Origin of the sequence: Erythrobacter sp., from assembly GCF_035194505.1 — a bacterium.
In the GTDB taxonomy this organism is placed as follows: domain Bacteria; phylum Pseudomonadota; class Alphaproteobacteria; order Sphingomonadales; family Sphingomonadaceae; genus Erythrobacter.
In genome coordinates this window covers 1,347,572-1,401,838 of record NZ_CP136573.1, presented here as the reverse complement: position 1 = coordinate 1,401,838, position 54,267 = coordinate 1,347,572, and the positions used below count along the sequence as shown (strand labels likewise).

Sequence of the window (54,267 nt, the reverse complement as noted above, 5' to 3'; positions counted from 1 at the left end):
GGTCGGGATCGCGGGCTACATCCTCGGCGCAGTGCTGATCGGCGGATCGCTGACCATGCCCTTCCTGATTGCCGAAACGCCCTTCGGCACATCCAGCCCGCAGCTCGCCAAGGAGCGCGCCAATATGCTCGCGAGTGTCGACACCATGATCGCGCACGGCGAGGTGCCCAATGCCGCGATTGCCGCGGGCGATTACGGCACGCTGGTCGCCTACCGCTTCACCGAGCAGTGGTACGAGCCGCTCGCCAATGCGCTGCTGTTCGGGTTCGAGACCTTCCCGCTGATGCTGATCGGCATGGCGCTCTACCGCATGGGGTTCTTCAGCGGCGGGGTGGCGCGCGGCAAGCTGCTGGGCTGGGGCTGGGCCGGGATGATGGCAGGCGGGCTGGCGCATCTGGCGATCGGGCTGCTGGTGCAGTCCTATGGCTTCAGCTTCTGGTCAACGCAGGCCGCCTTCGTTGCGTGGAGCACGCTGCCGCGCCTCGCAATGGTGCTGGGCCTCGCCGCGCTGCTGGTCGCCTATGCCCCGGGCGCGACCGGCTGGCTGGGCGAGCGCATCCGCGCCGCGGGCCGGGCGGCCTTCACGAACTATCTCGGCACATCGGTGGTGATGATGTTCATCTTTCACGGCTGGGCGCTGGGCCTCTTCGGAGAACTCAATCGCCCGCAGCTCTACATCGTGGTGGTGAGCACTTGGGTGCTGATGCTGGCGTGGAGCAAGCCGTGGCTGGAGCGCTACCGCTATGGCCCGCTGGAGTGGCTGTGGCGTTGCCTCACGTATCGGTCTCTCTTTCCCCTGAAGAAGTAGGGAACTAGCGCAAGGCTTCCCGACGCAGAGCGGTTCCGGCGGGCGTTTTTGTTTCCCGCAGCGCCTCCGCGCTGCGAAATCCTCGCTCATGCTAGCTGCGCCAGCGTCGCTGCGGGCGCGCGTTCGCGCTTGCGGCCCGTCCGTTGGCGGGCCGATGCAGCGCCCCAGAGCATCGCTTGCGTGTACCGCTGGTTCGGCGGGCGAAGCCTCGCCGCAAGGCCGAACGGCCGCCCGCAGCGACGCGCCCGCAGGGCGTGTGAGCGAGGATCTCGCACGCCGGAGGGCGTGCGGACACAAAAAACTCCCGGCCCGCGCCCGGCGCTTGAGGCGCAAACAAAAAACATTGTAACTGAGAATAATTCGCATATCTTGGTTCCTGCAAACGCTTCGCAGGAAAGATTCGCACGCCCATGTACATCTGCATCTGCAATGCCATTCGTGAGACTGATTTGCGGAAAGCCGCGCTGACCTGCGATGGCGACGCTGAAGCGACCTATGCCTGCATGGGCAAGCGCCCCAATTGCGGCCAATGCCTTGGAGAAGCGCAGGAAATCATCGATGCCGAGCGCGCGGCGGCATCCTGCGAGGTATTCGCAGTATAAGCGCCTTTAAACGCGATTGCGAACGGCTCGCAACGCGCTGATTCATAAAGAAAAATTCTCGATTATCCTTGCGGACAGGGCTGGTGGGCGTCTATCTATGGCGCAACGCCGCAACCGGCTTTGACAATTCCCAAGGAGCTTTCCCATGAAGGGCGACCAGAAGGTCATCGACTATCTCAACCAGGCGCTCACCAACGAGCTGACCGCGATCAACCAGTACTGGCTGCACTTCCGCGTGCTCGACAACTGGGGCCTCAAGAAGCTGGCCGCCTACGAGCGCAAGGAATCGATCGAGGAGATGGAGCACGCCGACAAGCTGGCCGAGCGCATCCTCTTCCTCGAAGCGCTCCCCAACTTCCAGGCGATCCACAAGCTCAAGGTCGGCGAGAATGTCGAGGAGGTGCTGCGCGCCGATCTCGCGCTCGAACACGAGGCGATCCCGCTGCTGCGCGATGCGATCGAGCATTGCGAGAGCGTGCGCGACTATGTCAGCCGCGATCTCTTCGCCTACATCCTCAAGAACGAGGAGGAGCATGTCGACTTCCTCGAAACCCAGTTCGAGCAGATCGAGCGCATGGGCCTTCACAATTACTGCCAGTTGCAAAGCGCCGCCGCTGGCGATAGCTGAGCTGCAAGGCAAGAATTGCCGGATAGGGGGGCAGGGCCAGGCGAGGCTCTGTCCCCTTTTCGTTTGCGCGCTCTATTCCGTCGCCGGAGGTGCCCCGCGGGCCGCCAGCCGGGTTTCGAGCAGGAAGAACGCCAGTCCCGTCACCAGCAGCACCATCGTCAGCACCCATAGCCCGGCGATCACCGTGCCGATCTGCGCGGTGATATAGGCCGAGATGAACAAGAGCCCGATCACGAGGCTGATGATCACGGCGGCTGCGGTGGAGAAGAAGATCCCGCCCTGCGCCAGCTTGCGCCGCCGCATCAGCCAGCCCAGCTCGCGCACCTGTTTGGGCGTGCGCTGGTCCTCTATCTTCTCGTCGATGTTCTCGATCCGCTGCGAGATCCAGATCATGCGGCTCATCACCACATTCATGATCGCCCCGATGCCCGAGAGCAGGAAGGCGGGGGCAAGCGAAAGCTGCACCACCTGCTGCACGCGCGGGGTGGAGGCGGTGCGCTCGATGATCTCGACAGCGAAGGGGGTGTGTGCCTGAGCGGCAGCGGCGGAAAGAATGTCCAGCAGCAGCATCGCGGCTACTCCTTGGCGTAGGGGTTCTTGTTGGCCTTCAGCGTCACGCGCACCGGCACGGCGTCAAAGCCGAGCTTGGCGCGGATGCCGTTCACCAGATAGCGCTCGTAGCTCTTGGGCAATTCGTCGAGGCGGGTGCCGAAGATCACGAAGCGCGGCGGGCGCGTTCCCGCCTGGGTGATGTAGCGCAGCTTGATGCGCTTGCCGCCGGGCGCGGGCGGCGGGTTGGCCTCCAGCGCATCGTCGAACCAGCGATTGAGCGCCGAAGTCGGCACGCGCTTCGACCATGCCTTGCGCAGTTCGAAGGCGCCCGAGAGCATCTGGTCCAGCCCCTTGCCGGTCTTGGCGGAGACGGCGAACAGCGGCAGCCCGCGCACCTGTGCAAGGCCGTCATCGAGCGCGGCGCGGATGCCGTTGAACAGCTTGCTCGCGTCCTCGGCCACGTCCCACTTGTTGATCGCGATCATCAGCGCGCGGCCCTCTTCGAGCACCAGCGAAGCGATTTTCAGATCCTGATGTTCAAGGCCCTGCGTCGCATCGAGCAGCAGCACCACGACTTCGGCAAAATCCACCGCGCGGCGGGCATCGGCCACGGAAAGCTTTTCGAGCTTCTCGGTGACGTTCTTCTTCTTGCGCATCCCCGCCGTGTCGATCAGGCGGATCTCGCGGGCGCTGTCCTCGTCGGGGCCGGCCTTGGGATCGTGCCACACCCAGTCGATCGCAATCGAATCGCGGGTGATCCCGGCTTCGGGGCCGGTCAGCAGGCGGTCTTCGCCGAGCAGACGGTTGATGAGGGTGGACTTGCCCGCATTGGGCCGCCCGACGATGGCGAGTTTCAATGGGCCCTGCGGGCGATCATCCTCGTCCATCGCGGCGATCTCGGCGCGCTCCGCGTCGTTCGCCTCTTCCCATCCTTCCGACTTGGCGCCGATGATCGGCCACAGCCCGCCGAACAGATCGGCAATGCCTTCGCCATGCTCGGCCGACATGGCGAGCGGCTCGCCAAGGCCCAGCGCATAGGCTTCCATCGCGCCGGCCTCGCCGCCCTTGCCTTCGGCCTTGTTGGCGACGACCACGACGGGGACTTCCTGTTCGCGCAGGTAGCGGGCGATTTCCTCGTCCAGCGGGGTGAGGCCCGCGCGCGCGTCGATCACGAACACGGCCGCGTCCGCACCCGCAAGGCTCGCCTCGGTCTGCTTGCGCATCCGGCCAGGGAGGCTGAGTTCGTCCTCGTCCTCCCACCCGGCGGTGTCGACAATCGTGAAGTGCAATCCCGCGATCACGGCATCGCCCATCCGGCGGTCGCGCGTCACGCCGGGCTGATCGTCCACGAGGGCGAGTTTCTTGCCCACCAGCCGGTTGAACAGCGTGGACTTGCCGACATTGGGACGGCCGATGATGACGACTTCGGGCTTCTTGGGGAGGGACATATCCCGCGCCAATTGGGCTTTATTGCCTCGTTTGGCAAGTTCGGGCCGGAATCAGCCCAGCGCCTCAGGCTTTTCGGGCGACCGGCGGGTTCTCGCCCAAGTCCTCGAACCACGCCTCGACCGGGCCGGTGAGCTTGATTGTCAGCGGCTGGCCCTTGCGGTCCACGCTCTTGCCCGCCTGCACCCGCACCCAGCCTTCGGAGATCGAATATTCCTCGACATCGGTGCGCACCCGGTCCTTGAAACGGATGCCGATGCCGCGCTGGAGCTTCTCCGCATCGAAATGCGGGCTGCGCGGATTGACCGACAGGTGATCGGGCGGAACGTCCGAACCGGTGGCGGTGGGGGCGGAGTTGGGGGTTTCTTCGGTCATGGCGCGCGCCTTATCGGGGGTTTGCTCCAGCTTCAAGCGTGTTGCGCTTGCCCTTTTGGGCGAGCGGGGATAAGGGCTCCCGCTAATACGCGCGGGGGGCCTTGCTTCCCGCGCGGCTTCGTTCGGGCATGCGGGCGTGGCGAAATTGGTAGACGCGCCAGATTTAGGTTCTGGTATCGCAAGATGTGGGGGTTCGAGTCCCTTCGCCCGCACCAATTCGCCGCTCGGATTGTCCGGCATCTCGGATTTCTCATCAAGAAGGCTTCAGACCAGTTCTTATGCACACCAAGCAGACTGCCAACGAAGGGCTCAAGCGCGCCTACCTGATCACGATCCCGGCGGGCGATCTTGCAGCCAAGATCGATTCCGAGATCAAGAAGATCGCCCCGCAGGTGCGGATGCCCGGCTTCCGTCCCGGCAAGGTTCCGGCCAATCTCGTCAAGAAGATGCACGGCGAGGCCCTGCACGCGCAGGTGGTGAACGACACGATCCGCGAATCGGTCGACCAGCTGGTGCGCGATGAAGCGCTGCGTCCGGCGATGCAGCCGGAAGTCGGCCTCAACGACGATTACGAGCAGGGCAAGGACGCGCAGATCTCGGTCAGCCTCGAAGTGCTGCCCGCCATCGATGCGCCGGGAATCGACGGCCTCAAGCTCGAGCGTCTGGTGGTCCCCGTGACCGACGCCCAGATCGACGAGGCGCTGGCCGGCATCGCTGGCTCGAACAAGAGCTACAAGGACGCCCCCAAGACCAAGAAGGCGGCCGAGGGCGACCAGCTGATCATCGATTTCGTCGGCAAGCTCGACGGCGTCGAATTCGACGGCGGCAAGGCTGAAGACGCGGCGCTGGTGATCGGTTCGGGCACCTTCATTCCGGGCTTCGAAGAACAGCTCGTCGGCGTGAAGACCGGTGCGGAAACCACCATCACCGTCACCTTCCCCGAAGCCTATCAGGCCGCGCATCTCGCCGGCAAGGAAGCGACCTTCGACATCACCGTGAAGGCGGTGAAGATCGAAACCGAAACCGTGGTCGATGAAGATTTCGCCAAGAGCCTCGGCCTCGACAGCCTCGACAAGCTCAAGGAAATCATGAAGGCGCAGCTGGAACAGCAGACCGCCGGCCTCACCCGCACCCAGATGAAGCGCCAGCTGCTCGATCAGCTGGCCGCGGGCCACAGCTTCGAAGTCCCGGCCACCATGGTCGAGGCCGAATTCGCCCAGATCTGGCAGCAGCTCCAGCAGGAAGCCTCGCGTGACGAGGATCCGGCGGGCGCGCTCAAGCAGATCCAGGACGAAAAGGACGAATATCGCGGCATCGCCGAGCGCCGCGTGCGTCTGGGCCTGCTGCTCTCGGAAATCGGCCAGGCCAATGGCGTGGAAGTGACCGGTCAGGAAATGTCGATGCTGATCCAGCAGGCCGCGATGCAGTATCGCACCGAGGATCGCGAGCGTTTCGTGCAGTTCATCCAGTCCGATCCGATGGCCGCCGCCCAGCTGCGCGCCCCGCTCTATGAAGACAAGGTCGTCGACTTCCTGTTCGACAAGGCCGAAGTCACCGAGCGTGAAGTGACCGTGGAAGAGCTTCAGGCCGCGATCGAAGCCGAAGAAGGTGCCGCACCGGCTCCGGCCAAGAAGGCGCCTGCCAAGAAGAAGGCCCCGGCCAAGAAGGCCGAAGAAGCCCCTGCTGCCGAGGAAAAGCCGGCTGCCAAGAAGGCTCCGGCCAAGAAGGCGCCTGCGAAGAAGGAAGCGGCTGCGGCTGAAGAAAAGCCCGCCGCCAAGAAGGCCCCGGCCAAGAAGGCCGCTGCCAAGAAGTGATCAGGTGACCGGCGGGGTGATTACTCCGCCGGACGCCACGGACGGAATGTGGGCGCGGGCAGCTTGGCTGTCCGCGCTTTTTCGTAGGCAGCGCCCGCCTTCAGCACGGCGTGATCGTCCCACTTGGCGCCCATGATGCTGAGGCCCACCGGCAGGCCCTCGATTGCGCCCATCGGCACGGTGAGGTGCGGATAGCCCGCAATCGCGGACGGACTGCCGAAGCCGACCGAGCCGCCGAAATTGTCGCCGTTCACCAGATCGGTGGTCCATGCCGGGCCGCGCGTGGGGGCAATCAGGAACTGCACCTTGTTGTCGGCCAGCAGCTTGTCGAGCGTTTCGGCCCCCGCGATCCGCACCGCATTGGCGCGCGCCTTTTCATAAGCCGCGCGGTCGGTGGTGCTTTCAGCCAGGGTGAAGAGCTCCTGCCCGAACCAGCGCAGCTCCTCCTTCGCATGGGCAGTGTTGAAGGCAATGATGTCGGCCAGGCTGCGCGGCGTCGTGCCCTCCTTGAAGGCGGGGATCGAGACGAGATACTTGCCCAGCTCCTCGCGCAGTTCGAACATCAGCACGGTGAAGCTGTCGCCATACATCGCGTTGTTGGGATCGAAGTCGATCTCCACAATCTCCGCGCCCGCGCGCTGGAGATCGGCGACGGCGGTGTTGAAGATCGCCTTCAGATCATCGCGGCTGCCCAATTGCTTGCGCATCACCCCGATCCGCACGCCCTTCAGCGAATAGGTATCGAGCCCGGCGGTGTAATCCTTCACTCGCTTGGCGCCGAGCGTGGCGGCATCGGCCTTGTCCTCGCCGGCGATGGCGGTGAGCAGCAGCGCGGCATCATGGACCGTGCGGGTCATCGGCCCGGCGGTGTCCTGCGTGCTCGAAATCGGAACGACATGCGTGCGGCTGACGATGCCGACGCTGGGCTTGAAGCCGACGATCCCGTTGGTCGAGGCCGGGCAGGTGATCGAGCCATTGGTCTCGGTGCCGATCGCGGCCCAGGCAAAGCCCGCCGCCACCGCCGCACCGCTGCCCGAGGAGGAGCCGCAGGTGTTGCGGTCGATCGCGTAAGGATTGCGGGTGAGGCCGCCCACCGCGCTCCACCCGCTGGTCGATCCGTCGGAGCGGATATTGGCCCATTCGGAAAGGTTGGTCTTGCCCAGCACCACGCCGCCATTCTTGCGCAGGTAGGCGATCAGCGGCGCGTCGCGTCCGGTGGCATTGTCCTTGAGGGCAAGGCTGCCGGCGGTGGTGGGGAATTCGGCGGTTTCGATATTGTCCTTCACCAGCACTGTGCGGCCCCGCAGCGGACCGATGCCCGCCTGCTGGCGCGCCTTGACGGCGGCGGCGGGATCATAGTCGATCACGGCATTCAGGCGCGGGCCATTATCGTCCAATGCCTGGATGCGCAGGATATATTCGTCCACCGCCAGCAATTCGCTCATCGCCTCGCGATCCGTGGGAGCGTCTGCGGCGGCAGGTGCAGGCGCGGCTTGCGCGAGGGCCGCAGCCGAGGTGGTGGCAAGGGCGAGGGCGAGCGCGGGCCGCGCGAGGGCAAGGATGGTCATGACCCGCAGGTTTGCCTGCTTTGCGCAGCGATGCAAGCCTCGGCTGAGGCAGGTGTAACCCGCAATTCACAGGCGACACGGTAAACGCCCTTGAAATTGCCCCCATGCCTCCGACATAGCCTGTCTGGAACTTACGAAGGACACGCAAATCCCATGATCGATCTGTTCGGCAACGCTGGCGATACTTACGGCACCCAGGGGCAATTCACCCGCGATCCGCTCACCGGCGCGCTGGTGCCTGTGGTGGTCGAGCAGACCAGCCGGGGCGAACGCTCCTTCGACATTTTCAGCCGCCTGCTGCGCGAACGCATCGTCTTCGTCACCGGACAGGTGGAAGACGGGATGGCCTCGCTGATCGTCGCCCAGCTGCTGTTTCTCGAAAGCGAGAATCCCAGCAAGCCGATTTCGATGTACATCAACTCGCCCGGCGGGGTGGTGACGGCCGGTCTCGCGATCTTCGACACCATGCAATATATCAAGCCGCGCGTGTCGACCGTGTGCATCGGGCAGGCCGCTTCGATGGGCAGCTTCCTGCTCGCCGCGGGTGAGCCGGGCATGCGCATCGCGCTCCCCAATGCGCGGATCATGATCCACCAGCCTTCGGGCGGTGCGCGCGGGATGGCGTCCGACATTGAGATTCAGGCGCGCGAGATCCTGCGCATCCGCAGCCGCATGAACGATCTCTACGTCAAGTTCACCGGCCGCAGCCTCGACGAGATCGAAAAGGCGATGGACCGCGACACCTTCCTCGAAGCCGAGGAAGCCAAGGCCTTCGGTCTGGTGGACAAGGTGTTCGAAACCCGCCCCGACATCGAAGAGAATTCGGGCGAGGACGGCTCGGGCGGCGCTCCTGATTAAGGGCTTCTCCCCGCAGCTGCCCCGCGGCGGGACAGGCCCCCGATCACCGGGCTTTTTCGGGCATATCCGGGCATCCCGCTCCGCTCCGGAGGCATTAAAACGCGCACCCCATGTTGATTCATCTGGTGCCATAGATACATTTATCGAATCCGCTTGTGCGCTAGCCATGCTATTGCGCGCGGAGTCGAGGACACAGGAATGACCAAATTGAGCGGATCCGACAGCAAGAGCACCCTCTATTGCAGCTTCTGCGGCAAGTCGCAGCACGAGGTGCGCAAGCTTATCGCCGGCCCCACGGTGTTCATCTGCGATGAATGCGTCGAGCTGTGCAACGACATCATCCGCGAGGAAACCAAGGCAGGGATCGCCGGCAAGAAGGAAGGCGAGATCCCCACGCCGATGGATATCTTCACCACCCTGAACGATTACGTGATCGGTCAGGACCGGGCGAAGCGCGTCCTCTCGGTCGCGGTGCACAACCACTACAAGCGGCTGAAGCACTCGGGCAAGGCGGGCGATGTTGAACTCGCCAAGTCGAACATCCTGCTCGTCGGCCCCACCGGTAGCGGCAAGACCCTGCTGGCGCAGACGCTGGCGCGCACCTTCGACGTGCCCTTCACCATGGCCGATGCCACCACGCTGACCGAAGCGGGCTACGTGGGCGAGGACGTCGAAAACATCATCCTCAAGCTGCTCCAGGCCTCCGACTACAATGTCGAGAAGGCCCAGCACGGGATCGTCTATATCGACGAGATCGACAAGATCACCCGCAAGGCCGAAAACCCCTCGATCACCCGCGACGTGTCGGGCGAGGGCGTGCAGCAGGCGCTGCTCAAGCTGATGGAAGGCACCACCGCCAGCGTGCCGCCGCAGGGCGGGCGCAAGCATCCGCAGCAGGAATTCCTGCAGGTCGACACGACGAACATCCTGTTCATCTGCGGCGGGGCTTTTGCCGGTCTCGACAAGATCATCGCTGACCGCTTGCAGAAGCGCTCGATCGGCTTCGGCGCGCATGTCGCTGATCCGGACAAGCGCCGCGTCGGCGAACTGCTCGAAAAGTCCGAGCCGGAGGATCTCCTCAAGTTCGGCCTCATCCCCGAATTCGTCGGCCGTCTGCCGGTGATCGCCACGCTGCACGATCTCGACGTGCCGGCGCTGGTGACGATCCTGCAGGAGCCCAAGAACGCGCTGGTGAAGCAGTATCGCAAGCTGTTCGAGCTGGAGGATGTGGAGCTGACCTTCACCCCCGACGCGCTGCAGGCGATTGCCGAGCGAGCGATCAAGCGCAAGACCGGCGCGCGCGGGCTGCGCTCGATTGTCGAGGGCCTGCTGCTCGATACGATGTTCGATCTGCCCGACATGGAAGGCGTGACCGAAATCGTGATCGACGCCGATGTGGTCGCCGGCAAGAAGGAACCGGTCCGCGTGATCGGCAGCGCCGAGAAGAAGGAAGAAGCGGCGTAGGGACGGTCTGGGGGAAGCCCCAAGGTCAGCCCTCTTCGTCCCTACCCATCCCTCTGGGACGGGGAGGGACTTGGCGGCTCTTCGTCTCTCCCCGTCCTGCAAGGATGGGGAGGTGGCAGCTCGCAGGGCTGACGGAGGGGTCAATCAGGCCTCTCCCGCGATGATCCCCCTGCACAGCCGCACGATCGCCTCGGCCGCACCCGTCGGATCGCCCAGCACGGCGCTGGCGGGGATGTGCTCGACCCTGAGGCCTTGCTCGCCCAGCCACGCATCGCGCGCGCGATCGCGCTGCGGGAGCGCGCCCATGTCATGCGCGATCCCGTCGATCTCGAAGCCGCACTTGGCCGCCGCGCAGTAGAAATCGAGCACATAGCGCCCGACCGGATGCTGGCGGCGGAACTTGAGCCCGCCCGCCTTGCCGCGCAGCTCGCGCCACAGCAGGCCTTCGGGGAGGCTCGGACTTTGTCGCTGGGCACGCGCGGCGGGGTAATTGTGGTCGCTCTTGCGCATTTCACCCCTCCGTCACGCGTCATGCGGCGCGCGCCACCTCCCCATCCCGTCGGGACGGTGAGGGACTAAGTGTTTCAGACAAATACCAGAAAGTCCCTCCCCGTTGCAACGCAAGGGGGAGGTGGCAGCCCGCAGGGCTGACGGAGGGGTATCTTCTTGCCGCCTTACCCCTCCGACCGCGCTGACGCGCGGCCACCTCCCCATCCCTCCGTGACGGGGAGGGACTGCCCCCTTCCACGAAAAAACCCCGCCCGGCCCTGGAGGAAGGCCGGACGGGGTCGCTAGCAGCGCCGCCCCTTGGAGGGGATGGGGGAGACAGAGCGGCGCTAGAGCGGTTTCCATTCATTCCGGCTCATATCCGCAAGATTTGAAGTAATTGGCGCATTCGGCAGGCTGGAAGATGTCGACGAGCCGGCCGATCAAGTCCCACAACCCGCTGACGGTTCGCTCACCCGCCTTGCGGAGCATGGCTTTGAGCCGGGAGAATGCCTTCTCGATAGGGTTGAAGTCCGGGCTGTATGGCGGGAGGAAGCGCAGCGTTGCACCGGCCGCTTCGATCCTTTCCTTCACTGCCGCCCGTTTGTGGCTCGAGAGGTTGTCCATGATGACCACGTCACCGGGTTGCAACTCGGGCACCAGAACCTGCGCCACATAGGCTTCGAACCAGTCGCCGTTGATCGGCCCGTCCAGCACCATCGGCGCGACCATGCCGGTCATTCGCAGTCCCGCGACCAGCGTGGTGGTCTTGCGGTGGCCGTGCGGGAAGCCCATCCGCAGCCGCTCGCCCTTCGGGCAGCGGCCATGGCTGCGGGTCATGTTGGTGGCGGTCCACGTCTCGTCGATGAAGACGAGGCGTTCGGGTTCGAGATCGATCTGGCCGTCGAACCAATGCTGCCGTTGCCTCAGGACGTCGGGACGGTCCTGCTCGATCGCGTGGCCGGTCTTTTTTTGCGCGTGATCCCGTGACGCACGAAGAAGCGATGCACCGTGCCGATACCGACCAGGGCCCCACGCTCGATCAGCCGCGCCTGAACCTCGACCAGGGTCATGTCGCCTTGCTCGGCGATCAGCTCCCGAATGAAGCCGCCGTGCGCTTCGATCTTGCCTGAATGCCGGTCACCGCCGCGCGGCTTGGCAACGGCCCGGCCATGCTCAAGCGCTCTTCGCCGCCAGCGGATCGCGCTCGACACGCTGACCCCAAAGCGCGCCGCCGCCGCGTGGCAGCTCAGGCCGCCATCAATCGCTGCAACGACCCTGTCCCGAAGATCCTGTGAAAGCGTTCGTGCCATCCGTGCTGGCCTCCTGCCACCAGCAGGAAGTCTGAATCACAACGGCGCCGCGAAGGGAATCCCTGACGAATCAGATCGTGTGGAAACCGCTCTAAAGAGGTCGATCAGGCGGGCAGGAACACGCCGTCGGTCACGTGGATCACGCCGTTCGAGGTCGCGACGTCGGCTGTGGTCACGGCGGTGGTGCCGCCCTTGGCGTCGGTGATCACGATCTTGTCGCCCGAAAGGCGCGCGGTCAGGGTCTGGCCGGCCACCGTGGTCAGCTTGGCAGCGCCGCCGCTCTTCTTGATCAGCGCGACCAGATCGGCGCTGGTCACCTTGCCCACCACCGCGTGGTAGGTGAGGATCGTGGTCAGCAGGCCCTTGTTCTCCGGCTTCACCAGCGTGGCGACCGTGCCAGCGGGGAGCTTGGCAAAGGCGGTGTCGGTCGGCGCGAAGACGGTGAAGGGGCCGGGACTCGATAGGGTGTCGACAAGGCCGGCGGCCTTCACGGCGGCGACCAGCGTGGTGTGGACGCCGGTGCTGACAGCGGTTTCAACGATATTCGGGGTGGCAGCAGCGTGGTGGCCGTGCTGGTGCGCGAGTGCGGGCAGGGCGGCAAATCCGGTGGCAGCGGCAAGCGCGGCGGCGGCGAGGGCGGTGAGAGTGGTCTTGGGGTTCATCGGGGGTCTCCTTGGGGGTTACGTCACGCATGCAAGCCCTCCCGCTTGCATGAGACGTTACGGATTCCTCGCCGGAGCGGATGCAGACAAAATGCTAATGCGGATGAATTGCCGTTTTTACGCGCCGAGGCGCGCGCGGGTCAGACAGGCGTAAAGGCGCCCTTGGCCACCACCGGCCCCGCGTCCACGCCTTCCGGCTTGCCGCCAATCGGCTCGCGGGTGAGCACCAGGCTCGCGCCGTCACCCATCTTGGCGGTGGCAGCAGCGGGGAGGACCATCTTGCGCACTTCGCCGGGAGCCACCACGCCCAGTGATTGCAGCGGCGAGCCATCGGCGGGCACCAGCCACAATTCGTGATCATGCACCCCGTCTGCCTTCAGCCCGATGGCGGCGACCAGCATCTGCTCGCTTTCGGGGATGTAGGTGACATCGAGCCGCAGGCCCGCATCGCCGACCGGCACGGTGGCGACCATCGGCGCCGCAGCCGCTGCGATTTGCGAAGGCGCGGTGCCGGGCGCGCTCACCGGCGAATTGCCCGGCGCAAAGGCCAGCAGCGCCAGCGCCACGGCGGCGGCAGCCGAGTTGATCCCCGCGGCCCATTGCCAGCGCCGCAGCCGGGTCTGAAGCGCGATCACCTCGCCCGCAGCAGCCGCGCTCGCCAGCGGCACGGCGACAGCGCCCCCGGTGCCGAGCCTTGCGGCAATTCCGTCCCACACGTGATCGCCCGGTTCCGCCGCGTCCGCCATGTCGTCGGTCCAGGGGGCAAACCAGTTGTCCCACCATTCCTTGCGCCATGCGAAGGCAGGATCGGAAGCATATTTCCCGCGTGCGGCGAGCAGTTCCTCGCCTTCGAGCAGGCCCAGCGCCCATTCGGCGGCGATCACCGGATCGTCGCGGGTCACATCATCCTCGGGGGTGGAGTTTTCGAGGCCGCTCATACCGCCTCGCTCGCTTCAAGGCAGGCGCGCAGGCGTTGCAGCCCGCGGCGGATCCAGCTCTTCATCGTGCCGAGCGGCACGCCCGCTTGCTCCGCCAGTTGGGCATAGGTCTTGCCGTCGAAAAAGGCGGCGCGGATGTGGGTCTGCGTGCGCGCGTCGAGCCCGGCGATGCACTTGTGGATCTGCGCGGCCTGTTCGGCATCGACCAGCAGTGCATCGGCTAGCGGGCTTTCATCAGGCAAGGGTGCCGCTTCCTCGATCCCGACCGCCCCGCCACGCACCTTGCCGGTGCGCAGGCGATCAATCGCGCGGTTGCGGGCGAACGTCGCCAGCCACGAAATCGGGCTTGCCCGCGCGGGATCATAGCGGTCTGCCCGCTGCCACAAATTGACATAGACGTCCTGCAAGGCGTCCTCGGCTTCCTTCCTGTCGCCCAAGATACGCAGGCAGATGCCGAACAGCTTCACCCGCGTCATGCGATAGATCACTTCGAGCGCAGCCTGATCGCCCGCAGCGAGCCGCGCCATCGCCTCGCGCAGGGCGTCGCGCGCGTCATCCGGGGTGGTGCTGGGCAGGGCGGCCATCAGCAGCTTGCCCCGCAATGCGTATCGCCGCTCTCGATCTGGATGGTCGCATGATGCACGCCAAAGCGGGTGCGCAGGCCTTCGGTGACCGAGTGCAGAAAGGCGTCGGAGGCGGGGCGCTGCGGCATCACCAGATGGGCGGTCAATGCGGTTTCGGTGGTCGACATCGGCCAGACATGGAGATCATGGACCGCCGCCACGCCTTCGAGGCCAGCGAGATGGCGGCGCACCTCGGCAAGCTCGATCCCCGGCGGGGCGGCCAGCAGGCTCATCGCCACGCTATCGCGCGCAAGGCCCCATGTGCCCCATGCGATCACTGCGACGATGGCAAGGCTCACCGCCGCGTCGATCCAGACAAGGCCGGTGAGCAGGATCGCGAGGCCCGCCAGCACCACGCCCACCGATACCAGCGCATCGGCGGCCATGTGCAGATAGGCTCCGCGGATATTGAGATCGCTCTGGCCGCGCATGAACAGCATGGCCGTCAACGCGTTGATCACGATCCCGATCCCGGCCACCGCCATCATCGCGCTTGGCTGGGGGGCCTGCGGCTCGGTCAACCGGTGGAGGGTCTCGAACAAAATCGCCCCGATCGCGATGGCGAGCAGCAGGGCATTGGCGAGCGCTGCAAGGATGGTCGAGGACTTGTAGCCATAGGTGAAGCGGCCTGTCGCGGGTCGCTTGGCGGCGATGCTGGCGATCCATGCCAGCGCCAGCGCCAGCACGTCGGACAGGTTGTGCCCGGCGTCTGCCACCAGCGCCATCGATCCATAGAGGAACCCGGCCACCGCCTCGATCGCCACGAAACCGGTGTTGAGCGCGATGCCGATGGCAAAGGCGCGGCCGAAATCGGCGGGGGCGTGGTGGTGGTGCCCGTGCGAATGGCCGTGCGAGTGCGCGTGATCATGCCCATGATCATGGCCGTGATGGTGGTGATGGGCGTGCGCGTGAGCCATGGCTGCGTCAGTTGTAGACGCAAGCATCGAGCCCGTCACGCCTGACGATCCCGATCCGCCGCTCGATGCGGTTGCCGTGGCGCGCGAGCCACCCGCCCGGGCCCTTCACCGCGCGCTTCTTGGGGCTGGGGAGAGCGGCGGCCATCCGGCTTGCCTCATCGCGGCTCATACGCGCTGCGGAGTGATCGAAATAGCGCTGCGCTCCGGCCTCGGCGCCATAGGTGCCGATCCCGGTTTCGGCGACATTGAGATAGACTTCCATGATCCGCCGCTTGCCCCACACGAGCTCGATCCAGAAGGTGAACCACGCCTCGAAGGCCTTGCGGACATAGCCGCCGCCCTGCCACAGGAAGACGTTCTTGGCGGTCTGCTGGCTGATCGATGATCCGCCGCGGATCTTGCCGCCTTCCATGTTGGCACGCATCGCCTGCTCGATCGCTTCGGTGTCGAAGCCGGAGTGCTCGCAGAAGCGCTGATCTTCGGATGCGATCACTGCGGAGACCAGATTGCGGTCGATGTTTTCGAGGCTCTCCCAATCCTTGGTGATGCCGTTCTCGTCCATCAGCATGGTCGCGGTGACGGGGACAGGGAGCCACTTGAAGGCCACCACCAGCACCACCGTCAACCCGACGAAACCGGCGATGGCCTTGGCGACATATGTGGCGATGGTTTTGACCATGTCGGGGGCCTTAGCGCAGCAAAGCGCGGCGGGGAAGCATCGGTGCTTGCGCCGGTGGTGCGGGCGCGGCAAGCTGGCCGCAAGCCAATGGGGAGAGAATTCGATGCGCCTGTTCCATTCCGCCGCCAGCGCCGTTGCGCTCGCGCTTGTCGCCCAGCCTGCCCTCGCCGAGGAGCTCGCCACGAAAAAGGCGATCGAGGCCGAGTATGACAGCTACCTCGCCCCGCTATTCCTCGATTTCCATGCGCACCCGGAAATGGGCTTCCTCGAAAACCGCACCGCCGCGAAGATGGCCGCCGAACTGAAGGCCGCCGGGCTTGAAGTGACCACCGGCGTCGGCAAGACCGGCGTGGTCGGCATGCTGCGCAACGGCAAGGGCCCGACGATCCTGATCCGCGCCGATATGGACGGGCTGCCGGTCGAGGAGAAATCGGGCCTGCCCTATGCCTCGAAGGCGAAGCAGGTGGGCGAGGATGGCAAGGAATATCCCACCATGCACGCCTGCGGGCATGACACCCACATCACCGCGATGATCGCCACCGCGCGGCGGCTGGTTGCCACCAAGGGGCAGTGGAGCGGCACGCTGATGTTCGTCGTCCAGCCCGCCGAGGAAGGCGTGCGCGGGGCCAAGGCGATGATGGAGGACGGGCTCTACACCCGCTTCGGCAAGCCCGACTATGCGCTGGCGTTCCACGTCGCCGCTGATCTCGAGACGGGCAAGGTCTCCGCGTCCGAGGGCATCCAGTATTCGAGCTCGGATTCGCTCGACATCATGGTGCCAGGCATCGGCACACACGGCGCGGCCCCCCATCTCGGGCGCGATCCGGTCTATATCGCCTCGCAGATTGTCACCGCGCTGCAATCCATTGATTCGCGAGAGATTTCGCCGCTGAAGCCGGTGGTGGTGACGATCGGTTCGTTCCACGCCGGCTCCAAGCACAACATCATCTCCGACGAGGCGCGGCTTCAGGTCACGGTGCGCGCCAACGAGGAGGAAACCCGCGAACAGGTGATCGCCACGATCGAGCGGATCGCGGTCAATATCGGCAAGGCGCATGGCCTGCCCGATAACCTGCCGGTGAAGGTGATGCGCGGGTCGGGGACGCCGGTGACCAACAATGATCCCGCGCTCGCCCGCCGCCTCAATGCCGTCATGGCGCGCGAACTGGGTGCGCAGGCCGTGGTGCCTTTCGCGCAGCAGAACATGGGCGCGGAGGACTTCACCTATTTCGTCGCGCCGGACACGGGCGTGCCGGGCTATTACTTCGCGGTGGGCGGCACCACGCCCGAGCGGATCGCGGCGGCCAAGGCGGGCGGACCGGCGATTGCCGGGCACCACTCCCCGCTGTTCCAGATCGCGCCACGCGAGAGCATCACGCTCGGCGCGCGGGCGATGGTCGCGGCCGTGATGGATCTGGCGGGCAAGAAGAAGTAGGCGCGGGCCGGGTTCGCCACATGAAAAGGGCGCCGCGATCACTCGCGGCGCCCTTTTTCGTGGGGTCGGACCGAAGGTGCCTTACGCCATTCCGGGCAGCAGGCGCTCGCCCGCGATGCGCTGCATCGCCTTCTGGAGCTTCTCGAAAGCGCGCACTTCGATCTGGCGGATGCGTTCGCGGCTGACGTCGTAGGTCTGCGAGAGTTCCTCCAGCGTCTGCGGCTTTTCCGAGAGGCGGCGTTCGACGAGGATGTGGCGCTCACGCTCGTTGAGGCTGTCCATCGCTTCGGCCAGCATCTGGTGGCGCATCTGCGATTCCTCGGCCTCGGCCACGGTCTCGTCCTGCAACGGACGATCATCCGTCAGCCAGTCCTGCCATTCGCCCGAGCCTTCCTCGCCCCCGCGCATCGGCGTGTTGAGCGAGCCGTCGCCGCCCATCATCATGCGGCGGTTCATGTTGACGACTTCCTGCTCGGGCACGCCCAGATCGGTGGCGATCTTGGTGACATCGTCCGGGTGCAGATCAGTGTCCTCGTAAGCGTCGAGGTTCTTCTTCATCCGGCGCAGGTTGAAGAACAGCTTCTTCTGCGCGGCGGTGGTGCCCATCTTCACGAGGCTCCACGAACGCAGGATATATTCCTGGATCGAGGCCTTGATCCACCACATCGCGTAGGTCGCGAGGCGGAAGCCGCGATCGGGCTCGAACTTCTTGACGCCCTGCATCAGGCCCACATTGCCTTCCGAAATGAGATCGGCGACCGGCAGGCCATAGCCGCGGTAACCCATCGCGATCTTCGCGACGAGACGCAGGTGGCTGGTCACCAGCTGGGCGGCGGCATCGGGGTCTTCATGTTCCTGATAGCGCTTGGCGAGCATATATTCCTGCTCGGCCGTCAGCACCGGGAACTTGCGAATCTCGGACAGATAGCGGTTGAGGCTCTGCTCACCGCTGAGGGCCGGGACCGAAGGACTTTTCGACTTGGTCACTTGTTACCTAACCTTTCTAGCGTCGACCGCTTGCACGGGACCCCTGATGGGCATCCCGTGATCTGGGCCACGGGTTACGGATATACGCGAGAATCTGTCAGTTGTATGCGCAATTCATCGATTTCAATGTCGCAGTTGGTCGATGAGTTCCGCCATGTCGTCGGGCAGATTGCTCCGAAATTGAACCATCTCGCCGGTCAGCGGGTGGATGAACCCCAGTTCGGCGGCGTGAAGCGCCTGCCGGGCGAAGCCGAGTCGCTCCAGCAGCGGGCGAAGGGATTTGGGTGTGCGGCCATAGGCAGGGTCTCCCAATAGCGGATGGCCGATTGACGCACAGTGAACGCGCACCTGGTGGGTGCGGCCGGTTTCCAGCCGGCATTCGATCACGGCAGCATCATCCAGCCGTTCGATCACGGTGTAATGGGTGACCGCGCTTTTGCCGCGTGAGGAATTGTTTGGGAGCACCGTCATTTTCTTTCGGTCCGCGTCCGAGCGGCCGATGCGCGCGTCGATCGTGCCGGTGGCGGGCGAGGGGTGCCCGGCGCAGACCGCGATGTAGCGGCGGTGGACGGTGTGCGCGGCGAACTGCACGGCAAGCCCTTCATGCGCGGCGTCCGACTTGGCGACCACGATGAGGCCCGAGGTGTCCTTGTCGATCCGGTGGACGATGCCGGGGCGCGCCACGCCGTTGATGCCCGAAAGATTGCCCCGGCAATGGTGCAGCAGCGCGTTGACCAGTGTGCCGGTGATGTTGCCCACCGCCGGATGGACAACCATGCCCGCAGGCTTGTCGATCACGATCAGATGCGCGTCCTCATAGGCGATGGTGAGCGGGATATCCTCCGCCTGCGCCTCGGCCGGCATGGCGGCGGCAAGGATGATGCGGAAGGGCGCGCCTGCGCCCACCTTCATCGAGGCCGAGGTGGCGGTCTTGCCTGCGACATCGACCCGGCCTTCATCAATCAACCCCTGCACCCGCGCGCGGGAGAGCCCGGTCGCTTCGGCCAGCGCCTTGTCGAGGCGGGCTGGGGACATGACAGACCCTTCCAGAATCTCGGCTCGCTCAATATCTGCCACCACCCGAACCTAACTCCGTTCGCCCTGAGCTTGTCGAAGGGCCGTCTTTCACTTAGCCGTTATGCATGGCGTTCTGGGCCTATATGCTTCACTGCCGCGGCGGCAAGTTCTACACGGGTCACACCGATGATCTTGAGCGGCGCGTAGCGCAGCACAAGTCGGGTGCCTTGCCCGGATTTACCAGCGACAAATTGCCCGTGGAACTGGTGTGGTCACAGGATTTCCCGACTCGTCACGAAGCGGTGGCCGCAGAATTGCAGATCAAGGGCTGCTCGCGGGCGAAGAAGCTGGCGCTGATCCGGGGCGATTGGGAGGCCGTTTCGCGTTACGCCAGGAAGAAAGACGGCCCTTCGACAAGCTCAGGGCGAACGGGTGTGGAGGTTTCTGCTCAAGCCCTCGAAACCATGCGCGTCGCAGCCCGCGCTGCCCATCCGCGCGAGGCCTGCGGGCTGTTGCTGGGCGAGGGCACGCGCATCACCGAGGCGCGCGTGACCGCCAATGTCCATCCCTCGCCAGAAACCCATTTCGAGATCGATCCGCAGGCGCTGGTCGATGCGCACCGCGCGGCGCGCAGCGGCGGCCAGCAAGTGCTGGGCTATTTCCACTCGCATCCCGCAGGCCCGCCCGAGCCTTCGGCGACCGACCGGTCCTGTGCTGCGGGCGATGGCCGCGTCTGGGCGATCCTCGCGGGGGACGACGTAAGGTTCTGGAAGGACGGGGAACAGGGGTTTGTCGCACTTCCCTTTACGTCTTGCGATGGTTAGGAAAGGCACATGATCTCGCAAACCGATCTCGCCGCGATGCTGTGTTCGCGCCTGTGCCATGACATGCTCTCGCCGGTCGGCGCGCTCGCCAACGGGCTGGAACTGCTGGCGGACGAGCAGGACCCGGAAATGCGCGCGCGCTGCATGGAGCTGCTCGAACATTCGGCCCGCATCAGCACCGACAAGCTGAAGTTCTTCCGCCTTGCTTTCGGCGCGGCAGGCGGGTTCGGCGAGGCGATCCCGATCGACGAGGCCAAGGCCGTGATCGAGGCGCTGGCCGCCGATAACAAGCGCATCGAAATCAACTGGGCGATTGCCGATCCGAGCCTGCCCAAGCCGGCGGTGAAGGTGCTGCTGAACCTCGCGCAGATCGCCTTGGACGCGCTGGTGCGCGGCGGCACGCTCGATATCGGGGCCGAACGCCGCGACGGGGCGGTGGAGATCGTCGCGCGTGCGCGCGGAGACCGGATCGCCTTTGACGAGAATATCGGTCGCGCGCTTCAGGGCGATCTGGCGGAGGGCGAGATCACCAGCCGCACCGCTGCTGCCCACATGATCGCGGTCGTCGCCGAGGAAATGGAGGGCGGCCTCCAGTACAAGCTCGCCGACGGGGTGCTGGTGCTGGGCGCGGTGCTGCCCGAGCCTGACGGCATGATCGGCTAGAGGCGTCTTTCATGTCGGGGGGCACGGGAGACGAACTGGTTCACCGCGAGGCGCTCTCGCCCAACCACGGGGAGCGCACGCTGCCGATCTCAATGGTGGTGATCCACTATACCGAGATGAAGCCGATCGAGACCGCGCTGGCGCGGATGTGCGATCCCGCCGCCTCGGTCAGCGCGCATTACTGCATTTCGGAAGCGGGCGAGGTGATCCGCCTCGTGCCCGAAGACCGGCGCGCGTGGCACGCAGGCGCGAGCTACTGGCGCGGTATTCCCGATGTGAATTCGGCCAGCATCGGGATCGAGCTCGATCACCCCGGCCATGCGCCCGAGAACGGGGGCTATCGCGGCTTTGCCCAGCCCCAGATCGACGCGCTGATCCCGCTGCTGGCGCGGATCGTCAAGCAATACGACATTCCGCGCGCCAATGTGGTGGGCCATTCCGATGTGGCGCCGATGCGCAAGGTCGATCCGGGCGAGCTCTTCCCGTGGGAGCGGCTGGCCGAATACAAGCTGTGCCTGCCGCGCCCGCAATGTCTGGCGGCCGGAAACCCCTTCCACAACGAGGGCAGCTTCTTCCTCGCATTGGAACGCTTCGGCTACGACATCACCGATCAGGCCAAGGCCGTCGAGGCCTTCGAGCGGCGCTGGCGGCCCGAACACATCACCGGCATCCCCGACGGCGAGATCGCCGCGATCCTGTGGCAATTGCTGCTCGACCGCGATCAGGGCCGCACGCGGTAATCTCGATGACCGACGCCGGACCTGTCAGAGCATTGAGGGATCGGCCGATGCTTGGCCTTTTGGCGCTGCTGGCCGCTTTCCTGTCGCCCCTCATCATCATCGCCCTGGTGTCGCGCGCGCTGCTGCCCCAGGGCCTGATCGAAGGCGTTGCCGTGCCCGAGGCCATGCGCTCGGAAACGCCGAATGTTGTTGCCGGCCTGATCCGCGACATGCTCGGCATGGGGATCGGGATGATGGTCGCGGCCTGGCTCATCTTTCGGCAGGAGGTCGCCGGCAGCGCGAAGGTCCGGCACGCGGTGTTCTTCCTCGGCACGTTTGTCTGCGCTTTCGTGAGCATCTTTTCCGGCCTGCGCGGCGAGTATGCCCTGGCGTTCATCATTTCGACCCAGCCGTTCGATCTCCAAAAGATCAGCCAGTTCATTGAAATGCAGGCGATCTTCCTTGTGCTGACGCTGATGTGCATCTTTACCGAGCTGGTGAACTTCGTCATTTTCTCCGAGGCGGCAGCGGAACGGAGGGGGGAATGAGAACTCTGGGCTGGATAGGGGCGGCGCTCGCGCTGGCCATGGGTGCGGGCGCCGAGGCCCAAACCGCCCCGGCCAAGAAAAAGCGCGCCCCCGCGAGCACAGTTGCTGCCACCCCCGCGCCGCCGAGCGCGGAGCAACTGCTCAAGGCGAACATCATCAGCATGCGGCTGGCAGACTGCGCCGAGGGTGAAGGCAAGTCCTGCGAGCTCAAGGCCGTCACCCTTGCCAGCTTTTCCGCCCGCAGCGATTGCGGCCGCCATGCCCTTGCGGAGAGCGAAGTCATCCTGCCCGACGGCACGCGCAAGTTCGCGGTCTTCCGCGACCTGTTCGTCATCAAGAAGGAGGGCGAGGCCGTCACGCTCGAACAGCCGCAATGGATCAAGGCGGCGGAGCTGTTCGATTCCGCGGGGATCCATCCGGTCTGCGGCATGATCCGGATCGACGATGCGAACCACTATGTGGCCGATCAGGCCAGCGTTCCCGAGTTGCAGGAGAATGGGGATAACGGGATGATGGGCGCAGTGATCGGCGGGGTGTTCGGCGGAATGCTCGGCGGGCTGGTAAGGCCCCGCACATTCGCCGAGCGAGCCGGCTGCCTGCTGACCGGCTGCGAGGAGCGCAATTCGATTGCGGTCAAGGTTACAGGCGGCTCGAAACCCCTGCGCATCCTGTTCGGCGGTGCGCCCACCGGCATCAGCACCGACCAGACGATCAATGTCTCGCTCTCCGGTTTCGAGCGCTTGGCGGTGAAGTATCCTGACGGATCGGTGCGCCCCATCGGGAAGTGCGAGCTCATCGGCCGCCAGCGCTTTTCGCGCTCCTATGACTGCCGCAAACGTTAAGCGTGGGGTGCATGAAGGAATTGTCGAAAATGCGACAATCTCCAGCGAACATCCGGGTAATCATCTGCAAAACACATGGGGGATTATGACATGATGACGAAGAAACTTGCGGCCGAGTTTTTCGGGACCTTCTGGCTGGTGTTCGGGGGCTGCGGATCGGCGGTGCTGGCGGCGGGCTTTCCTGAGCTGGGGATCGGCTTTGTCGGCGTTTCGATGGCTTTCGGCCTCACCGTGCTGACCATGGCCTACACCGTGGGCGGGATATCGGGCGGGCATTTCAACCCGGCGGTGAGCCTTGGCCTTGCGATCGGCGGGCGCTTCGGCTGGGCAGACCTCGTGCCTTACTGGGCCGCGCAGGTGCTCGGCTCGTTCTGCGCGGCGGGCGTGCTCTTCGTGATCGCCAGCGGCGCGCCGGAGTTTGCCGCGGGCGGCTTTGCCTCGAACGGCTATGGCGAGCTGTCGCCGGGCGGCTATTCGATGCTCTCGGCGCTGGTGATCGAAGTGGTGCTGACCGCGATGTTCCTGATCGTGATCCTCGGCTCGACCTCGTCCAAGGCCCCGGCGGGCTTTGCCCCGATCGCGATCGGCCTCGCGCTCACGCTCATCCACCTCATTTCGATTCCGGTGACCAACACCTCGGTCAATCCGGCGCGTTCGACCAGCGTGGCCTTCTATGCCGAGACGGCCGCGGTGAGCCAGCTGTGGCTGTTCTGGGTCGCCCCGCTGGCGGGCGCGGCGATTGGCGCGCTGGTGTGGAAGCTGCTGCTGTCCGACGGGACGGACTAAGAGCGCTTTTGCCAAACCCGCCGGGCGCGCCTATATGCGCGCTCGTCAGGGGGCCTGAGGCAGCCGCGTGCGAAAGTGCGAGGAAAGTCCGGGCTCCACGAAACAAGGGTGGCGGGTAACGCCCGCCGGCGTCCCTTCGGGGGCGCAAGGGAAAGTGCCACAGAGAGCAAACCGCCGATGGCTTTCGGGCACAGGCAAGGGTGAAAGGGTGCGGTAAGAGCGCACCGGGGCGCTGGCAACAGGGTCCGCATGGCAAACCCCACCCGGAGCAAGGCCGAATAGGGGTCTCGCGCCACTCGCAAGAGCGGCAGGCGTGTTTCGCGCCGAGAGACCCGGGTTGGCTGCTAGAGCCGTCGAGCAATCGTCGGCCCAGATGAATGGCTGCCACCACGGGTGGGTCCGCAAGGAAACCGCCCGGGGAGACAGAACCCGGCTTATGATGGCCCCCTGATGTTGTTTGTTTTTCGCTCGCCCCTCCGAGCGAGCGTCCTCGGCGAGCTTTAGGCCCTGCGGGCCTGATCGCCTGCGGCTCGGCCGCGTGGCCTTGCGACCGGTCCGTTGGCTGGTCGGACCCTGTCTGCACTGTCGAGCCTTGCCGTAGCCGCGAAAACGCCGCAGGGGTCGAGGCATGGATCACATGCCCGCCGCCGTCCGCCCGCTGTTGCAGCGCCTTGCCGTTATCTTGGCCGTGGTGGTGCAGATCGGCGCGACCTTCTTGCCTCAACTCGGGCTGGGCGAGCCGATTGGCAGCCGGTCTGATAGTGTGCGCACGCTCGTGACCCCGGCTGGCTGGGCGTTCGCGATCTGGGGACCGTTGTTCACTTTCTCGGCGGTGTTTGCGCTGTGGCAGGCACTTCCGGCCCAGCGCCACAATCCGCTTGTGGCGCGGATTGCCTGGCCTGCTGCCATCGCGCTCGCGGCGCAGGGCGTGTGGGCGACCTATACCCAGTTCGCCAATCTTACCGCGATTTCGGCAGTGATCATCCTCGTTTCGCTCGGCGCCTTGTTGATCGTGCTGTGTGTGCTGGTGGCCACACCAGCGCTGTCGCGGGGAGAGCGCTGGCTGGTCGCGCCGATTTTCAGCGCGCTGGCCGCATGGCTGACTGCGGCAAGCATCGTCAACATCTCGGCCACCCTCAAGTTTTACGGCGTCGGCGGCGGCAATTCTGCGCCCGAGGTAGCGGCAGTTATGGTTATGATCGGAGCCAGCATTGCCGCATTCGCCACCGTCAGGGTGCGCGGCGCTCCGCTTTACGGGCTGGTGTTCTGCTGGGCGCTGCTGGCGATCTACGCGCGCGGCGGGCAGCAATTTGCGCCGATTGGCTGGGCGGCGCTGGCGGGCGGAGTGATCGTGCTTACGGCGCTCGTCTCTCAGTTGTTGAGGGCGGACAACCGCCGCCACTGGTTCGGCGCTTAACTCCTACCCACGCTCACATATTCAAAGCCCGCAGCGCGCATGTCTTCGGGCTTGTAGACATTGCGCAGGTCCACCATCACCGGGGCCTTGGCGAGTTCCTTGACGCGGCGAAGATCGAGCGCGCGGAAGGCGTCCCATTCGGTGACGATCACCACCACGTCCGCGCCCTCGATGGCGGCATAGGGGCTGTCGCACATGGTCACATCCGGCAGCAGCGGGCGGGCCTGTTCCATGCCTTCGGGATCATAGGCCGCCACTTCGACGCCCGCGTCCATCAGCGTCTGGGCCACGGCAATCGCGGGGCTGTCGCGCATGTCATCGGTGTTGGGCTTGAAGGCGAGGCCGAGCAGCGCCGCCTTTTTGCCGCGCGCCGCTTCCATCCCGCCCAGTGCATCGACGACCTTGCGGCCCATCGCGCGCTTGCGGCTGTCGTTGACCTTGACCACGGCCTCGACGATCCGCGTCGGGCTGTCGTAATCCTCGGCGGTTTTCAGCAGCGCGAGCGTATCCTTGGGGAAGCAGCTGCCGCCATAGCCCGGCCCTGCGTGGAGGAACTTCGACCCGATGCGGTTGTCCATCCCGATCCCGCGGCTGACGTCCTGCACATTCGCGCCGACCTTCTCGCACAGATCGGCCATCTCGTTGATGAAGGTGATCTTGGTCGCGAGGAAGGCGTTGGCGGCGTATTTGATCAGCTCGCTGGTGCGGCGGCTGGTGAACAGGATCGGCGATTCATTGAGGAACAGCGGGCGATAGACCTCGCGCATGACGTCACGGCCATACTCGTCCTCGGCGCCGATCACGATGCGATCAGGCCGCTTGAAATCGCCGATCGCCGCGCCTTCGCGCAGGAATTCGGGGTTGGAGACGACGGCGAAGGTCTGGGTGGTGCCGGTTTCGCGGATGATGCGCTCCACCTCGTCACCGGTGCCGACGGGCACGGTCGACTTTGTGACGATCACCGCCGGACCCGACAGGCTCTCGCCCACTTCGCGCGCGACTTCGTAGACGAAGGTGAGATCGGCATGGCCATCGCCGCGGCGGCTGGGGGTGCCGACAGCGATGAAGATCGCGGCGGCATCCTTGATCCCTTCGGCGAGCGAGGTGGTGAAGCTGAGGCGCCCGGCCTTCACATTGCTTTCGACCAGCGCATCAAGGCCCGGCTCGTAGATCGGCATGATCCCGGCGTGCAGGCGGTCGATCTTGCTCTGATCCTTGTCGATGCAGACCACATCATGGCCGAAATCGGCAAAGCAGGCCCCCGACACGAGCCCGACATAGCCCGAACCCACCATCGCAATCTTCATGATCTGCTGTCCCTGACCGGAAGTTCCAGATTGGCTTGCCCGCGAAAGCCGGCCCTAAGCCGCCTGTTCCTCGTGGAAAGTCTCGACCGGGCCACCATCGACGGAGCGGGTCTGGATGATCCGCCGCTGGTCGCCTTCGAGCACGAGCGCTGTAAGCACACCCGAACGGAAAGCGCCAGTATCAATGCCGATGCGGTTGCCGCAATCCATGACACGCTCGAAGATCGTGTGGCCGTGGACCACCACCTTTTCGAGCGGGCCTTCGTGGCTGAGGAAACGCTCGCGGATCCACAAGAGGTCGCTGCGCTTCTGTTCGCCGAGCGGGCGGGACGGATCGATCCCGGCATGGACGAAGACATAGTCGCCCGCGCGGATCATGGTCTCGAACCCGGCGAGATATTCGCGGTCTTCGGCAGGCACCAGCTTGGGCAGGCGCGCGAACATCTCGTCGAGGTCGAGCGTCGCAAACTGCTTCTTCGACAAGCCGTAGCTCAGCACCGTCTCGCGCCCGCCATGCTTCAGGAAGTGGCGCAGGGCCTCGGGCTTTTCGAAGGCGGAGAGGAACATCTCCTCGTGATTGCCTGCGAGCACGCGCACGCGCCGGGTCTGCTGCCACTGGCGGGTGCGGGCGATCACCCCGGCGCTGTCCGGCCCGCGATCGACCAGATCGCCGAGCAGCACGATGCGCGTTTCGGCCGGCGGCGCGGCGCTATCATCGGCCTCGATGGCAGCGATCATCGCCTCGTAGAGGTCGAGCCGTCCGTGAATATCGCCGATCACGTAATAGCGCATGCCCTCGGGCACCGAAGGCGGCTTCGGTGCAGGCTTGGAACGGAACATGTCGCGCAATTTCTGGAACATGACGAACGGCGGTTTTCCGGTGGTGCAGCGCCCCTCTCCCGAGGGAGGACGGCGCATAGAGGGTGACGGGCGAGAGTGCAACACGGGAGCGCGGGCGTGCGACCAGCGGTGCGAAATCCTCGCCCGAAGGCGGGCGCGCTTGCGATCAGTCGAGCGAGAAGCTGACCGTGGTGACCACGCGCACCTTCTTGTAGGGGCTGTCGGCCATGCCCCAGCCGCCGGTATCGCCGTCGCGCGCGGCGACTTCGAAATAGCCCTGGGTCGCGTCGCGGATCTTGCCGACGCCCGAGTCCGAATCCTTGGCGAACTGCTGGGCCGCAGCGCGCGCGTCCTTGGTCGCCTCGGCCACCATTTCGGGCTTGATGTCGTTCAGTTTGGTGAAGGTGTAGGCCATGCCCGAGCCCTCCTCCAGAAACACCCCGCGGCTGACGAGATCGAACTGCCGGGCGACCGCCTTCTGCGCGCGGGCGATATCATGGGTGCGCAGCGCCAGCCGCTGGCGCACGGTGTAGCTGGTGATGCCGTTCTGGTCGGTGCTGCTCGACACGTTCGCGCCGGTCGGCTGGAGCGCATCGGCGGGGAAGCCCAGCTCCTTGAAGAAGGTCTCGATCGTCGCGGTATCGGCGCGCACTTTCGCTTGCGCTGCGCCGAGATCGGTCGAGGTGGTCGAGTAGGAAATCGTCCAGGTGGCAAGATCGGCGGTGACATCGCGCTCGGCCAAGCCGCGCACCGTCACCGCGCGCTCGGCATCCTTGGCGCGCAGCAAGCCGTTGCCGAGCAGATATCCGCCCGCGACGAGCCCCAGCGAAACAATCGCCGCCGTGCCGAACCAGCGCTGGGTTGCATGTTCGCCCAGAAAGCTGCTGGCCGCATTCACCGGTTGCACATCATCGCCGCTCATCGCATTGTCCCCCGTAAGAGTTGGTGCGACGAGTTGTGCATCAGTGTCGATGAATCGAGTTTGAATAAGATTGGGGGCAACGTATGCTGAGGCAGCCATCGGCCCGCAGGGCCGCAAGGCCGAACGGCCGCCCGCAGCGATGCGAGCGAAGCGAGCAATGAGCGAGGAGATCGCGCGCGAAGGCGCGCGCAAACAAAGATGACCAAATTCCTCCACTCCATGATCCGCGTCACCGATCCGCAGGCGACGGTCGATTTCTTCAAGCTCATCGGGCTGGAGGAAGTGCGGCGCTTCGATGTCGAGGCGGGGCGGTTCACCCTGATCTTCCTTGCCGCGCCGGGGCAGGAGGGCATTGCCGAGGTCGAGCTTACCTATAACTGGCCGCCCGCCGATGGCAGCGCGGGCGAGGACTATGATGGCGGACGCAATTTCGGGCACCTCGCCTACCGGGTCGAGAATATCTACGAGACCTGCGCGGCGCTGGCCGAGGCTGGCCACATCATCCACCGTCCCCCGCGCGATGGGCACATGGCCTTCGTCAAATCGCCCGACGGCATTTCGATCGAACTGCTGCAGGAAGGCTATCTCGAACCGGCCGAGCCCTGGGCCAGCATGCCCAATACCGGCACCTGGTAAAGCGGGCCCGCCCGCACAGCCTGACAGTAAATCGGCCCTAAACCATTAAAATAACAGGCCCCGTTGCATCCCCCGCCAGTCCGCGATAGTTTACCGGACTGAACGGGGAGGGGGGCGCCTTGTCCATTGCTGATCTTGGCCTGTGGCAATGGCTCGCGCTGATCCAGCACGAATTGCTGCTGTTTGCGGGCATCTTCTTCCTCATCGGTGCGGCGGATGATCTGGCGGTGGATGCCGTGTGGCTGTGGCTGCGGCTCACCGGCAAGGCGACTGCGATCCGGCGCAAGCGCGCAGCCCTCGTCAACCGTCCGCTGCATGGCCCCGCCGCGGTGCTGATCCCGGCGTGGCACGAGGCGGCGGTGATCGGCGAGACTGTCAGTCATATTCTCGCCAGTTGGCCGCATCCGCTGCTGCGGCTTTATGTGGGCTGCTATCGCAATGATCCGGCAACGCTGGCGGCGGCGAGTGCTGCGGCCAAGGGCGATCCGCGCCTGAGGCTGGTGATCCATGATCGCGACGGACCGAGCACCAAGGCCGACTGCCTCAACCGCCTTTACACGGCGCTCGCCACCGACGAGGCGCGCTCGGGCCGCCGCTACATCATGGTGGTGTTCCACGATGCCGAGGACATGGTCGATCCGGCCGCGCTCGGCCTGCTCGACGAGGCGGTCGCTTTCGGCGCGGATTTCGTCCAGCTGCCGGTCGAGCCGCTGGTGCAGCACCATGGCGGCTGGTTCGCCAACCAGCTCGGCAATCATTACTGCGAGGAATTTGCCGAGGCGCATGGCAAGGCGCTGGTGGTGCGCGACTGGCTCGGGGCAGGACTGCCGGGCGCAGGCGTGGGCTGCGCGGCGGGGCGCGCTGCGCTCGATCGGTTGGCGGCGCGCAGGGCCGATGGCCTGCCCTTTGCCAGCGATTCCCTCACCGAGGATTACGAGCTCGGCCTCGGCATCGCATCGCAGGGTGGCACCTGCCGCTTCGTGCGGGTGCGCGGCGAGGACGACCGGCTGATCGCCACCCGCGCCTTCTTCCCCAACCGCTTCGAACATGTGGTGCGCCAGATGAGCCGCTGGGTGCTGGGGATCGCCTTGCAGGGCTGGGACCGGGTGGGCTGGAGCGGCGGGCTGCTCGACGGCTGGATGCGCGCGCGCGACCGGCGCGGGCCGCTGGCGGCGCTGGTGCTGCTGATCGGCTATGCGCTGGTGTTGCTGACCGCGCTGTCGGGCGGGGCGTGGCTGGCGGGCGTGGGCGAGCCGGTGCCGCTGACCCCGCTGCTGAAGGCGCTGCTGCTCGCCAATCTTGCCGCCTTCGCGTGGCGCGCGGCGATGCGCTTTGTCTTTGCCGCACAGGAATATGGCGTGGCCGAAGGGGTCGCCGCGCTGCTGCGCCTGCCGCTCGCCAATGTCATCGCGATCATCGCCGGACGGCGCGCGGTCTTTGCCTATGCCCGCACCCTGCGGGGCGCGGCGGCGGCGTGGGACAAGACCGAGCATGACGTGCACCCGCTGAGCCTCGGGCTGGCGCACAGGCTGGCGCCGCGATGAAGGGCTCGGCGCCTTCTGCCCCGCGCGCAAGCGGCGCGCCGCTGGCCATGATCGGGCTGGTGCTGGTCGCGTGGGTCGGCGGGCGGGCGGCTGTGTGGGAGAGCCCCTTTCCCGCGCCCGCTAGCCTGATCCCTGCCGCGCTCGCCCCGCTGATTGCCGAGGCTGACGCGCCGCCTGCACCGCTGGCACAGACGACCGCTGCGCTGCGCGACGCCGAGGCCTTTTTCAAGCCTGCGGGCGAGGTCGAAGGCGCGCGCAGCGACGGCGCTCTGGCCTTGCTCGGCAGCGGGTTTTCGGGCGGAATGGACCCGCGCTATGCCGCTGCGCACCACTTGCTGTGGCGCACCGCGCTCACCACCCGCTTTGCCGCGCCGACCACGCGCATGGGGGCTCTGGCGAGCGCGCTACCCGGCACGCTCGATGGCATGGGGACAGACGAGGATGGCGCGGTGCCGTTCCTCGCGCAGCCGGTCCAGCCGCAGCGGGTCGGGCGCTGGTCGGTGGATGCCTGGGGCTTCTGGCGGCAAGGTTCGGACGCCGCGCCGATCTCGCAGGGGCGGGTGCCGATCTACGGGGCGAGCCAGGTCGGCGCGCTGCTGCAATATCGCCTGAGGCCGGGCAGCGCACGCGATCCGCGCCTCTATGTCCGAGCCTATCGCGCGATGGTGCGGCGCGGGGAGAACGAACTGGCGCTGGGCGCATCGCTGCGCCCCTTGCCGCGCGTGCCGGTGCGGGTGCTGGGCGAGATGCGGGTGACCGACAGCTTCTTCGGCCGCCAGACCCGCCCTTCCGCCTTCGCCGTCACCGAGATCGCGCCGATCGACCTGCCGCTCGGCACAAGGCTTGAGGCCTATGCGCAAGGCGGCTGGGTGGGCGGGGCCGACGACACCCTGTTCGCCGACGGGCAGGCGAGCCTCACCCGCGAAGTCGAACAGGTCGCGCGCCTCACCGACGACCGCTTGCGCGTCAGCCTCGGCGCGGGCGCATGGGGCGGGGCGCAGGAAGACGCGCAGCGGGTCGATGTCGGCCCGACGATGCGCTTCGACGTGACGCTGGGCGAGGTGCCCGCGCGGGTCTCGGTCGACTGGCGCGAGCGCGTGGGTGGCGACGCCGGCCCGGGATCAGGCGCCGCAGTGACACTCTCGACGCGTTTTTAGCTTTCGTATCGCGCTAGCGCGCGATGCAGACCTCCCGCCCCGCCTCCCCACCCGGCCACCAATGATACCATCAGGCTATGGTGGCCGGGTGGGGAGGCGGGGCGGGGGGTCTGCGCCAGCAAAGGTGGCCACCAGACAAAAACACGAGGCGGGGCGGCCAGAGGGAAGGAGCGTCTGCGCCACCAAAGGTGGCTCTAAAACAAACAACACCGAGGATACGCGGCCTGCGCGGCTTTCAACCCTGCGCTGCCTCGGCTAGCTTGGCCGCCATGGACGTTTACCTGCCCATCGCGAATCTTTCGGTCAACGGCCTCTACATCGTGCTGCTGGGCGGGCTGACAGGTATTCTTTCCGGGCTCTTCGGCGTCGGCGGCGGGTTTCTGACGACGCCGCTTTTGATCTTCTACGGCATCCCGCCCACGGTCGCGGCCGCATCGGCTGCCACGCAGGTCACCGGCGCGAGCGTTTCGGGCGTGCTCGCCCATTCGCGGCGCGGCGGGGTGGACTACCGCATGGGCACTGTGATGGTCGGCGGCGGGGTGGTCGGCTCGATGATCGGCGCGGTCCTGTTCCGCCTGCTTCAGGCGCTCGGCCAGATCGATGTCGTGATCAACATCCTCTACGTTCTGATGCTCGGCACCATCGGCACGCTGATGATGCGCGAGGCGGTGAGCGCGCTGCGCCCCGGGCTGCTTGGCAGGGCCGGAGCGCCGGTCAGGAAGCGCCGTCACCATCCGGTGGTGGCAAGCCTGCCCTATCGCTGGCGGTTCTACGCCTCGGGGCTCTACATCTCGCCGCTGGGGCCGATGCTGCTCGGCATGGCGGTCGGCATCCTCACCATGCTGATGGGGATCGGCGGCGGCTTCCTGCTGGTGCCCGCGATGCTCTATATTCTCGGGATGAGCGGCAATGTCGTGGTCGGCACCTCGCTCTACCAGATCCTGTTCGTCACCATGGTCACCACCATGACCCATGCCCTGACCACCAAGGCGGTCGACATCGTGCTGGCGGCGCTGCTGCTGCTGGGTTCGGTGATCGGGGCGCAGTTCGGCACCCAGATCGCCTTGAAGGCGCGGCCCGAATATCTGCGGCTGGCGCTCGCCGCGCTCGTGATCCTGATCGCGCTCCGGATGCTCTACGGCCTCGGCGTGCAGCCCGACGAGATCTACACGGTGTCGCCGCTGTGAGACGGGTGGCGGCTGCCCTTGCGCTGGCCTGCGCCGCGCCGCTGCTGACCGGGCAGGCCGAGCCGATCCTCGTGCCCGAAGTCAGCCAGTCGCGCATCGAGGTGCGGCAGGGCTTCACCGGCGCGAACCTGCTGCTTTACGGCGCGGTGATCGCCCCGCCGGGGGTGCGCGAGAAATATGATATTGTGGTGGTGCTCAAGGGCCCGGCCGAAGCCGTGCGCATCCGCGAAAAGGAGCGGCTGGCGGGCATCTGGATGAATGCGGGCGCCAATGATTTCCGCTCCGCACCCTCCTTCTTCGCGGTCGCCTCCTCGCGTCCGGTTGAAAAGATCGTCGATGAACGCACAGCGGCGATCTACGAGCTCGGGACCGATTTCATCCAGCTTTCGCCCACCGGCCAGATCGACCCCGAGGCGCAGACCCGCTTTGCCAAGGGGCTGGTGGAGCTGCGCCGCAAACAGGGCCTCTACCAGCAGAACCCCGAAGGCGTGCGGATCAGCGAGGGCGTGCTCTATCAGGCGCGCATCGGCCTGCCGTCGAACGTCACCACCGGGCGCTACACCGCCGAAACCTTCGCCATCGCGCGCGGGCGGGTGCTGGCGAGCGCGACGGCGCGGATCGAGGTGGAGAAGGTCGGGCTGGAAGGCACGGTCGTCTCCGCCGCACAGCGCTGGTCGCTGTTCTACGGCCTTGGCGCGATTGCGCTGTCGCTGGTTATGGGCTGGCTCGCCGGACGGCTGTTCGCCCGCGGCTAGGGCGCTTGCGGGCCATTTGCAGGCCGTCAAGGCTGAATGCCGGGTGCAGCCAGTGTTGACCCGATCTTAACTCCGCCTCCCCTATCCCTGCTCCAATTCTCTCAGGGTGGCGCAGGGAAAGGCGCGGATGACCGATCACGGCAGGCAGGATTTCGAACGCTTTACCGGCCCGACCCCCGCAGTCGAGGACGATGCGACCGCCGCTGCGCCCGCGCCCGCGCCTGCGGCACGGGGCCGTCCGGCGCCTACGCCCGACAATTCGCGCACGCCGGTGGGCGTGGTGCTCGAAGTCTCCGGCTCGGGCGCGCAGATCGCCTTCGATCTCCAGCGCGTCAATGATTGCATGAAGGACCCCGATCCCTCGGTCGGGATGGCGGGGCAGGTCGGCAGCCAGATCAAGATCCGCGTCGGCGAAGCCTGGCTGCTTGCCAGCGTGCGCGACCAGCGCAAGGACCGCCGCACCGAAGGCGGCATCATCGCCAATATCGACTTCCTGGGCGAAGGTGGCGAGGAAAAGCTGACCGGGCGCATCAACGGCTTCAAGCGCGGCGTCACCCGCTATCCGGTGCCCGGCGCGATGGTCTTTCCGGCCACCACCCGCGATCTCGAACAGATCTACGCCAGCGACGGGCGCGCCAGCATCACCATCGGCAAGGTCTTCCCCACCAAGGATATCCGCGCCGGTCTCTATATCGACGCGATGCTGGGCAAGCACTTCGCTCTGCTCGGTTCGACCGGCACCGGCAAGTCGACCACCGCCGCGCTGATCCTGCACCGCATCTGCGAGGCCGCGCCCAAGGGCCACGTGGTGATGATCGACCCGCACGGCGAATATTCCGCCGCCTTCCGCCAGACCGGGCAGATCCTCGACGTGTCGAACCTGCAGATGCCCTACTGGCTGATGAACTACGAGGAGCACTGCGAGGTGCTGCTCTCCAGCAGCGGCAATGAACGCCAGGTCGATGCCGATATTCTCGCCAAGTGCCTGCTCGCCGCGCGCACCAAGAACCGGCTGGCGCAGACCATGGGCAAGATCACGGTGGATTCGCCGATCCCCTATCTGCTGTCCGATCTCAGCAACATCCTGCAGGACGAGATGGGCCGCCTCGACAAGGCGACCTCGTCCGCGCCCTATATGCGGATCAAGGGCAAGCTCGACGAGCTGAAGGCCGATCCACGCTACCAGTTCATGTTTTCAGGCATGCTGGTGGGCGACACCATGGTCGACTTCATCAGCAAGATCTTCCGCATGCCCGGCCGCGGCAAGCCGATCTCGATCATCGACGTCTCGGGCGTGCCGTCCGACATCACCTCGACAGTGGTCGCGGTGCTCAGCCGTCTGGTGTTCGACTTCGCGATCTGGGGCCGTGACGAGAAGCCGCGTCCGATCCTGTTCGTGTGCGAGGAAGCGCACCGCTATGTGCCGAACGAGAAGAACGCCGATGGTTCCTCGGTCGCCAAGATCCTCTCGCGCATCGCCAAGGAAGGCCGCAAATACGGCATCTCGCTGGGCCTCATCACCCAGCGCCCCTCCGACCTTGCCGAAGGCGTGCTGTCGCAGTGCGGCACGATCATCTCGATGCGTCTCAATAACGAGCGCGACCAGGCCTTCGTGAAGGCCGCCATGCCCGAAGGCGCGCGCGGCTTTCTCGATTCGATTCCCGCCCTGCGCAACCGCGAATGCATCATCTGCGGCGAAGGCGTCGCGATCCCGATCCGCGTCGCGATCGACACGCTGGAAGAACATCGCCGCCCGGCCTCGGAAGACCCGAGCTTCGTCGATCTGTGGAGCAAGGACGGCGGCGAGGAAGAACTGGTCGAGCGCGTGGTGATGCGCTGGAGAAGCCAGGGGTAGTGACCTTTGTTTGCGGACCCGCCTCCGCGGGCCCGTCCTCGGTGCTGTTCCCTTCGCTCCGCTACGGGGCACCTGCGGCTCGCGCGCGTGCGCTCGCGGTCGCTGCGCGACCGATGCTATCGCCAAACCACCGGTTAATGACGGGTTCGGCCCGCCAACGGACGGGCCGCAAGGCCGAACGGCCGCCCGCAGGCGCTCGCGCGCAGCGCGAAATCGCGCCGAGGACGTCCTCGCGGAGGCGAGGACGCAAACCAGCTAAGTGCCTCGGGTATCACCATACAAGTGAATATGCATCCGGTCCGACATCCGGAAGCCGTGCTTCAGGCACAGCTCCGATAGCCACGCCTGTCGGCTGCGCAGCGTCGCGTTGTCGGTGCCCTCAGGCATCAGGAGCACTTGGCTAGGGCGGAAGCGATAGCGCTGCTGGAGCGCCAGCACCTCGTCCACGTCCGCAGGCGAGGCCACCACGAACTTGAGGAAGGCGCGGGGGTCAGTCGCCCAGGCGTCGAGCCGTTCGGGGATCAGGGCGAGGTCGGCCGGGTTGCCGCTATGGGCGAGCTTGGGGCTGACATTGTACTGGTCCACGCGGATATCGAGCCGCGCGAGGGGAGCGATAGTGCCGTTGGTCTCGATCTCCACGGCAATATCGGGCAGGTGCGCGAGCATTTCGGCCAGCGCCGGGGCCTGCAACAGCGGCTCGCCTCCGGTGATGACAAGCCGTTTCTGGCCCAGCGCCGCAATCCGCTCAGCCGTCTCGGCAGGCGAGAGCACCACCTGATTGGCCTTGCGCTCGAACGCGATCCTGTCGCGGTGGGGCCTGTTGTCGCCCTCGAACCGCCAGGTGTAGGCCGTGTCGCACCACGTGCAGGCAAGGTTGCAGCGCGACAGGCGCACGAAGGCAACCGGCATTCCGGCGCTCGGCCCTTCGCCTTGCAGCGACGCGAAGATCTCCGGCCCGCCGGTGTCGTCGGTGGCGAGAGTGAGGTCCACCTTACCCCAGCCGCTTGAGCGCCGCCGTCAGCCGCTCGACTTCGCCGGAATGGTGCGCAAGATCGGCGCGGGCCTTTTCGACGGCTTCGGGCTTGGCCTTTTCGGCGAAGGCGGGGTTCGACAGGCGGCCGCCGAGCGATTTGGCTTCCTTTTCCGAAGCCGCCAGCGCCTTCTCCAGACGCGCCTTTTCTGCCGCGATATCGACGATGCCTTCGAGGGGGATGACAAACACGTCCTCGCCCGCAGTCACCTGCATCGCGGGGCCTGCGGGTGCCTCACCGATGGTCACCGGAACCAGCCGCGCAAGCCGCTCGATCGCGGCGCCGGAGCGTTCGATGGTGCGCGCCGCAACGTCCGAAGGCGCGGCAAGATAGGCCGCCAGCTTCGCGCCGGGCGCAATGCCGAGCTCGTTCTTGGCCGAGCGGGTGTTGGTGGTGAGGTCGATCACCCAGTCGATCGCGTCGGTCGCTTGCCTACTGACTTCCGCTTCCGGCGCGGGCCACTGCGCCACGATCAGCTCGCACTCGCGCGCGCCCAGCTTGTGCCACAGCTCTTCGGTGATGAAGGGCATGAAGGGGTGGAGCATGACGAGGATCTGGTCGAGCGCCCAGCCGGCGACCGCGCGGGTTTCCACTGCGGGCGGGCTGTCGGGATCGCCCGCGAAGACCGGCTTGATCAGCTCCAGATACCAGTCGCAGAACTTGCTCCAGGTGAACTGGTAGATCGCATTGGCCGCCGCATCGAAGCGCAGATCGTCCATCGCACGCTCGATCTCGGTGACGCAGGCTGCAACTTCGCCGATGATCCACTGGTTGGCGGCAAGGCGCGCGGTCGGAGCCTTGATGGTGTCCGAAGCCCCGATGCCGTTCGACTGGCAGAAGCGCGCCGCGTTCCACAGCTTGGTGGCGAAGTTGCGATAACCCTCGACCCGCTTTTCATCCATCTTGATGTCGCGGCCCTGGCTTTCCATCGCCGCCATGAAGAAGCGCAAAGCGTCCGCGCCATACTGGTCGATCAGGCCGAGCGGATCGACCACATTGCCCTTGGACTTCGACATCTTCGCCCCGTCCGCCGCGCGCACGAGGCCGTGGAGATAGAGCGTGTCCCAGGGCTTCTGGCCCATGTTGTAGAAGCCCATCATCATCATCCGCGCATCCCAGAAGAACAGGATGTCGAAGCCGGAGATGAGGAGCGAGTTGGGGAAGTGCTTCTGGAGGAGCGGCGCATCGCCTTCCGGCCAGCCCAGCGTGGCGAAGGGCCACAGGGCGGATGAGAACCACGTGTCGAGCACGTCCTCGTCCTGCCGCAGCGCCACACCGTCACCGGCGAGGGCCTGCGCAGCCTCGGCGGTTTCGGCGACGAAGCAGCGGCCATCGTCAGCAAACCAAGCCGGGATCCGGTGGCCCCACCACAGCTGGCGGCTGACGCACCACGGCTGGATGTTCTCCATCCAGTTGAAGAAGGTCTTTTCCCACGTCTTGGGGACGATGCCGATGTCGCCGCTGCGCACGGCTTCGATCGGCTTCTTGGCGAGTTCCGCCGCGTTCACATACCACTGGTCGGTCAGCCACGGCTCGATCACCACGCCGCCGCGGTCGCCAAAGGGGGTGGCGATCTGGCGCGGTTCGGCGTCGTGCGCCACCTCCTCGCCGTCCTTGTTCTTGGTGATGTGCGGGATGAGGAGGCCGAGTTCCTTCATCCGCGCGACAACCAGCTCGCGCGCGCCGTCCACACCGTCACGCTTGAAGCGGTGCAGGCCCAGGAATTCGGCGGGCACCAGGCCGTCAGCCGTCTGGCAGACGTTTGCTTCGGCATCGAGCATGTTGAGCATGTCAGCCGCCGCAAAGCCCGCACGCTTGCCGACTTCGAAGTCGTTGAAGTCATGCCCCGGGGTGATCTTCACGCAGCCCGAACCCAGCTCGGGATCGGCGTGTTCATCCGCGATCACCGGAATGCGGCGACCGGTGATCGGCAGGATCACATGCTTGCCGACAACGCTGGCATAGCGCTCGTCCGCCGGGTTCACCGCCACGGCCATGTCGGCCAGCATGGTTTCGGGGCGGGTGGTGGCGACCTCCAGATAATCGCGCCCGTCGGGCAGGGTGACCCCGTCCGCCAGCGGATATTTGAGGTGCCAGAAGCTGCCCGCAATGGTCTGGGTTTCCACCTCAAGATCGGAAATCGCGGTCTTGAGCTTGGGGTCCCAGTTCACCAGCCGCTTGTCGCGGTAGATGAGGCCGTCGTTGTAGAGATCGACGAAGGTCTTGATCACCGCGCGGGTGAAATGCGGGTCCATGGTGAACTGCTCGCGGCTCCAGTCCATCGAGCAGCCGAGGCGGCGCAGCTGATTGGTGATGGTGCCGCCGCTTTCGGCCTTCCACTCCCACACCTTCGCCACGAAATCCTCGCGGCTGTAATTGGTGCGCTTGTCCTGCTTCGCTTCCATCTGGCGTTCGACCACCATCTGCGTCGCGATCCCGGCGTGATCCGTGCCGACCACCCACAAGGCATCCTTGCCGCGCAGCCGCTCATAGCGGACCACCACGTCCTGCAGCGTGTTGTCGAGCGCGTGGCCGATATGCAGGCTCCCCGTCACGTTCGGCGGCGGGTTGACGATGGTGAAGGTCTCCGCGTCAGGGCGCGCGGGACGGAAAGATCCGTTCGCTTCCCAGTGGGCATACCAGCGCGCTTCGATATCGGCGGGGTCGAAAGTGGTGGGCAAAGTGGTGCTCATGATGGGGGGCGCCATGCCAGAGCCCATGCTGCGGTGCAATGTGGAACCAGTGCGTCAATGCCCCTGAGAGCCTTGCGAGGGGACGAAAATGCCCGCATAGCTGGCCCGCGATGCAGGAACCTGCGCAATACAGCCTCGAAGATGACGGTACGGGCACGGCCCGGCTGGTGCTGTCCGGGCCGCTGACGCTGGCGGCGATCGGCCCGTTCGAGCGTTCTCTGCACGCCCTTACCGGGCCCGTCTCCGCCATCGACCTTGCGGCGGTCCATGAAATCGACACGGTCGGCGCGTGGGTGGTGTGCCGCCTTGCCCATGCGCAGGGCTGCGAGATCACCGGCGCCAGCCCCGAAGCGGTGCGCCTGCTCGATGCGGTGCGCGGCATTTCGCCAAGCGACGAGATCCACGCGCCCATTGCGCCGGTGTGGGAGCGGGTGCCGATCGCGCTCGGCAAGCAGATCTATGCCGGGCGCAGCGGCATCTATGGCGTGGTCGGCTTTTTCGGGCAGATTCTGCTCGGCGTGGCGAGCCTTGTGCGCCACCCCTCGCGCTTTCCGATGAAGGCGCTGGTGCACCAGATGGAGCTGGTGGGTGTCACCGCCCTGCCGATCATAGGCCTGATGAGCTTCCTCATCGGCATCGTCATCGCCCAGCAGGGCTCGGTGCAGCTGGAGCAATTCGGCGCCGAGGCGCTGACGGTCAACCTCGTCGGGCGCATCACCTTGCGCGAGCTGGGCGTGCTGATGACCGCGATCATGGTCGCCGGGCGTTCGGGCAGTGCCTTCGCGGCACAGCTCGGCACGATGAAGCTGACCGAGGAGATCGACGCGATGCGCACCATCGGCATCTCGCCGGTCGAGGTGCTGGTGATCCCCCGCATTCTGGCAGCGACCTTCATGATGGTGCTGCTGGGCTTCTACGCCTCGCTGGTGGCGATTGTCGGCGGCGCGGTGGTGGGCGATGTGGCGCTCGGCATCCCGTTCTGGACCTTCCTTGCCCGCATTCAGGAGGTGGTGCCCGAGCATGACCTGTGGGTGGGCCTGATCAAGGCGCCGGTGTTCGGGCTGATCGTGGCGCTGGCGGGCTGCTACAACGGGCTTCAGGTGCGCGGCAATTCGGAAGAGGTCGGCCGCCGCACCACCATGGCGGTGGTCTCGGCGATCTTTGCCGTGATCGTGCTCGATGCGTTCTTCGCGGTGTTCTTCACCGAAATCGGGTGGGGGTAGGCCATGCGCATGACCGATCACCCTGACGACAACACGCCGCCGATCGTGGTCGAGGGGCTGGCCAACCGCTTCGGCAATTTCTCGGTGCACGAGGGGCTCGATCTCACTGTGCGGCGGGGCGAGATCCTTGGCGTGGTGGGCGGATCGGGCAGCGGCAAATCGGTGCTGATGCGCTCGATCATCGGCTTGCAGCGCCCGGCCGAAGGACGCATCGAAGTGCTCGGCCACACCATCACCGACATCGATCCCGACAGCGATTTCGGCGTGCGCAGCCGCTGGGGCGTGCTGTTTCAGGGCGGGGCGCTGTTCTCGACCCTGACGGTGGGCGAGAATGTCGAGGTGGCGATCAAGCAGTTCTACCCCCATCTTGATCCCAAGCTGCGGCGCGAGATTGCGCGCTACAAGGTGATCCTCACCGGCCTGCCGGAAGATGCGGTGGGGAAATATCCGTCCGAGCTTTCGGGCGGCATGAAGAAGCGCGCCGGCCTCGCCCGCGCTCTCGCGCTCGATCCCGAACTGCTGTTCCTCGACGAGCCGACCGCGGGCCTCGACCCGATCGGCGCGGCCAAGTTCGACCGGCTGACCCGCGACCTCAAGGAAACGCTGGGCCTCACCGTGTTCCTGATCACCCACGATCTCGATACGCTCTACGAAATCTGCGACCGCGTGGCGGTGATCGCCGAGAAGAAGATCATCGCGGTCGGCACGATCCCCGAACTGATCGCCACCGGCCACCCGTGGATCGAGGAATATTTCAACGGCCCGCGCGGCCGTGCGGCGCACGCTTCACACATGCGGGGTTCATGATGCGCCAGAGAATGTTGGACACAACCGCCTGCCGGGCTTCATAGGGAACCCACATGGAAACAAGAGCGAACCATCTCTGGGTCGGTGCGGTCACGCTGGTGTTGCTGGCGGGGCTGGCGGCGTTCATCGTGTGGATCGCGCGGCTGGGGCAGGGCGACCAGCGCGAATACGACATCTTCTACGCGCAGTCGGTCTCGGGCCTCGCCAATGGCAGCCAGGTCAGCTTTGCGGGCGTGCCGGTGGGGCAGGTGAGCGAGATCGCGCTGGCCAAGGGCAACCCCGAATTCGTGCGCGTGCGGATCAAGGTGAAGGAGGACGTGCCGATCCTGGTCGGCACCGAGGCAACGATCGAGGCGAGCTTTACCGGGGTATCCACGATCCTTCTGAACGGCGCCCGCAAAGGCGCGCCGCTGATCACCTGCGAGACCACCGCCTGCCCTGAAGGCCGCCCGGTGATCCCCCCGGGGCGCGGCGGCTTTGGCGAGATCGTCGCCAACGCGCCGGTGCTGCTCGAACGGCTGGCGACCCTGACAGAGCAGCTCAACACCATCCTCGGGCCGGAAAACCAGCAGGAAATCTCCGGCATCCTCAAGAACACCAACCGCCTGTCGGGCGGGCTGGCGGACGCGACCCCCGCGCTGGTCGCCAATCTCGAGCAGTTCGAGACGACGCTGACCGAATTCAACCAGACGCTGGATGCGGTCGAAAAGCTGGCGGCGAGCACCGACAATCTGGTGACGCAGGACGGCAAGCCGCTCGCGGCTGAACTGCGCAACACGCTGCGCTCGGCCAATGCGGCGGCGGCCTCGCTGGCCGCGACGCTGGAGGACACGCGCCCTGCGGCGAAGCAATTGCGCGAAAGCACGCTGCCCAATGCCGAGGCGACCTTGCAGGATCTGCGCGCCACCAGCCGGGCCTTGCGGGCGATTACCGAGAAGCTGGAAAGCGAAGGCGCAGGCGCGCTGGTGGGCGGCAAGGGGCTGCCCGATTACAAGCCATGAGGGATTGGGCCATGACCATCACCGCCCCGAAACACGCGATCCGCAGGGCCGCGCCGCTGCTGGCGCTGGCGCTCGGCCTTGGCGGCTGCATCAGCCTCGGCGGTCCGCCGCCCGAGAGCCTGCTGACCCTGAGCCCCGCCTCGCCTGCGCCCGCAGGCACCGGCGCGATGGCGGCGGCCGACCGGCCGGTGATCGCGGTGCTCGCGCTCGATACCCCGGCCAAGCTCGATGTGCTGCGCGTGCCGGTGCAGGTGACCGACACCGAGCTTGCCTATTTGAAGGAAGCCTTCTGGGTGGAAAAGCCCGCGCGCCTGTTCCGCCACCTGCTGGGCGAGACCCTGCGCGCGAGGGGCGGCAATAATGCGCTGGTGCTCGACGGGGACGAGACGGTTGCGCTCGCCACCACCACGGTGCGCGGGACGCTGACCGAAATGGGCTATGATGTGCGCAGCCAGTCGGCCGTGGTGCGCTTCGATGCGATCCGCGTCGATGCCAAGGGCAATGCCACCACCCGCCGCTTCGAAGCGCGCGAAAGCGGCGTTACCCCTGAAGCCCGCGCCGTGGGCGCAGCGCTCAACCGTGCGGCGAACAGCGTGGCGGCCGAAGTATCGGCGTGGGTGGTGGAGGGTTAGCCCCTCACCAACCGCGCAAAGGCGCAGGCGCGCAGGAAATCGGCCTCGCGCCGGGCGCGGCGTTCTTCGGCTTCCCAGTCGCGGCCCCACAGGTCGGCCTGCCATTCCTCTTCAAGGCACACCGCCTGCCACAGGGCGAGCGGCTCTTCCTCCTGCGCGGCATCGAGCGCGGCGAGCGCGGTGACGAGCGAGGCGGCAAGCTTGGTCATCGCCTCCACGCCCGCGAGCGCGAAGGGATCGAGCGCCGTGAGCCGCGTCTCCAGCACCGCCAGCGCCTCTGCGGGCTGCGGGCGGTGGAGCACGCCGCTCACCCGCACCAGCGTGATGCCGTGGGAGGCCTCGAACGCGCCGAGCAGCGGTTCCCACACCTCCTGCTGGCGCGCATGGAGCGGCTCGTCGGGATCGGCGCGGTAACACAGGGTGTCGGTTTCGGCATAGGCGACGAGCCCGCGCGCGACGCCCGCCGGATCACCCGCGACGATGTCGATCGCGTAATCGGCCATGTCGCGCAGCGGCAGGCTGGCGGGGTCGATTTTCTCGCCCTGCTGGCGCCATTCGGCCGCCAGCGCCTCGCCCAGCGCCTGCGCGGGCGCGATCTGGGGCGCGCCGCCCACGGTCTTCACCCCGCGCCCGTCGAGCAGCACCTGATAGCCAACCGTTTGGGCGCCCGGCACCTCGCCCAGCGTCACGTCCTTGTAGAAACGGCGGATCATGGCTTGTTGCGGTCGCCTGCGTTCCAGCGCCGTGCGATCACGCGGGGCAGGAAGAAAATCTCGAAAAAGCCGAGCACGGCGATGACCGCTCCGACCGCGTAGGGCAGGTCGATGATCCCGCGCACGATGGCAAAGCCCAGCATCACCATGGCCACCCCGCCAAAGCGAAGGGCGGTGATGATGATGAAGCCAGAGCGCGCCCGGGCTTCTTCGGCTTCGCGGTTCGACATGGTCATGCGAGGGCCTCCTCAAGGGCTTGGGCAAGGGCGCTGACGCTCTCGGCCACGCTGAGCGCGCCGCTGGCGATGAGCTCGGACGGGGCGTGGTAGCCCCAGGCGACGCCCACCGCGCGCACCCCTGCGTTGCGGGCCATCAGCATGTCGAAACTGGTGTCCCCGATCATCACCGCCTGATGCGCGCCCGCACCGGCTTCGAACAGCGCGGCCTCCAGCATTGCGGGATGCGGCTTGGAGGGGTGGCGATCGGCGGTCTGGAGCGAGACGAAGAGATCGGCGATCCCGTGGGTCTTGAGGCAGGCGGCGAGCCCGCGGTCGGACTTGCCGGTGGCGACCGCGAGATGCCAGCCCGCATCGTGCAGGCCGGTCAGCAGTTCGGCGATCCCGTCATAGAGCGGCTCGTCGAGCAGACCTTCCTCGCGCCGCGCACGGAAGCTGGAACGGTAGAATTCGGTGACCGCGCTGTTCTGGTCTTCGCTGAGCTCCGGCGCCAGCGCCCGCACCGCCTGCGGCAGGCTGAGGCCGACCGCGCGGCGCACGGCGGAGACATCGGGCGCAGGCAAGCCCGCGCGGCCGAAGGCCCGCTCCATCGCCCAGCACACATCCGCCTGACCATCGACCAGCGTCCCGTCGCAATCGAACACCGCCAGCCTCATGGCGCGAGACTCCGCACCAGATGCGCCAGCGCGCCGTGTCCCGCCGTCTCCAGCCCTGCGGCAATGCGCGCGCGGTCCTCGGGCGGCTTGTTCTGCGACAGCTTCAGGGTCGGGCGCCACGCCAGCACCTCAAGCTCGAAGCCGACAATGCCGCGGAACAGCCCGGACCAGATCTTTTCGGAAGATTCTTCAGCCAGCCACGGCGCGCCTTCCAGCCGGCCTTCATGCTTGGCAATCGCGGCGTGGAGGAAGGCTTCGAGCCCCTCGTCATCCATGCGCCGCACCCGGCCTTCCAGTTCGAGCGCGACATAATCCCAGGTCGGCACCGTATCGCGATTGCCGTACCAGCGGGGCGAGACATAGGCGTCGGGGCCATTGACCACGATCAACGCGGTCCCCCCTTCAAGATGGCGGGCCACAGCATTGCCGCGCGCGAGGTGGAACTGCACCGCACCATCGCTGGTCGCAATCAGCGGCGTGTGCGCGACCCGCGGTCCTTCGGGGGTTTGCGCAAAGACCATGCCGAAGCCGATTTCGTCGATCAGGCTTTCACACAGGGCGCGATCATCGGTGCGGTAGAGCGGATTGGGATGCATCAGCGCGCTTTGCCCTTGGGCTTGGCGGGCTTGCCCGGAGCCTTGCCCTTGGGCTTGGGCTTGGATTTCGGCTTCGCAGCCGCCTTGGCGGCCCCCCGCGCGCGGCGGGGGGCACGCTCTTCCTTGCGCGCCTGCTTGAAGTGGCGACGGGCGGCCTGCTTTTTCTCTTCGGCGGTCTTTTCCGGCGTCTCTTCGCGCAAGGGCGAAGCGTCGGACATGGCCGGATCGAAGCCCAGCACTTCCATGCTTGCGGCGAAATGCGGCGGAAGCTCGGCGGTGACATCGAGCTTGCCGCCCGAACCCTCTCCGGCCTTGGGCTCGGTGATGATCAGGCGGCGGGCGTGGAGGTGCATCTTGCGGCTCACCGCGCCGGTGAGGAAAGCATCCTGCCCGCCATATTTGCCGTCGCCCACGATCGGGTGGCCGATTGCCGCCATGTGGACGCGCAACTGGTGGGTGCGGCCGGTAAGCGGCTCCAGTTCGACCCATGCGGCGCGCTGGCCGGCGCGATCGACCACGCGGTAGCGCGTCTTGGCTGCCGCGCCGTTCTCCTCGTCGATATGCATCTTCTCGCCGCCGGTGCCGGGCTGCTTGGCCAGCGGTGCGTCGATCACGCCCTCGGAGAGCTGCGGATTGCCGACCACCAGCGCCCAGTAGACCTTGCGCGCCGAGCGGCTGGCGAAACGCTTGGAGAAGCTGGCTGCCGAGCCCGGCGTGCGGGCGATCAGGAGCACGCCGCTGGTGTCCTTGTCGAGCCGGTGGACGAGGCGCGGGCGCGGGGTGCGCTCGTCGGTCACGAAGGCGTCGAGCAGGCCATCCACGTGCTTGGTGGTCTTGCTGCCGCCCTGCGTGGCAAGGCCCGGCGGCTTGTTGAGCACGATGGCGGTGGGCGTCTCGCGGATCACCATGTCATGCGCTTCGGCAATCTGTTCGGGGCTGAGCGCGCGCACGCGGGGGGCGGAAGGCTTGCGCGCCGCGTCCTCGCCGCCCGGGGGAACGCGCAGCACCTGCCCTGCGGACAGGCGATCTTCCGGCTTCACCCGCTTGCCGTCGACCCGGATCTGCCCGGTGCGCGCCCAGCGCGAGACCGTGGCAAAGCCGACCTGCGGCAGATTGCGCTTGAACCAGCGGTCGAGCCGGATGTCGTTGTCGTCCTCGCTGACAGTGAACTGGCGGACGTTGTCGGTCGGTGATGGGGTCTCGGTCATTGGGGTGCGCCCTGTGCGGCGACAAGGCCGATGATGATTGCCGCCATGCCCGCGACCAGCGAGGCGGCGGCATAGCCTGCGGCGAGCCCGGCCTGCCCGCGGTGAAGCATGGTGACCAGCTCTGAGGAAAAGGCGCTGAAGGTGGTGAAGCCGCCGAGCAGGCCGACCCCGACGAGCAGCCGCAAGGGCTCGGCCGATTGTTCGGACAGGGTGCCGCGCGCCAGCCAGCCGATCAGCGCGCCCATCGCCAGGCTCCCGGCGATGTTGACCGCCAGCGTGCCCCACGGAAAGGCATTGCCCGGCCCGGCGAGGTTCGTCACCAGCCGCCCGATCTGATAGCGCAGCACCGAGCCGATAGCACCGCCCGCAGCGACGCTGAGGCTTGCAAAGAGGGGGGAGGGTTCACCGGCCATCGGGTGCCCATAGCGAGCGTGGGCCGCATTGCCTAGCGCAGGGTGAGTCGCGGCGCCTATGGGGCGCGGATTGGCGGCGCTGCGCAGGTGGGTTGCCTTTGCAGCGCTGTTGGACTATCGGGGCGCCGTAATGAGGGCGGCTCCCCCGTGGGATTCGCCCGTGTTCCAATGGAAATTCACCGCGCATCCCCGCGCCGAATCGTAAGCGGGGCTCTGGGCGTTTGAACATGAGGTAGTCGTCGTTTATGCAAATCATGGTTCGCGATAACAATGTCGATCAGGCCCTGCGCGCGCTCAAGAAGAAGCTGCAGCGCGAAGGCGTTTATCGCGAGATGAAGCTGCGTCGCCACTACGAAAAGCCCTCCGAGAAGCGCGCCCGCGAAAAGGCTGCCGCCGTGCGCCGCGCCCGCAAGCTCGAGCGCAAGCGGATGGAGCGCGACGGGAGCAAGTAATCCCGTTGCCAGGCGCTCCTGCTCTCGCAGAAGCGCTTGAAACCCCCTTTGCGATAAGCCATCAGGGCGCGGCTCATCCCCGCGCCCTTTTGTCGTCTTACGCGGCAGCAAGGCCGCGCCCATGCAGGACTTTACCATGACCGAGATCACCCGCGTTCCGATCCAGCCCGTTGCCAAGGGCTCGCTGACCAAGCTGTGGCTGGGCGTCGTGCTGGCCATCGCCGTCGGCGCCGGCCTCGCCTGGGCGGCCGTGCCGCGCGGGGTCGATGTCGACACGCTCGCCGCTGGCACCGGTCCGATGCCGCAGACGGGCGACGTGCTGTTCATCAAGTACAAGGGCAAGCTCGCCGCCGATGGCACGGTGTTCGACGAATCGCGCGATATTCCGCTGCCGGTCGAGGGCATCTTCCCCGAAGGCACGCCGTTCCCGATCGAGGAAGGCGCGACCATTCCGGGCTTCTTCGAAGGCCTCCAGCAGATGCAGAAGGGCGGCAAGTACGTGCTCTTCATCCCCGCCGACAAGGCCTATGGCGCCGAGCCGCCGCAGGGCGCGCCGATCCCGCCGAACGCCGATCTCGAGTTCGAGATCGAGGTGATCGACGTGATGAGCCAGAAGACCTTCGAGCGGAACCTCGGCATCCTGCAGCAGGCAATGCAGTCGCAGATGGGCGGCGCGGGTGCTCCCGGTGCCGAGGCCGGCGCAGGCCCGGCTCCGGCTCCCGAAGCGGCTCCGGCACAGTAAGGGGCGCTCCGAGCAATGTCGGTCGACAAGGCAACCGTTGCCAAGATCGCCTCGCTGGCGCGCATCCGCATGGATGACGCCGAGCTTGAACGCATGGTGCCGGAACTGAACGGCATCCTACAATGGGTCGAGCAGCTGGGCGAGGTGGACGTTACAGGGATCGAGCCGATGGCGGCGGTGATCCCCAATACCCTGCGCCTGCGCGATGACGTGGTCGATGCCGATCCGCTCACCGGCGGCGGCAAGCAGGCCGATGTGCTCGCCAATGCCCCTGCGGCCGAGCATGGGTTCTTTGGTGTGCCCAAAGTCATTGAATAGGGAAAGGTCCTGCACCCTTTCCCGTTCGCCCTGAGCTTGTCGAAGGGCTGCTTTTCTTTCAGTGCTCCGTCGAAGAAGGCCAAGACAGTGCTTCGACAAGCTCAGCACGAACGGAGTTGTTTGTGAGTGACCTGACCTCTCTCGGTGTCAAAGAAATCCGCGACGGCGTGCGCGATGGTGATTTCACCGCGCGCGAAGTGGCGGAAGGCTTCAACGCGGCCGTGGCGGGCGCTGCGGCGCTCAATGCCTTCATCGTCACCACCCCCGATCACGCGCTGGCCGCGGCCGACAAGGTGGACGCCGCGCGCGCCGCTGGCGAAACGCTCGGCAGCATGGCGGGCGTGCCGATCGGCATGAAGGATCTGTTCGCCACCAATGGCGTGCAGACCACGGCGGCGAGCCACATCCTCGAAGGCTTCCAGCCGCGCTACGAAAGCACGGTCTCGCAGAAATTGTGGGATGCGGGCGCGGGGATGCTGGGCAAGCTCAATCTCGACCAGTTCGCGATGGGCTCGTCCAACGAGACCTCCTATTTCGGCAATGTCACCTCGCCGTGGAAGAAGGCGGGGAGCAATGCTGCCATGTCGCCGGGCGGCTCCTCGGGCGGTTCCTCCGCTGCGGTAGCTGCGCGCATCGCGCCGGCGGCCACTGGCACCGACACCGGCGGATCGATCCGTCAGCCCGCCGCCTTCACCGGCATCTGCGGGATCAAGCCGACCTATGGCCGCTGCTCGCGCTGGGGCATCGTCGCCTTTGCCTCGAGCCTCGATCAGGCCGGCCCGATGGCGCGCTCGGTGGAAGATTGCGCGATCATGCTGGGCGCGATGGCGGGCTTCGATCCCAAGGACGCGACAAGCCTCCAGATGGACGTGCCCGATTGGGAAGCGGCCCTCAACGCCGATCTGCGCGGCAAAAAGGTCGGCATCCCGCGCGAATACCGCATGGAGGGCACCGATCAGGCGATCCTCGACAGCTGGGAGCAGGGCAAGGCATGGCTCAAGGACGCGGGCGCCGAGATCGTCGACGTCTCGCTGCCCCACACCAAATATGCGCTGCCCGCCTATTACATCGTCGCGCCTGCCGAAGCTTCGTCGAACCTCGCCCGCTATGACGGCGTGCGTTACGGCCTGCGCGACCTTCCGGAAGGCGTTGGCCTGCAAGACATGTACGCCGCAACCCGCGCCGCCGGCTTCGGTGACGAGGTCAAGCGCCGTATCCTGATCGGCACCTATGTGCTCTCGGCTGGGTTCTACGACGCCTATTACACGCAGGCGCAGAAGGTCCGCGCGCTGGTGGCCCGCGACTTCGCGCTCGCCTTTGAACAGTGCGACGTGATCCTCGCGCCGACCACACCGACGGCCTCGTTCCCGCTGGGTTCGATGAACGAAGACCCGCTGACGATGTATCTGAACGACGTCTTCGCCGTGCCTGCATCGCTCGCGGGCCTCCCGGCGATGAGCGTGCCCGCCACGATCAACGCCGACGGGTTGCCGCTGGGCCTCCAGCTGGTCGGCAAGCCGTTCGACGAGCAGGGCGTGCTCAATGCCGGTCTCGCGATCCAGCAACGCGCGGGCTTCACCGCCAAGCCGGAAGCCTGGTGGTGAACGCCGACGCGCCGCTGTGGCTTGCCGGGATCGGCATCGCCCTCGCGGTGCCGGTGACCTTCATGGTCGCCAATTGGGTAAGGAAGAACGTCGATCACGGCGAAATGCGCTTCGGGCCGGATGGCAAGGTGATCGAGGACGAGGAAACGAGTAATGAATAGGCTTTGCCAGTGCCTACGCTGATGCTGATGCTGATGCTCGCGCGTGTCTTCCCCGTCACACCCTCTGTGGCTGAAGTCGAGAATGCGCGGGAGGAGGGCGGTCGCAACTGCGCTCCGCGTGAGGACATGGTGGCGGGGCTGAAGAAAGAGCAGTACTTCCGGACCCGGACAACGCAAAGGATTGCGGGCTATCGGGTCGAACTCTGGGAAAACTTCGTCCCGGATGAAGAGCGTCGCCCGGATAGGGCCCGGTTTGTCTATGTCCGGCACACGGACGAAGAAGATTGTTTGATCAGGACTTCAGAGCAATGAGCAACTACCGCATTCAGGGTGCAACCGGCGAGTGGGAGGTCGTGATCGGCCTTGAAGTCCACGCACAGGTGACCTCGCAGTCCAAGCTGTTCAGCGGCGCGGCGACCGCGTTTGGCGCGGAGCCGAACTCGCAGGTCTCCCTCGTCGATGCCGCGATGCCGGGGATGCTGCCCGTGCCCAATGCCGAGTGCATCCGTCAGGCCGTGCGCACCGGCATGGCGATCGAGGCGCAGATCAACGCGTGGTCGCGGTTTGACCGCAAGAACTACTTCTATGCCGATCTTCCGCAGGGCTACCAGATCAGCCAGCTTTATCATCCGATTGTCGGCGAAGGCTCGCTGCTGATCGAGGCGGACGAGAAGGCTGGCATTCCCGAAGACAAGGTCATCGGGATCGAGCGCATTCACGTGGAGCAGGACGCGGGCAAGCTGATGCACGACCAGCACCCGACCATGTCCTACGTCGATTTGAACCGCTCGGGCGTGGCGCTGATGGAGATCGTCTCCAAGCCCGACATGCGTTCGCCTGCGGAAGCAGGGGCTTACCTGAGGAAGCTGCGAGCGATCCTGCGCTATGTCGGCTCGTGCGATGGCAACATGGAAGAAGGCTCCATGCGCGCCGACGTCAATGTCTCGGTGCGCAAGGCGGGCGAGCCCTTCGGCACCCGCACCGAAACCAAGAACGTGAACTCCGTGCGCTTCGTCATGCAGGCGATCGAGCACGAGGCGATGCGCCAGGTCGATGTGCTCGAAGCGGGCGGGACGATCGTGCAGGAAACCCGCCTGTTCGATCCGGGCACCGGCACGACGCGCACCATGCGCAGCAAGGAAGACGCGCACGACTATCGCTACTTCCCCGATCCCGATCTTTTGCCGCTGGTGCTGGAAGAGGACTTCCTCGCCGAATGCCGCGCCTCGCTCCCCGAACTGCCCGATGCCAAGCGCAAGCGCTATGTCGAGGTGCTCGGCCTTACCCCCTACAACGCGCGCGAGCTGACCGCCGAGGTCGAGACCTTTGCGCGGTTCGAAACGCTGCTGGCAGAAACCGCGGCAGTGATCGGCAAGGACGAAGCCGCCGTCGCCACGCAGGTCGCCAACTGGTCGCTCTCGGTCGCGCCGGGGGTGATGAAGGCGCTGGGCGATGAAGCCGATGCCGCCAACGCCACGGCCGCCGCGCAGGCGAGCATCCTCGCGATGGCCGACAAGGGCGAAATCAGCGGCGGTCAGGCCAAGGAAATCTTCGAAATCGTCCTCAAGACTGGCCGCGATCCGTCTGAAATTGCGGACGCCGAGGGGCTGAAGCAGGTCAGCGACACCGGCGCGATCGAAGCCGCCGTCTACGCGATCATCGCCGCCAATGCCGACAAGGTCGAACAGTATCGCGCCGGCAAGGAAGCGCTGTTCGGCTTCTTCGTCGGCCAGACGATGAAGGCGATGCAGGGCAAGGCCAATCCGGCGGTGGTCAACCAGTTGCTGAAAGGCAAGCTGGGGTAGGGGCTTGGCGCCCGTCACGCTCTATTTCCACGGATTGCCCGGTTCGGCCGCGGAGCTGGCGAGCTTCGGGCCGGACATTGCCGCGCGCGCCAGACGCTTCCATGTCGCCCCGCGCGGGGGTGATTTCGCGCAATTGGCCAATCGCATTGCCGCGCGCTTTCCTGACGGGCCGTTCGTGCTGGTCGGCTTCTCGCTGGGCGCAGCAGCGGCCTTGCAGGTCGCACCGCATCTGGGTGAGCGGGTGGCGCGGATCGACCTCGTCTCGCCCGCTGCGCCGCTCCAGCTGGGCGACTATCTGGGGGGCATGGCGGGCGCACCCGTGTTCCGCGCGGCCCTGGCCGGGGCAGTGCCGTTTGCAGCGCTGACAATCGTGCAGGCGCAGGTCGCAAGGTTTGCGCCCGCGAAGCTGGCCGCCGCGCTGATGGCGAAAGCCAAAGGCGAAGATCGCGCGCTCGCCGCCGATCCGCAATTCATCGCCGCGCTCGCGAAGTCCTTGCGCCACAGCCTTCTCGCAGACCGCGCCGCCTACATGGCCGAAATCCGCGCCTATGTTTGCGATTGGCGCGCCGGGTTGGCCCGGGTGCACCAGCCCGTGAGCATCCGGCAGGGGAGTGAGGACGACTGGACCCCGCCGGCCATGGCCGATGCGCTGGCGAAGGCGCTGCCTGATTGCACCGGCTTGCAGATGGAGCCCGGCCTCTCGCACTTTTCGACCCTGCGGGCCTATCTTGAAGGGCAGCCCCCGGCATGACCGCCATCGTCCTTATCCAGCCCGAAATCCCCGGCAACACCGGCGCGGTGGGGCGCACTTGTGTGGCGCTGGATATGGAGCTGATCCTGATCCACCCGCTGGGCTTCGAGATTTCGGACAGCCGCGTGAAGCGCTCCGGCCTCGATTACTGGCCGCATGTGCGCCTCACCGAATATGCCAGCTGGGACGCCTTTCTGGCAGCGAGCACCCCGCGCGAAGATCAGCTGTTCCTGTTCGAGGAATTCGGCGCGCGGTCTTTCTACGAGCCGGACTATCCCGAGGACGCCTTCCTCGTCTTCGGGCAGGAGACCAAGGGCATCCCGAAACCGATCATCGAACGCCACGCAGACCGCCTGTTCAAGCTGCCGATGCGCTCGGACGTCATCCGCTCGCTCAACCTTGCCAATACCGTCTCGGCGGCGGCCTATCAGGCGCTCAGGGGCAAGCTTTAGGCTTGCGGCAAGCCCCGCTCTCTGCCACTCGCTGAAACATAAGTCAGGGAGGGGTTGCACCCATGAAATCGTTGAAATGTATGGCGCTTGCGCTGCTTGTGGCCGCGCCGGTCGCAGGGCAGGCGCAGGCGATCAAGACCGAGCCGCCGATGAAAATCTTCACCGCCGCAGAGGTCGAAGCGGTGGCCATGCCCGATCTCGCCTTCAAGCCCGATCCGCTGGCGGCGGCGGACTTTGACAAGTATTTCTACTTCCACCGCGATGGCACCGATTTCAGCCAGGCCTATGCCGACATCACCGAATGCGATTCGCTTGCGAGCGGGATCAATTTCTACATGGGCGCCGATAGCGGGGCGATTGCCGGGGCGATGGCCAATTACGGCATGCTCGCCGGCGGGATCGGCGGAGCGCTGGGCGGACTCATGGCCGACGCCATCTTCGGCAGCGCCGAACGTCGCCGGATCAAGCGGATCAACCTGCGCAACTGCATGTATTTCAAGGGCTATGATCGCTACGGTCTGGAAAAGGATCTGTGGCAGGCGTTCCACTTCGAGGAAGGCCTGAGCCGCGAGAACGCCAAGGATCGCGAGGCCGCGCTGATGAAGCAGGCGCGGGTGGCTTCCGGGCCCAAGCCGCAAACGGAGGTGCTGGTGCCATGAAGCGTGTGATGACCATGATCGCGGGCGCCCTCGCGCTCGCCGCCACCCCGGCCGCCGCCGAGAAGATCAAGCCCGATATCGCCGAATACATGGCAATCGAGCTGAAGAACGTTCTCTCGGGCAAGGAGAAGATCGATCCGGCCAAGGCCTATATCTTCATCCGCAGCCCGCAAAACCGCGCGCAGGGTATCTTCCTCAAGACCCCCGGGCCGGAGGAAATCGCCAATTACGAAGCCAAGTGGCGCGAGGAATTTGCCGAGGCGAAGGAAGACTATCCCAAGAAGCTCAAGAGCTACGAGGTCGCCGCCAAGGCCGGTCGTCCGCCCCGGGACAAGCCGGTCGAGCCGACCGAGGAGAGCTTCTCGATCGACCCGATCGACATGCGCATGATCGTGTCCTTCGGGCCGCAGTTCGTCTTCGACAAGACCGACGGACCGGACAAGAGCTTCAGCTATCTCATCCAGGTGGAGCCGGGCGAATACACCTATCACGGCCCGATCATCTACCTGCCCGGATCGCCGGTACTGGGGCCGTGCATGTGCATGGGTTCGGTGAAGTTCGAGGCCAAGGCCGGTCAGATCACCTCGCTGGGCGATTTCCTGAGCCTCGGCTGGGCGGATCGTGCGGCGCTGGAGCAATCGACCTTCGAGCGCGAACTGCTGCCCGATCGTCCCGCCAAGCCGACCGACTGGAGCATTCCGGAATCGCTGGCGAAGTACCCCAATGCCAAGGCCGAACTGCGGGCCTCGGGCAAGCGCAACAACTTCCTGCGCGCGCTGGTCGGCCGGCTTCCGCCGGTGCCGGGGGTGCTGGCCTATAACCGCGACATTCCGGTCGATCTGGTGGGACTGGCCGAGCAGAAGGCCAAGGCCGAGGCGGAAGCTGCCGCCGCTGCTGCTGCCGAAGCCAAGGCTAAGGCCGAAGCCGAAGCGGCAGCCGC

59 protein-coding genes, 1 tRNA gene and 1 other RNA gene (2 of these 61 only partly in view) are annotated in these 54,267 nt (G+C 66.1%); 37 read left to right on the top strand and 24 right to left on the bottom strand.

Going from position 1 to position 54,267, the window contains the following annotated elements; translation table 11 throughout:
* The 3 genes from RSE14_RS06985 to bfr all read left to right on the top strand — a co-directional run.
* A protein-coding gene (locus tag RSE14_RS06985; protein ID WP_324076594.1) for a DUF418 domain-containing protein crosses the window boundary here: on the top strand, positions 1-808 show its 3' portion. It extends 494 nt beyond the left edge of the window; the window shows 808 of its 1,302 coding nt (coding positions 495-1,302); the start codon falls outside the window, past its left edge; the stop codon is at positions 806-808.
* Positions 809-1,218: 410 nt separating this feature from the next.
* Positions 1,219-1,410 (top strand): (2Fe-2S)-binding protein, encoded by a 192-nt coding sequence (locus RSE14_RS06980; RefSeq protein ID WP_324076592.1) that lies wholly within the window; start codon positions 1,219-1,221, stop codon positions 1,408-1,410.
* A gap of 145 nt (positions 1,411-1,555) precedes the next feature.
* Positions 1,556-2,038: a bacterioferritin gene (gene bfr, locus RSE14_RS06975; protein WP_324076590.1), complete on the top strand. Its 483-nt coding sequence runs from the start codon at positions 1,556-1,558 to the stop codon at positions 2,036-2,038.
* A 72-nt stretch (positions 2,039-2,110) separates the two neighbouring features.
* On the opposite strand, the gene RSE14_RS06970 is transcribed toward bfr, so the two are convergent.
* From RSE14_RS06970 to RSE14_RS06960, 3 genes are all read right to left on the bottom strand, one after another.
* Positions 2,111-2,608, bottom strand: a complete 498-nt coding sequence (locus tag RSE14_RS06970; protein ID WP_324076588.1) for a DUF2721 domain-containing protein — start codon at positions 2,606-2,608, stop codon at positions 2,111-2,113.
* A gap of 5 nt (positions 2,609-2,613) precedes the next feature.
* A complete protein-coding gene (gene der, locus RSE14_RS06965) occupies positions 2,614-4,038 on the bottom strand; it encodes a ribosome biogenesis GTPase Der (protein WP_324076587.1) in 1,425 nt (474 codons plus the stop codon).
* A gap of 64 nt (positions 4,039-4,102) precedes the next feature.
* Positions 4,103-4,411, bottom strand: a complete 309-nt coding sequence (locus tag RSE14_RS06960) for a DUF3297 family protein (RefSeq protein WP_324076586.1) — start codon at positions 4,409-4,411, stop codon at positions 4,103-4,105.
* Positions 4,412-4,541: 130 nt separating this feature from the next.
* Here RSE14_RS06960 and RSE14_RS06955 point away from each other — a divergent pair.
* Together RSE14_RS06955 and tig are read left to right on the top strand one after the other, a co-directional pair.
* A tRNA-Leu gene (locus RSE14_RS06955) sits at positions 4,542-4,626 on the top strand.
* 63 nt (positions 4,627-4,689) lie between these two features.
* Positions 4,690-6,225, top strand: coding sequence for a trigger factor (gene tig / locus RSE14_RS06950; protein ID WP_324076585.1), 1,536 nt, complete (start codon positions 4,690-4,692; stop codon positions 6,223-6,225).
* A gap of 20 nt (positions 6,226-6,245) precedes the next feature.
* On the opposite strand, the gene RSE14_RS06945 is transcribed toward tig, so the two are convergent.
* The gene (locus tag RSE14_RS06945; protein WP_324076584.1) at positions 6,246-7,793 is read right to left on the bottom strand and encodes an amidase; all 1,548 of its coding nucleotides are present in this window, start codon (positions 7,791-7,793) and stop codon (positions 6,246-6,248) included.
* Between the two features lie 153 nt (positions 7,794-7,946).
* Here RSE14_RS06945 and RSE14_RS06940 point away from each other — a divergent pair, with 153 nt between their 5' ends.
* Entirely contained in the window at positions 7,947-8,651 is a 705-nt protein-coding gene (locus RSE14_RS06940) for an ATP-dependent Clp protease proteolytic subunit (protein WP_324076581.1), read from the top strand.
* Between the two features lie 198 nt (positions 8,652-8,849).
* Positions 8,850-10,115, top strand: a complete 1,266-nt coding sequence (gene clpX / locus RSE14_RS06935) for an ATP-dependent Clp protease ATP-binding subunit ClpX (RefSeq protein ID WP_324076579.1) — start codon at positions 8,850-8,852, stop codon at positions 10,113-10,115.
* 144 nt (positions 10,116-10,259) lie between these two features.
* Here the strand turns inward: clpX and RSE14_RS06930 are convergent, their stop codons facing one another.
* The 7 genes from RSE14_RS06930 to mtgA form a co-directional block, all read right to left on the bottom strand.
* Positions 10,260-10,625, bottom strand: coding sequence for an endonuclease domain-containing protein (locus tag RSE14_RS06930; protein ID WP_324076576.1), 366 nt, complete (start codon positions 10,623-10,625; stop codon positions 10,260-10,262).
* A 342-nt stretch (positions 10,626-10,967) separates the two neighbouring features.
* A protein-coding gene (locus RSE14_RS06925) for an IS630 family transposase (RefSeq protein WP_324072659.1) occupies positions 10,968-11,914 on the bottom strand; the annotation gives its coding sequence in 2 pieces (ribosomal slippage) (positions 10,968-11,578 and positions 11,578-11,914; 948 coding nt in all).
* Positions 11,915-12,018: 104 nt separating this feature from the next.
* Positions 12,019-12,576 carry a fasciclin domain-containing protein gene (locus RSE14_RS06920; protein WP_324076575.1) on the bottom strand — a complete coding sequence of 186 codons (558 nt, stop codon included), beginning with the start codon at positions 12,574-12,576 and terminating at the stop codon, positions 12,019-12,021.
* 140 nt (positions 12,577-12,716) lie between these two features.
* The gene (locus RSE14_RS06915; RefSeq protein ID WP_324076573.1) at positions 12,717-13,514 is read right to left on the bottom strand and encodes an anti-sigma factor; all 798 of its coding nucleotides are present in this window, start codon (positions 13,512-13,514) and stop codon (positions 12,717-12,719) included.
* Positions 13,511-14,098 carry a sigma-70 family RNA polymerase sigma factor gene (locus RSE14_RS06910; RefSeq protein WP_324076571.1) on the bottom strand — a complete coding sequence of 196 codons (588 nt, stop codon included), beginning with the start codon at positions 14,096-14,098 and terminating at the stop codon, positions 13,511-13,513. Before RSE14_RS06910 ends, RSE14_RS06915 begins: the two co-directional genes overlap by 4 nt.
* On the bottom strand, positions 14,098-15,054 hold the full coding sequence (locus RSE14_RS06905) for a cation diffusion facilitator family transporter (RefSeq protein ID WP_324076569.1): 957 nt from the start codon (positions 15,052-15,054) through the stop codon (positions 14,098-14,100). Before RSE14_RS06905 ends, RSE14_RS06910 begins: the two co-directional genes overlap by 1 nt.
* Positions 15,055-15,061: 7 nt before the next feature.
* Positions 15,062-15,733: a monofunctional biosynthetic peptidoglycan transglycosylase gene (gene mtgA, locus RSE14_RS06900; RefSeq protein WP_324076567.1), complete on the bottom strand. Its 672-nt coding sequence runs from the start codon at positions 15,731-15,733 to the stop codon at positions 15,062-15,064.
* Between the two features lie 103 nt (positions 15,734-15,836).
* Between mtgA and RSE14_RS06895 the strand changes: the two genes are divergently transcribed.
* On the top strand, positions 15,837-17,168 hold the full coding sequence (locus tag RSE14_RS06895; protein WP_324076566.1) for a M20 metallopeptidase family protein: 1,332 nt from the start codon (positions 15,837-15,839) through the stop codon (positions 17,166-17,168).
* Positions 17,169-17,249: 81 nt separating this feature from the next.
* Here the strand turns inward: RSE14_RS06895 and rpoH are convergent, their stop codons facing one another.
* The gene (gene rpoH, locus RSE14_RS06890) at positions 17,250-18,155 is read right to left on the bottom strand and encodes an RNA polymerase sigma factor RpoH (protein WP_324076565.1); all 906 of its coding nucleotides are present in this window, start codon (positions 18,153-18,155) and stop codon (positions 17,250-17,252) included.
* A 123-nt stretch (positions 18,156-18,278) separates the two neighbouring features.
* Positions 18,279-19,190: an RluA family pseudouridine synthase gene (locus tag RSE14_RS06885; RefSeq protein ID WP_324076564.1), complete on the bottom strand. Its 912-nt coding sequence runs from the start codon at positions 19,188-19,190 to the stop codon at positions 18,279-18,281.
* A gap of 107 nt (positions 19,191-19,297) precedes the next feature.
* Here RSE14_RS06885 and RSE14_RS06880 point away from each other — a divergent pair, with 107 nt between their 5' ends.
* The 8 genes from RSE14_RS06880 to RSE14_RS06845 all read left to right on the top strand — a co-directional run bounded on the left by RSE14_RS06880 (position 19,298) and on the right by RSE14_RS06845 (position 24,971).
* On the top strand, positions 19,298-19,996 hold the full coding sequence (locus tag RSE14_RS06880) for a Mov34/MPN/PAD-1 family protein (protein WP_324076563.1): 699 nt from the start codon (positions 19,298-19,300) through the stop codon (positions 19,994-19,996).
* Positions 19,997-20,005: 9 nt separating this feature from the next.
* Positions 20,006-20,659, top strand: a complete 654-nt coding sequence (locus RSE14_RS06875) for a histidine phosphotransferase family protein (protein WP_324076561.1) — start codon at positions 20,006-20,008, stop codon at positions 20,657-20,659.
* An 11-nt stretch (positions 20,660-20,670) separates the two neighbouring features.
* Complete coding sequence (locus tag RSE14_RS06870) at positions 20,671-21,399, top strand: N-acetylmuramoyl-L-alanine amidase (RefSeq protein ID WP_324076559.1); 729 nt, start codon at positions 20,671-20,673, stop codon at positions 21,397-21,399.
* Positions 21,400-21,404: 5 nt separating this feature from the next.
* Complete coding sequence (locus RSE14_RS06865) at positions 21,405-21,926, top strand: hypothetical protein (RefSeq protein WP_324076557.1); 522 nt, start codon at positions 21,405-21,407, stop codon at positions 21,924-21,926.
* The gene (locus RSE14_RS06860; protein WP_324076556.1) at positions 21,923-22,768 is read left to right on the top strand and encodes a hypothetical protein; all 846 of its coding nucleotides are present in this window, start codon (positions 21,923-21,925) and stop codon (positions 22,766-22,768) included. The genes RSE14_RS06865 and RSE14_RS06860 overlap by 4 nt, the downstream gene beginning before the upstream one ends.
* Positions 22,769-22,861: 93 nt before the next feature.
* Positions 22,862-23,554 carry an aquaporin Z gene (aqpZ, locus tag RSE14_RS06855; protein ID WP_324076853.1) on the top strand — a complete coding sequence of 231 codons (693 nt, stop codon included), beginning with the start codon at positions 22,862-22,864 and terminating at the stop codon, positions 23,552-23,554.
* A 45-nt stretch (positions 23,555-23,599) separates the two neighbouring features.
* Positions 23,600-24,009: RNase P RNA component class A (rnpB, locus tag RSE14_RS06850), an RNA gene on the top strand.
* Between the two features lie 173 nt (positions 24,010-24,182).
* Entirely contained in the window at positions 24,183-24,971 is a 789-nt protein-coding gene (locus tag RSE14_RS06845; RefSeq protein WP_324076554.1) for a TspO-related membrane protein, read from the top strand.
* On the opposite strand, the gene RSE14_RS06840 is transcribed toward RSE14_RS06845, so the two are convergent.
* From RSE14_RS06840 to RSE14_RS06830, 3 genes are all read right to left on the bottom strand, one after another.
* Positions 24,968-26,278: a UDP-glucose dehydrogenase family protein gene (locus RSE14_RS06840; protein WP_324076552.1), complete on the bottom strand. Its 1,311-nt coding sequence runs from the start codon at positions 26,276-26,278 to the stop codon at positions 24,968-24,970. The genes RSE14_RS06845 and RSE14_RS06840 overlap by 4 nt on opposite strands.
* A 54-nt stretch (positions 26,279-26,332) precedes the next feature.
* Positions 26,333-27,139, bottom strand: coding sequence for a metallophosphoesterase family protein (locus RSE14_RS06835; protein ID WP_324076852.1), 807 nt, complete (start codon positions 27,137-27,139; stop codon positions 26,333-26,335).
* Between the two features lie 145 nt (positions 27,140-27,284).
* A complete protein-coding gene (locus RSE14_RS06830) occupies positions 27,285-28,040 on the bottom strand; it encodes an SIMPL domain-containing protein (RefSeq protein ID WP_324076550.1) in 756 nt (251 codons plus the stop codon).
* A gap of 198 nt (positions 28,041-28,238) precedes the next feature.
* On the opposite strand from RSE14_RS06830, the gene RSE14_RS06825 reads away from it, so the two are divergent.
* The 6 genes from RSE14_RS06825 (at position 28,239) to RSE14_RS06800 (ending at position 35,174) form a co-directional block, all read left to right on the top strand.
* Positions 28,239-28,676 carry a VOC family protein gene (locus RSE14_RS06825; protein ID WP_324076548.1) on the top strand — a complete coding sequence of 146 codons (438 nt, stop codon included), beginning with the start codon at positions 28,239-28,241 and terminating at the stop codon, positions 28,674-28,676.
* A gap of 119 nt (positions 28,677-28,795) precedes the next feature.
* A complete protein-coding gene (locus tag RSE14_RS06820) occupies positions 28,796-30,220 on the top strand; it encodes a glycosyl transferase family protein (protein WP_324076547.1) in 1,425 nt (474 codons plus the stop codon).
* Positions 30,217-31,377: a hypothetical protein gene (locus tag RSE14_RS06815; protein ID WP_324076545.1), complete on the top strand. Its 1,161-nt coding sequence runs from the start codon at positions 30,217-30,219 to the stop codon at positions 31,375-31,377. The genes RSE14_RS06820 and RSE14_RS06815 overlap by 4 nt, the downstream gene beginning before the upstream one ends.
* A 269-nt stretch (positions 31,378-31,646) precedes the next feature.
* Complete coding sequence (locus tag RSE14_RS06810; RefSeq protein WP_324076544.1) at positions 31,647-32,564, top strand: sulfite exporter TauE/SafE family protein; 918 nt, start codon at positions 31,647-31,649, stop codon at positions 32,562-32,564.
* Positions 32,561-33,319 carry a TIGR02186 family protein gene (locus RSE14_RS06805; protein ID WP_324076542.1) on the top strand — a complete coding sequence of 253 codons (759 nt, stop codon included), beginning with the start codon at positions 32,561-32,563 and terminating at the stop codon, positions 33,317-33,319. Before RSE14_RS06810 ends, RSE14_RS06805 begins: the two co-directional genes overlap by 4 nt.
* A 127-nt stretch (positions 33,320-33,446) precedes the next feature.
* Positions 33,447-35,174, top strand: a complete 1,728-nt coding sequence (locus tag RSE14_RS06800) for an ATP-binding protein (RefSeq protein ID WP_324076541.1) — start codon at positions 33,447-33,449, stop codon at positions 35,172-35,174.
* 255 nt (positions 35,175-35,429) lie between these two features.
* Here the strand turns inward: RSE14_RS06800 and RSE14_RS06795 are convergent, their stop codons facing one another.
* Together RSE14_RS06795 and RSE14_RS06790 are read right to left on the bottom strand one after the other, a co-directional pair.
* Complete coding sequence (locus tag RSE14_RS06795; protein WP_324076539.1) at positions 35,430-36,164, bottom strand: 7-carboxy-7-deazaguanine synthase QueE; 735 nt, start codon at positions 36,162-36,164, stop codon at positions 35,430-35,432.
* Between the two features lies 1 nt (position 36,165).
* The gene (locus RSE14_RS06790) at positions 36,166-38,898 is read right to left on the bottom strand and encodes a valine--tRNA ligase (RefSeq protein WP_324076538.1); all 2,733 of its coding nucleotides are present in this window, start codon (positions 38,896-38,898) and stop codon (positions 36,166-36,168) included.
* A 110-nt stretch (positions 38,899-39,008) separates the two neighbouring features.
* Here RSE14_RS06790 and RSE14_RS06785 point away from each other — a divergent pair, with 110 nt between their 5' ends.
* Genes RSE14_RS06785 through RSE14_RS06770 form a run of 4 tightly spaced genes read left to right on the top strand, consistent with a single transcriptional unit; the run spans position 39,009 to position 42,561 of the window.
* On the top strand, positions 39,009-40,121 hold the full coding sequence (locus RSE14_RS06785) for an ABC transporter permease (RefSeq protein WP_324076537.1): 1,113 nt from the start codon (positions 39,009-39,011) through the stop codon (positions 40,119-40,121).
* A gap of 9 nt (positions 40,122-40,130) precedes the next feature.
* Entirely contained in the window at positions 40,131-40,928 is a 798-nt protein-coding gene (locus tag RSE14_RS06780; protein ID WP_324076536.1) for an ABC transporter ATP-binding protein, read from the top strand.
* 53 nt (positions 40,929-40,981) lie between these two features.
* Positions 40,982-41,929: an MlaD family protein gene (locus RSE14_RS06775; RefSeq protein ID WP_324076535.1), complete on the top strand. Its 948-nt coding sequence runs from the start codon at positions 40,982-40,984 to the stop codon at positions 41,927-41,929.
* An 11-nt stretch (positions 41,930-41,940) separates the two neighbouring features.
* Positions 41,941-42,561, top strand: a complete 621-nt coding sequence (locus RSE14_RS06770) for an ABC-type transport auxiliary lipoprotein family protein (protein ID WP_324076533.1) — start codon at positions 41,941-41,943, stop codon at positions 42,559-42,561.
* On the opposite strand, the gene RSE14_RS06765 is transcribed toward RSE14_RS06770, so the two are convergent.
* Genes RSE14_RS06765 through crcB form a run of 6 tightly spaced genes read right to left on the bottom strand, consistent with a single transcriptional unit; the run spans position 42,558 to position 46,383 of the window.
* Entirely contained in the window at positions 42,558-43,274 is a 717-nt protein-coding gene (locus RSE14_RS06765) for an ATP12 family chaperone protein (protein WP_324076531.1), read from the bottom strand. The genes RSE14_RS06770 and RSE14_RS06765 overlap by 4 nt on opposite strands.
* A complete protein-coding gene (locus tag RSE14_RS06760) occupies positions 43,271-43,510 on the bottom strand; it encodes a hypothetical protein (protein WP_324076529.1) in 240 nt (79 codons plus the stop codon). The genes RSE14_RS06765 and RSE14_RS06760 overlap by 4 nt, the downstream gene beginning before the upstream one ends.
* A complete protein-coding gene (locus RSE14_RS06755) occupies positions 43,507-44,166 on the bottom strand; it encodes an HAD-IA family hydrolase (RefSeq protein ID WP_324076526.1) in 660 nt (219 codons plus the stop codon). The genes RSE14_RS06760 and RSE14_RS06755 overlap by 4 nt, the downstream gene beginning before the upstream one ends.
* The gene (locus RSE14_RS06750) at positions 44,163-44,762 is read right to left on the bottom strand and encodes an FMN-binding negative transcriptional regulator (RefSeq protein ID WP_324076525.1); all 600 of its coding nucleotides are present in this window, start codon (positions 44,760-44,762) and stop codon (positions 44,163-44,165) included. Before RSE14_RS06750 ends, RSE14_RS06755 begins: the two co-directional genes overlap by 4 nt.
* Positions 44,762-45,970, bottom strand: a complete 1,209-nt coding sequence (locus RSE14_RS06745) for an RluA family pseudouridine synthase (RefSeq protein WP_324076523.1) — start codon at positions 45,968-45,970, stop codon at positions 44,762-44,764. The genes RSE14_RS06750 and RSE14_RS06745 overlap by 1 nt, the downstream gene beginning before the upstream one ends.
* A complete protein-coding gene (crcB, locus tag RSE14_RS06740; protein ID WP_324076522.1) occupies positions 45,967-46,383 on the bottom strand; it encodes a fluoride efflux transporter CrcB in 417 nt (138 codons plus the stop codon). Before crcB ends, RSE14_RS06745 begins: the two co-directional genes overlap by 4 nt.
* A 245-nt stretch (positions 46,384-46,628) precedes the next feature.
* Between crcB and rpsU the strand changes: the two genes are divergently transcribed.
* From rpsU to RSE14_RS06685, 11 genes are all read left to right on the top strand, one after another.
* Complete coding sequence (gene rpsU / locus RSE14_RS06735) at positions 46,629-46,835, top strand: 30S ribosomal protein S21 (RefSeq protein WP_200982562.1); 207 nt, start codon at positions 46,629-46,631, stop codon at positions 46,833-46,835.
* A 136-nt stretch (positions 46,836-46,971) separates the two neighbouring features.
* The gene (locus RSE14_RS06730; RefSeq protein ID WP_324076518.1) at positions 46,972-47,577 is read left to right on the top strand and encodes an FKBP-type peptidyl-prolyl cis-trans isomerase; all 606 of its coding nucleotides are present in this window, start codon (positions 46,972-46,974) and stop codon (positions 47,575-47,577) included.
* A gap of 15 nt (positions 47,578-47,592) precedes the next feature.
* On the top strand, positions 47,593-47,895 hold the full coding sequence (gene gatC, locus RSE14_RS06725) for an Asp-tRNA(Asn)/Glu-tRNA(Gln) amidotransferase subunit GatC (RefSeq protein ID WP_324076516.1): 303 nt from the start codon (positions 47,593-47,595) through the stop codon (positions 47,893-47,895).
* Positions 47,896-48,017: 122 nt separating this feature from the next.
* On the top strand, positions 48,018-49,499 hold the full coding sequence (gatA, locus tag RSE14_RS06720) for an Asp-tRNA(Asn)/Glu-tRNA(Gln) amidotransferase subunit GatA (protein ID WP_324076514.1): 1,482 nt from the start codon (positions 48,018-48,020) through the stop codon (positions 49,497-49,499).
* Complete coding sequence (locus RSE14_RS06715; protein ID WP_324076512.1) at positions 49,493-49,660, top strand: glutamyl-tRNA amidotransferase; 168 nt, start codon at positions 49,493-49,495, stop codon at positions 49,658-49,660. The genes gatA and RSE14_RS06715 overlap by 7 nt, the downstream gene beginning before the upstream one ends.
* 21 nt (positions 49,661-49,681) lie before the next feature.
* Positions 49,682-49,972 (top strand): hypothetical protein, encoded by a 291-nt coding sequence (locus RSE14_RS06710; RefSeq protein ID WP_324076511.1) that lies wholly within the window; start codon positions 49,682-49,684, stop codon positions 49,970-49,972.
* Positions 49,969-51,465, top strand: coding sequence for an Asp-tRNA(Asn)/Glu-tRNA(Gln) amidotransferase subunit GatB (gene gatB / locus RSE14_RS06705; RefSeq protein ID WP_324076509.1), 1,497 nt, complete (start codon positions 49,969-49,971; stop codon positions 51,463-51,465). Before RSE14_RS06710 ends, gatB begins: the two co-directional genes overlap by 4 nt.
* A gap of 4 nt (positions 51,466-51,469) precedes the next feature.
* Complete coding sequence (locus RSE14_RS06700; RefSeq protein ID WP_324076507.1) at positions 51,470-52,216, top strand: alpha/beta fold hydrolase; 747 nt, start codon at positions 51,470-51,472, stop codon at positions 52,214-52,216.
* Entirely contained in the window at positions 52,213-52,668 is a 456-nt protein-coding gene (locus tag RSE14_RS06695) for a tRNA (cytidine(34)-2'-O)-methyltransferase (protein ID WP_324076505.1), read from the top strand. The genes RSE14_RS06700 and RSE14_RS06695 overlap by 4 nt, the downstream gene beginning before the upstream one ends.
* 62 nt (positions 52,669-52,730) lie before the next feature.
* Positions 52,731-53,327: a hypothetical protein gene (locus RSE14_RS06690; protein ID WP_324076504.1), complete on the top strand. Its 597-nt coding sequence runs from the start codon at positions 52,731-52,733 to the stop codon at positions 53,325-53,327.
* Positions 53,324-54,267, top strand: the 5' portion of a protein-coding gene (locus RSE14_RS06685; RefSeq protein WP_324076503.1) for a hypothetical protein. It continues 43 nt past the right edge of the window; 944 of the gene's 987 nt are visible here — the first part of the coding sequence; it begins with the start codon at positions 53,324-53,326; its stop codon lies off the right edge, out of view. The genes RSE14_RS06690 and RSE14_RS06685 overlap by 4 nt, the downstream gene beginning before the upstream one ends.

What these genes read in the sequence shown, in the direction of transcription:
- RSE14_RS06980 (WP_324076592.1), top strand. Translation starts at nt 1,219, where the DNA reads ATGTACATCTGCATCTGCAATGCCATTCGTGAGACTGATTTGCGGAAA.
- bfr (WP_324076590.1), top strand. Translation starts at nt 1,556, where the DNA reads ATGAAGGGCGACCAGAAGGTCATCGACTATCTCAACCAGGCGCTCACC.
- RSE14_RS06970 (WP_324076588.1), bottom strand. Translation starts at nt 2,608, where the DNA reads ATGCTGCTGCTGGACATTCTTTCCGCCGCTGCCGCTCAGGCACACACC.
- der (WP_324076587.1), bottom strand. Translation starts at nt 4,038, where the DNA reads ATGTCCCTCCCCAAGAAGCCCGAAGTCGTCATCATCGGCCGTCCCAAT.
- RSE14_RS06960 (WP_324076586.1), bottom strand. Translation starts at nt 4,411, where the DNA reads ATGACCGAAGAAACCCCCAACTCCGCCCCCACCGCCACCGGTTCGGAC.
- tig (WP_324076585.1), top strand. Translation starts at nt 4,690, where the DNA reads ATGCACACCAAGCAGACTGCCAACGAAGGGCTCAAGCGCGCCTACCTG.
- RSE14_RS06945 (WP_324076584.1), bottom strand. Translation starts at nt 7,793, where the DNA reads ATGACCATCCTTGCCCTCGCGCGGCCCGCGCTCGCCCTCGCCCTTGCC.
- RSE14_RS06940 (WP_324076581.1), top strand. Translation starts at nt 7,947, where the DNA reads ATGATCGATCTGTTCGGCAACGCTGGCGATACTTACGGCACCCAGGGG.
- clpX (WP_324076579.1), top strand. Translation starts at nt 8,850, where the DNA reads ATGACCAAATTGAGCGGATCCGACAGCAAGAGCACCCTCTATTGCAGC.
- RSE14_RS06930 (WP_324076576.1), bottom strand. Translation starts at nt 10,625, where the DNA reads ATGCGCAAGAGCGACCACAATTACCCCGCCGCGCGTGCCCAGCGACAA.
- RSE14_RS06920 (WP_324076575.1), bottom strand. Translation starts at nt 12,576, where the DNA reads ATGAACCCCAAGACCACTCTCACCGCCCTCGCCGCCGCCGCGCTTGCC.
- RSE14_RS06915 (WP_324076573.1), bottom strand. Translation starts at nt 13,514, where the DNA reads ATGAGCGGCCTCGAAAACTCCACCCCCGAGGATGATGTGACCCGCGAC.
- RSE14_RS06910 (WP_324076571.1), bottom strand. Translation starts at nt 14,098, where the DNA reads ATGGCCGCCCTGCCCAGCACCACCCCGGATGACGCGCGCGACGCCCTG.
- RSE14_RS06905 (WP_324076569.1), bottom strand. Translation starts at nt 15,054, where the DNA reads ATGGCTCACGCGCACGCCCATCACCACCATCACGGCCATGATCATGGG.
- mtgA (WP_324076567.1), bottom strand. Translation starts at nt 15,733, where the DNA reads ATGGTCAAAACCATCGCCACATATGTCGCCAAGGCCATCGCCGGTTTC.
- RSE14_RS06895 (WP_324076566.1), top strand. Translation starts at nt 15,837, where the DNA reads ATGCGCCTGTTCCATTCCGCCGCCAGCGCCGTTGCGCTCGCGCTTGTC.
- RSE14_RS06885 (WP_324076564.1), bottom strand. Translation starts at nt 19,190, where the DNA reads ATGTCCCCAGCCCGCCTCGACAAGGCGCTGGCCGAAGCGACCGGGCTC.
- RSE14_RS06880 (WP_324076563.1), top strand. Translation starts at nt 19,298, where the DNA reads ATGGCGTTCTGGGCCTATATGCTTCACTGCCGCGGCGGCAAGTTCTAC.
- RSE14_RS06875 (WP_324076561.1), top strand. Translation starts at nt 20,006, where the DNA reads ATGATCTCGCAAACCGATCTCGCCGCGATGCTGTGTTCGCGCCTGTGC.
- RSE14_RS06870 (WP_324076559.1), top strand. Translation starts at nt 20,671, where the DNA reads ATGTCGGGGGGCACGGGAGACGAACTGGTTCACCGCGAGGCGCTCTCG.
- RSE14_RS06865 (WP_324076557.1), top strand. Translation starts at nt 21,405, where the DNA reads ATGACCGACGCCGGACCTGTCAGAGCATTGAGGGATCGGCCGATGCTT.
- RSE14_RS06860 (WP_324076556.1), top strand. Translation starts at nt 21,923, where the DNA reads ATGAGAACTCTGGGCTGGATAGGGGCGGCGCTCGCGCTGGCCATGGGT.
- aqpZ (WP_324076853.1), top strand. Translation starts at nt 22,862, where the DNA reads ATGACGAAGAAACTTGCGGCCGAGTTTTTCGGGACCTTCTGGCTGGTG.
- RSE14_RS06845 (WP_324076554.1), top strand. Translation starts at nt 24,183, where the DNA reads ATGGATCACATGCCCGCCGCCGTCCGCCCGCTGTTGCAGCGCCTTGCC.
- RSE14_RS06840 (WP_324076552.1), bottom strand. Translation starts at nt 26,278, where the DNA reads ATGAAGATTGCGATGGTGGGTTCGGGCTATGTCGGGCTCGTGTCGGGG.
- RSE14_RS06835 (WP_324076852.1), bottom strand. Translation starts at nt 27,139, where the DNA reads ATGTTCCAGAAATTGCGCGACATGTTCCGTTCCAAGCCTGCACCGAAG.
- RSE14_RS06830 (WP_324076550.1), bottom strand. Translation starts at nt 28,040, where the DNA reads ATGAGCGGCGATGATGTGCAACCGGTGAATGCGGCCAGCAGCTTTCTG.
- RSE14_RS06825 (WP_324076548.1), top strand. Translation starts at nt 28,239, where the DNA reads ATGACCAAATTCCTCCACTCCATGATCCGCGTCACCGATCCGCAGGCG.
- RSE14_RS06815 (WP_324076545.1), top strand. Translation starts at nt 30,217, where the DNA reads ATGAAGGGCTCGGCGCCTTCTGCCCCGCGCGCAAGCGGCGCGCCGCTG.
- RSE14_RS06810 (WP_324076544.1), top strand. Translation starts at nt 31,647, where the DNA reads ATGGACGTTTACCTGCCCATCGCGAATCTTTCGGTCAACGGCCTCTAC.
- RSE14_RS06800 (WP_324076541.1), top strand. Translation starts at nt 33,447, where the DNA reads ATGACCGATCACGGCAGGCAGGATTTCGAACGCTTTACCGGCCCGACC.
- RSE14_RS06790 (WP_324076538.1), bottom strand. Translation starts at nt 38,898, where the DNA reads ATGAGCACCACTTTGCCCACCACTTTCGACCCCGCCGATATCGAAGCG.
- RSE14_RS06785 (WP_324076537.1), top strand. Translation starts at nt 39,009, where the DNA reads ATGCAGGAACCTGCGCAATACAGCCTCGAAGATGACGGTACGGGCACG.
- RSE14_RS06780 (WP_324076536.1), top strand. Translation starts at nt 40,131, where the DNA reads ATGACCGATCACCCTGACGACAACACGCCGCCGATCGTGGTCGAGGGG.
- RSE14_RS06775 (WP_324076535.1), top strand. Translation starts at nt 40,982, where the DNA reads ATGGAAACAAGAGCGAACCATCTCTGGGTCGGTGCGGTCACGCTGGTG.
- RSE14_RS06770 (WP_324076533.1), top strand. Translation starts at nt 41,941, where the DNA reads ATGACCATCACCGCCCCGAAACACGCGATCCGCAGGGCCGCGCCGCTG.
- RSE14_RS06765 (WP_324076531.1), bottom strand. Translation starts at nt 43,274, where the DNA reads ATGATCCGCCGTTTCTACAAGGACGTGACGCTGGGCGAGGTGCCGGGC.
- RSE14_RS06760 (WP_324076529.1), bottom strand. Translation starts at nt 43,510, where the DNA reads ATGACCATGTCGAACCGCGAAGCCGAAGAAGCCCGGGCGCGCTCTGGC.
- RSE14_RS06755 (WP_324076526.1), bottom strand. Translation starts at nt 44,166, where the DNA reads ATGAGGCTGGCGGTGTTCGATTGCGACGGGACGCTGGTCGATGGTCAG.
- RSE14_RS06750 (WP_324076525.1), bottom strand. Translation starts at nt 44,762, where the DNA reads ATGCATCCCAATCCGCTCTACCGCACCGATGATCGCGCCCTGTGTGAA.
- RSE14_RS06745 (WP_324076523.1), bottom strand. Translation starts at nt 45,970, where the DNA reads ATGACCGAGACCCCATCACCGACCGACAACGTCCGCCAGTTCACTGTC.
- crcB (WP_324076522.1), bottom strand. Translation starts at nt 46,383, where the DNA reads ATGGCCGGTGAACCCTCCCCCCTCTTTGCAAGCCTCAGCGTCGCTGCG.
- rpsU (WP_200982562.1), top strand. Translation starts at nt 46,629, where the DNA reads ATGCAAATCATGGTTCGCGATAACAATGTCGATCAGGCCCTGCGCGCG.
- RSE14_RS06730 (WP_324076518.1), top strand. Translation starts at nt 46,972, where the DNA reads ATGACCGAGATCACCCGCGTTCCGATCCAGCCCGTTGCCAAGGGCTCG.
- gatC (WP_324076516.1), top strand. Translation starts at nt 47,593, where the DNA reads ATGTCGGTCGACAAGGCAACCGTTGCCAAGATCGCCTCGCTGGCGCGC.
- RSE14_RS06710 (WP_324076511.1), top strand. Translation starts at nt 49,682, where the DNA reads ATGCTGATGCTGATGCTCGCGCGTGTCTTCCCCGTCACACCCTCTGTG.
- gatB (WP_324076509.1), top strand. Translation starts at nt 49,969, where the DNA reads ATGAGCAACTACCGCATTCAGGGTGCAACCGGCGAGTGGGAGGTCGTG.
- RSE14_RS06695 (WP_324076505.1), top strand. Translation starts at nt 52,213, where the DNA reads ATGACCGCCATCGTCCTTATCCAGCCCGAAATCCCCGGCAACACCGGC.
- RSE14_RS06690 (WP_324076504.1), top strand. Translation starts at nt 52,731, where the DNA reads ATGAAATCGTTGAAATGTATGGCGCTTGCGCTGCTTGTGGCCGCGCCG.